Annotated in this window: 56 protein-coding genes (1 of these 56 cut by a window edge); 40 read left to right on the forward strand and 16 right to left on the reverse strand. The window is 71.9% G+C overall.

All coding sequences use genetic code 11. The features are described 5' to 3' along the window. Together ACWERV_RS24990 and ACWERV_RS24995 are read left to right on the forward strand one after the other, a co-directional pair. On the forward strand, positions 1-569 hold a 569-nt coding region (locus ACWERV_RS24990; protein ID WP_452936845.1), incomplete at its 5' end, for an RNA polymerase sigma factor. Between the two features lie 9 nt (positions 570-578). Continuing rightward, on the forward strand, positions 579-1661 hold the full coding sequence (locus ACWERV_RS24995) for a hypothetical protein (protein WP_452936847.1): 1083 nt from the start codon (positions 579-581) through the stop codon (positions 1659-1661). A gap of 147 nt (positions 1662-1808) precedes the next feature. On the opposite strand, the gene ACWERV_RS25000 is transcribed toward ACWERV_RS24995, so the two are convergent. Next, positions 1809-2744, reverse strand: coding sequence for a L,D-transpeptidase family protein (locus tag ACWERV_RS25000; RefSeq protein WP_452936850.1), 936 nt, complete (start codon positions 2742-2744; stop codon positions 1809-1811). Positions 2745-2996: 252 nt separating this feature from the next. On the opposite strand from ACWERV_RS25000, the gene ACWERV_RS25005 reads away from it, so the two are divergent. After that, positions 2997-4577 (forward strand): acyl-CoA mutase large subunit family protein, encoded by a 1581-nt coding sequence (locus tag ACWERV_RS25005; protein WP_452936853.1) that lies wholly within the window; start codon positions 2997-2999, stop codon positions 4575-4577. Between the two features lie 3 nt (positions 4578-4580). Here the strand turns inward: ACWERV_RS25005 and ACWERV_RS25010 are convergent, their stop codons facing one another. Together ACWERV_RS25010 and ACWERV_RS25015 are read right to left on the reverse strand one after the other, a co-directional pair. Next, complete coding sequence (locus tag ACWERV_RS25010; protein ID WP_452936856.1) at positions 4581-5939, reverse strand: polysialyltransferase family glycosyltransferase; 1359 nt, start codon at positions 5937-5939, stop codon at positions 4581-4583. After that, positions 5939-6934, reverse strand: a complete 996-nt coding sequence (locus tag ACWERV_RS25015; RefSeq protein ID WP_452936859.1) for a glycosyltransferase family 2 protein — start codon at positions 6932-6934, stop codon at positions 5939-5941. The genes ACWERV_RS25010 and ACWERV_RS25015 overlap by 1 nt, the downstream gene beginning before the upstream one ends. Positions 6935-7120: 186 nt before the next feature. Here ACWERV_RS25015 and ACWERV_RS25020 point away from each other — a divergent pair, with 186 nt between their 5' ends. The 13 genes from ACWERV_RS25020 to ACWERV_RS25080 all read left to right on the forward strand — a co-directional run bounded on the left by ACWERV_RS25020 (position 7121) and on the right by ACWERV_RS25080 (position 24828). Continuing rightward, positions 7121-8419, forward strand: coding sequence for a DUF6716 putative glycosyltransferase (locus tag ACWERV_RS25020; RefSeq protein WP_452936861.1), 1299 nt, complete (start codon positions 7121-7123; stop codon positions 8417-8419). A 412-nt stretch (positions 8420-8831) separates the two neighbouring features. After that, positions 8832-10031, forward strand: a complete 1200-nt coding sequence (locus tag ACWERV_RS25025; protein WP_452936865.1) for a cytidylyltransferase domain-containing protein — start codon at positions 8832-8834, stop codon at positions 10029-10031. A gap of 51 nt (positions 10032-10082) precedes the next feature. After that, positions 10083-11042: an N-acetylneuraminate synthase family protein gene (locus ACWERV_RS25030; RefSeq protein ID WP_452936868.1), complete on the forward strand. Its 960-nt coding sequence runs from the start codon at positions 10083-10085 to the stop codon at positions 11040-11042. A 73-nt stretch (positions 11043-11115) separates the two neighbouring features. After that, positions 11116-12255 carry a hypothetical protein gene (locus ACWERV_RS25035; RefSeq protein ID WP_452936871.1) on the forward strand — a complete coding sequence of 380 codons (1140 nt, stop codon included), beginning with the start codon at positions 11116-11118 and terminating at the stop codon, positions 12253-12255. Positions 12256-12454: 199 nt separating this feature from the next. Further along, positions 12455-13993: a glycosyltransferase gene (locus tag ACWERV_RS25040; RefSeq protein ID WP_452936874.1), complete on the forward strand. Its 1539-nt coding sequence runs from the start codon at positions 12455-12457 to the stop codon at positions 13991-13993. Between the two features lie 143 nt (positions 13994-14136). Beyond that, complete coding sequence (locus tag ACWERV_RS25045; RefSeq protein WP_398184912.1) at positions 14137-15321, forward strand: M20 family metallopeptidase; 1185 nt, start codon at positions 14137-14139, stop codon at positions 15319-15321. Between the two features lie 154 nt (positions 15322-15475). Continuing rightward, positions 15476-16558 carry a BMP family lipoprotein gene (locus ACWERV_RS25050; protein WP_452936878.1) on the forward strand — a complete coding sequence of 361 codons (1083 nt, stop codon included), beginning with the start codon at positions 15476-15478 and terminating at the stop codon, positions 16556-16558. Between the two features lie 138 nt (positions 16559-16696). After that, complete coding sequence (locus ACWERV_RS25055) at positions 16697-18298, forward strand: ABC transporter ATP-binding protein (RefSeq protein WP_398185832.1); 1602 nt, start codon at positions 16697-16699, stop codon at positions 18296-18298. Continuing rightward, positions 18295-19407 (forward strand): ABC transporter permease, encoded by a 1113-nt coding sequence (locus ACWERV_RS25060; protein ID WP_398184906.1) that lies wholly within the window; start codon positions 18295-18297, stop codon positions 19405-19407. Before ACWERV_RS25055 ends, ACWERV_RS25060 begins: the two co-directional genes overlap by 4 nt. Next, the gene (locus ACWERV_RS25065) at positions 19404-20690 is read left to right on the forward strand and encodes an ABC transporter permease (protein WP_452936881.1); all 1287 of its coding nucleotides are present in this window, start codon (positions 19404-19406) and stop codon (positions 20688-20690) included. Before ACWERV_RS25060 ends, ACWERV_RS25065 begins: the two co-directional genes overlap by 4 nt. Continuing rightward, positions 20687-21115: a cytidine deaminase gene (locus ACWERV_RS25070; protein WP_452936883.1), complete on the forward strand. Its 429-nt coding sequence runs from the start codon at positions 20687-20689 to the stop codon at positions 21113-21115. Before ACWERV_RS25065 ends, ACWERV_RS25070 begins: the two co-directional genes overlap by 4 nt. 222 nt (positions 21116-21337) lie before the next feature. Next, positions 21338-22615, forward strand: coding sequence for a thymidine phosphorylase (locus ACWERV_RS25075; RefSeq protein ID WP_452936885.1), 1278 nt, complete (start codon positions 21338-21340; stop codon positions 22613-22615). A gap of 128 nt (positions 22616-22743) precedes the next feature. After that, entirely contained in the window at positions 22744-24828 is a 2085-nt protein-coding gene (locus tag ACWERV_RS25080) for a hypothetical protein (RefSeq protein WP_452936888.1), read from the forward strand. 66 nt (positions 24829-24894) lie between these two features. On the opposite strand, the gene ACWERV_RS25085 is transcribed toward ACWERV_RS25080, so the two are convergent. Then, positions 24895-25596 (reverse strand): hypothetical protein, encoded by a 702-nt coding sequence (locus ACWERV_RS25085; RefSeq protein ID WP_452936891.1) that lies wholly within the window; start codon positions 25594-25596, stop codon positions 24895-24897. A 236-nt stretch (positions 25597-25832) separates the two neighbouring features. Between ACWERV_RS25085 and ACWERV_RS25090 the strand changes: the two genes are divergently transcribed. After that, complete coding sequence (locus ACWERV_RS25090) at positions 25833-26045, forward strand: hypothetical protein (protein ID WP_398184888.1); 213 nt, start codon at positions 25833-25835, stop codon at positions 26043-26045. A gap of 45 nt (positions 26046-26090) precedes the next feature. Here the strand turns inward: ACWERV_RS25090 and ACWERV_RS25095 are convergent, their stop codons facing one another. Further along, positions 26091-26918, reverse strand: coding sequence for an alpha/beta hydrolase (locus ACWERV_RS25095; protein WP_398184885.1), 828 nt, complete (start codon positions 26916-26918; stop codon positions 26091-26093). A 101-nt stretch (positions 26919-27019) separates the two neighbouring features. Between ACWERV_RS25095 and ACWERV_RS25100 the strand changes: the two genes are divergently transcribed. Together ACWERV_RS25100 and ACWERV_RS25105 are read left to right on the forward strand one after the other, a co-directional pair. Continuing rightward, positions 27020-28186, forward strand: coding sequence for an adenosine deaminase (locus ACWERV_RS25100; RefSeq protein ID WP_452936895.1), 1167 nt, complete (start codon positions 27020-27022; stop codon positions 28184-28186). A gap of 91 nt (positions 28187-28277) precedes the next feature. Beyond that, a complete protein-coding gene (locus ACWERV_RS25105; RefSeq protein ID WP_398184879.1) occupies positions 28278-28586 on the forward strand; it encodes a hypothetical protein in 309 nt (102 codons plus the stop codon). Positions 28587-28713: 127 nt separating this feature from the next. On the opposite strand, the gene ACWERV_RS25110 is transcribed toward ACWERV_RS25105, so the two are convergent. Further along, on the reverse strand, positions 28714-29460 hold the full coding sequence (locus tag ACWERV_RS25110) for a SigE family RNA polymerase sigma factor (protein ID WP_398184876.1): 747 nt from the start codon (positions 29458-29460) through the stop codon (positions 28714-28716). A 252-nt stretch (positions 29461-29712) separates the two neighbouring features. Here ACWERV_RS25110 and ACWERV_RS25115 point away from each other — a divergent pair, with 252 nt between their 5' ends. The 4 genes from ACWERV_RS25115 to ACWERV_RS25130 all read left to right on the forward strand — a co-directional run bounded on the left by ACWERV_RS25115 (position 29713) and on the right by ACWERV_RS25130 (position 33204). Beyond that, the gene (locus ACWERV_RS25115) at positions 29713-30390 is read left to right on the forward strand and encodes a response regulator transcription factor (RefSeq protein ID WP_199923381.1); all 678 of its coding nucleotides are present in this window, start codon (positions 29713-29715) and stop codon (positions 30388-30390) included. Between the two features lie 32 nt (positions 30391-30422). Beyond that, positions 30423-31943, forward strand: a complete 1521-nt coding sequence (locus ACWERV_RS25120; RefSeq protein WP_452936900.1) for an ATP-binding protein — start codon at positions 30423-30425, stop codon at positions 31941-31943. Then, positions 31940-32551: a hypothetical protein gene (locus ACWERV_RS25125; protein ID WP_452936903.1), complete on the forward strand. Its 612-nt coding sequence runs from the start codon at positions 31940-31942 to the stop codon at positions 32549-32551. The genes ACWERV_RS25120 and ACWERV_RS25125 overlap by 4 nt, the downstream gene beginning before the upstream one ends. Before the next feature lie 137 nt (positions 32552-32688). Further along, a complete protein-coding gene (locus ACWERV_RS25130) occupies positions 32689-33204 on the forward strand; it encodes a VanZ family protein (RefSeq protein WP_398185829.1) in 516 nt (171 codons plus the stop codon). Here ACWERV_RS25130 and ACWERV_RS25135 read toward each other — a convergent pair. Beyond that, the gene (locus ACWERV_RS25135) at positions 33182-33538 is read right to left on the reverse strand and encodes a hypothetical protein (protein WP_452936906.1); all 357 of its coding nucleotides are present in this window, start codon (positions 33536-33538) and stop codon (positions 33182-33184) included. The genes ACWERV_RS25130 and ACWERV_RS25135 overlap by 23 nt on opposite strands. Next, positions 33535-33978: an ATP-binding protein gene (locus tag ACWERV_RS25140; protein WP_452936908.1), complete on the reverse strand. Its 444-nt coding sequence runs from the start codon at positions 33976-33978 to the stop codon at positions 33535-33537. The genes ACWERV_RS25135 and ACWERV_RS25140 overlap by 4 nt, the downstream gene beginning before the upstream one ends. A 160-nt stretch (positions 33979-34138) precedes the next feature. Between ACWERV_RS25140 and ACWERV_RS25145 the strand changes: the two genes are divergently transcribed. The 4 genes from ACWERV_RS25145 to ACWERV_RS25160 all read left to right on the forward strand — a co-directional run bounded on the left by ACWERV_RS25145 (position 34139) and on the right by ACWERV_RS25160 (position 36024). Next, entirely contained in the window at positions 34139-34966 is an 828-nt protein-coding gene (locus tag ACWERV_RS25145; RefSeq protein ID WP_452936911.1) for a helix-turn-helix domain-containing protein, read from the forward strand. Beyond that, entirely contained in the window at positions 34963-35169 is a 207-nt protein-coding gene (locus ACWERV_RS25150; protein WP_452936915.1) for a DUF397 domain-containing protein, read from the forward strand. Before ACWERV_RS25145 ends, ACWERV_RS25150 begins: the two co-directional genes overlap by 4 nt. 115 nt (positions 35170-35284) lie before the next feature. Then, entirely contained in the window at positions 35285-35488 is a 204-nt protein-coding gene (locus ACWERV_RS25155) for a DUF397 domain-containing protein (protein WP_452936918.1), read from the forward strand. Positions 35489-35517: 29 nt separating this feature from the next. Beyond that, positions 35518-36024: a hypothetical protein gene (locus tag ACWERV_RS25160; protein ID WP_452936921.1), complete on the forward strand. Its 507-nt coding sequence runs from the start codon at positions 35518-35520 to the stop codon at positions 36022-36024. A gap of 9 nt (positions 36025-36033) precedes the next feature. Here ACWERV_RS25160 and ACWERV_RS25165 read toward each other — a convergent pair whose 3' ends face one another. Beyond that, positions 36034-37116, reverse strand: coding sequence for a phage baseplate protein (locus ACWERV_RS25165; protein WP_452936924.1), 1083 nt, complete (start codon positions 37114-37116; stop codon positions 36034-36036). 287 nt (positions 37117-37403) lie between these two features. On the opposite strand from ACWERV_RS25165, the gene ACWERV_RS25170 reads away from it, so the two are divergent. Beyond that, positions 37404-37847 carry a nuclear transport factor 2 family protein gene (locus ACWERV_RS25170; RefSeq protein WP_452936927.1) on the forward strand — a complete coding sequence of 148 codons (444 nt, stop codon included), beginning with the start codon at positions 37404-37406 and terminating at the stop codon, positions 37845-37847. Here ACWERV_RS25170 and ACWERV_RS25175 read toward each other — a convergent pair. Next, positions 37816-38712 (reverse strand): helix-turn-helix domain-containing protein, encoded by an 897-nt coding sequence (locus tag ACWERV_RS25175; RefSeq protein WP_452936930.1) that lies wholly within the window; start codon positions 38710-38712, stop codon positions 37816-37818. The two genes, ACWERV_RS25170 and ACWERV_RS25175, sit on opposite strands and share 32 nt — an antisense overlap. Before the next feature lie 283 nt (positions 38713-38995). Further along, positions 38996-39568, reverse strand: a complete 573-nt coding sequence (locus ACWERV_RS25180) for a peptidoglycan-binding domain-containing protein (RefSeq protein WP_452936933.1) — start codon at positions 39566-39568, stop codon at positions 38996-38998. Positions 39569-39805: 237 nt separating this feature from the next. On the opposite strand from ACWERV_RS25180, the gene ACWERV_RS25185 reads away from it, so the two are divergent. Continuing rightward, a complete protein-coding gene (locus ACWERV_RS25185) occupies positions 39806-41485 on the forward strand; it encodes an APC family permease (protein WP_452936936.1) in 1680 nt (559 codons plus the stop codon). Positions 41486-41677: 192 nt separating this feature from the next. Continuing rightward, positions 41678-42406: a DUF4097 family beta strand repeat-containing protein gene (locus ACWERV_RS25190; protein WP_452936938.1), complete on the forward strand. Its 729-nt coding sequence runs from the start codon at positions 41678-41680 to the stop codon at positions 42404-42406. A 21-nt stretch (positions 42407-42427) separates the two neighbouring features. Here the strand turns inward: ACWERV_RS25190 and ACWERV_RS25195 are convergent, their stop codons facing one another. Further along, entirely contained in the window at positions 42428-43042 is a 615-nt protein-coding gene (locus ACWERV_RS25195; RefSeq protein WP_398184817.1) for a uridine kinase family protein, read from the reverse strand. A gap of 195 nt (positions 43043-43237) precedes the next feature. On the opposite strand from ACWERV_RS25195, the gene ACWERV_RS25200 reads away from it, so the two are divergent. Next, positions 43238-43603, forward strand: a complete 366-nt coding sequence (locus ACWERV_RS25200; RefSeq protein ID WP_452936943.1) for a hypothetical protein — start codon at positions 43238-43240, stop codon at positions 43601-43603. Positions 43604-43645: 42 nt separating this feature from the next. Here the strand turns inward: ACWERV_RS25200 and ACWERV_RS25205 are convergent, their stop codons facing one another. From ACWERV_RS25205 to deoC, 3 genes are read right to left on the reverse strand one after another with little or no spacing between them, the layout of a single operon-like run. Then, positions 43646-44518 (reverse strand): aldehyde dehydrogenase family protein, encoded by an 873-nt coding sequence (locus ACWERV_RS25205; RefSeq protein ID WP_452936946.1) that lies wholly within the window; start codon positions 44516-44518, stop codon positions 43646-43648. Continuing rightward, positions 44511-45950 (reverse strand): aldehyde dehydrogenase family protein, encoded by a 1440-nt coding sequence (locus ACWERV_RS25210; protein ID WP_452936948.1) that lies wholly within the window; start codon positions 45948-45950, stop codon positions 44511-44513. The genes ACWERV_RS25205 and ACWERV_RS25210 overlap by 8 nt, the downstream gene beginning before the upstream one ends. A gap of 5 nt (positions 45951-45955) precedes the next feature. Continuing rightward, positions 45956-46954 (reverse strand): deoxyribose-phosphate aldolase, encoded by a 999-nt coding sequence (gene deoC, locus ACWERV_RS25215; RefSeq protein ID WP_398185826.1) that lies wholly within the window; start codon positions 46952-46954, stop codon positions 45956-45958. 245 nt (positions 46955-47199) lie between these two features. Here deoC and ACWERV_RS25220 point away from each other — a divergent pair, with 245 nt between their 5' ends. The 5 genes from ACWERV_RS25220 (at position 47200) to ACWERV_RS25240 (ending at position 50670) form a co-directional block, all read left to right on the forward strand. Further along, the gene (locus ACWERV_RS25220; RefSeq protein WP_452936951.1) at positions 47200-47730 is read left to right on the forward strand and encodes an AAA family ATPase; all 531 of its coding nucleotides are present in this window, start codon (positions 47200-47202) and stop codon (positions 47728-47730) included. 70 nt (positions 47731-47800) lie between these two features. Continuing rightward, complete coding sequence (locus ACWERV_RS25225) at positions 47801-48196, forward strand: GntR family transcriptional regulator (protein ID WP_452936954.1); 396 nt, start codon at positions 47801-47803, stop codon at positions 48194-48196. After that, on the forward strand, positions 48193-49107 hold the full coding sequence (locus ACWERV_RS25230) for an ATP-binding cassette domain-containing protein (protein WP_452936957.1): 915 nt from the start codon (positions 48193-48195) through the stop codon (positions 49105-49107). The genes ACWERV_RS25225 and ACWERV_RS25230 overlap by 4 nt, the downstream gene beginning before the upstream one ends. 2 nt (positions 49108-49109) lie before the next feature. Beyond that, positions 49110-49856: a hypothetical protein gene (locus ACWERV_RS25235; RefSeq protein ID WP_398184797.1), complete on the forward strand. Its 747-nt coding sequence runs from the start codon at positions 49110-49112 to the stop codon at positions 49854-49856. 106 nt (positions 49857-49962) lie between these two features. Further along, entirely contained in the window at positions 49963-50670 is a 708-nt protein-coding gene (locus ACWERV_RS25240; RefSeq protein WP_452936960.1) for a PH domain-containing protein, read from the forward strand. A 6-nt stretch (positions 50671-50676) separates the two neighbouring features. On the opposite strand, the gene ACWERV_RS25245 is transcribed toward ACWERV_RS25240, so the two are convergent. Then, the gene (locus ACWERV_RS25245) at positions 50677-51069 is read right to left on the reverse strand and encodes a hypothetical protein (RefSeq protein WP_452936963.1); all 393 of its coding nucleotides are present in this window, start codon (positions 51067-51069) and stop codon (positions 50677-50679) included. Positions 51070-51453: 384 nt separating this feature from the next. On the opposite strand from ACWERV_RS25245, the gene pstC reads away from it, so the two are divergent. The 4 genes in view from pstC to ACWERV_RS25265 are tightly spaced (at most 34 nt apart) and all read left to right on the forward strand, a layout consistent with a single transcriptional unit that may run on beyond the window. Further along, positions 51454-52485 (forward strand): phosphate ABC transporter permease subunit PstC, encoded by a 1032-nt coding sequence (gene pstC, locus ACWERV_RS25250; RefSeq protein WP_398185823.1) that lies wholly within the window; start codon positions 51454-51456, stop codon positions 52483-52485. Between the two features lie 34 nt (positions 52486-52519). After that, positions 52520-53845, forward strand: coding sequence for a phosphate ABC transporter permease PstA (gene pstA, locus ACWERV_RS25255; RefSeq protein ID WP_398184788.1), 1326 nt, complete (start codon positions 52520-52522; stop codon positions 53843-53845). Beyond that, positions 53842-55542, forward strand: a complete 1701-nt coding sequence (locus tag ACWERV_RS25260; RefSeq protein ID WP_452936966.1) for a phosphate ABC transporter substrate-binding protein PstS — start codon at positions 53842-53844, stop codon at positions 55540-55542. The genes pstA and ACWERV_RS25260 overlap by 4 nt, the downstream gene beginning before the upstream one ends. Continuing rightward, on the forward strand, positions 55529-56977 hold the 5' portion of the coding sequence (locus ACWERV_RS25265; RefSeq protein WP_452936968.1) for a hypothetical protein. It continues 1077 nt past the right edge of the window; the window shows 1449 of its 2526 coding nt (coding positions 1-1449); it begins with the start codon at positions 55529-55531; its stop codon lies off the right edge, out of view. Before ACWERV_RS25260 ends, ACWERV_RS25265 begins: the two co-directional genes overlap by 14 nt.

A 56977-nucleotide genomic window follows, 5' to 3' on the forward strand; every position in this document is an offset into this window, starting at 1 on the left:
CGGGCGAGGCCGAGGACGTCGCGTCCGAGGCGTGGCTCCAGATAGCCCGTGACCTGCCCAACTACCGCGGCGGCAGCGGGTCGATACGCGGCTGGGCGGCGCGAATCGCCCGCAACCGCGCGCTGGACCACATCCGTGCGCGGGCCCGTCGGCCGGTCGCCGGCGGCGGGGTGGACGACCTGGTGCAGATGCCGGACCGGTCGGACACGGCCGGGGAGGCGCTGGACGCGGTCGCGACCGACCGGGCGCTCGCGGCGATAGCGGCGTTGCCGCGGGAGCAGGCGGAAGCGGTGCTGCTGCGGGTGGTGATGGGACTCGATTCAACCAGTGCGGCAAGAGTGCTCGGGAAACGGGCCGGATCGGTGAGAATGGCGACTCACCGCGGGCTGCGGCGGCTCGCCGAGATCCTGGACTACACCGACGAGGGGGGCGGGGAGGGCTACCGGGACGGCGAGGGGGACGAGGACGGCGGGAGCGACGGCGAGGAGGGCCGGCGTGGCGTCCCCGGGCAGCGGCCGGCGGACCGGCAGAACGCGGATGTGACGTTTTCCGCGTCCAAGGCGCTGTGAGGGAGTGGGATGAGCGACAACACGCGACGTGACACCGCATCCACCGACCTGCCCCACCCGGCCCGTCACCCCTACCGGGCCCGGCGGTACGAGCACCGCCCGGCGGTCTACCCCGTGCCGCGCCCCGAGCGCCGCGGCACGGCCGTCCGCGGCCAGACCTGGCCCGACGCCCGCACCGCCGAGACCCTGCTCGACGGCGGCAGCACCACCGCGCCGACCGGTGTGCCCGCCGACCGCCTGGTGCGGCTGCTCAGCGCCGCCCGCGAGGTGGGCCCCGTGCTCGACCCGGCCCGTGAGGCCGCCGCGCTCGCCGCCTTCCGCAGCGCGGTCGCCGGGCGGGCCGCGACCGGGGAGACGCCGCGGCCGGGGCGGCTGGCCGCGCTGCGTGCCGCGTTCGCGGTGCGCAGGCCGCGGGTGATGGCGGCCGCGGTCGTCTCGGCGCTCGCGCTCGGCGGGGTCGTGGTCGGCATGGCCGCGGCCGCCCGCTCGCTGGCCCCCGGCGGCGCGGGCACCAGCCCGCTGGAGACCCGCCCGCCCGCGGCCGTCTCGCCCGACGGCGGGCGGCTGGGCCCGTGGACCGCGGGCCCCACCACGCGCTTCCCGGCGCCGCGCGCCACCGGCACCCCGCAGCGTGAGCACGACACCGGCCGTACCGTCCGCGGCTGCCGCGGCGCCCCCGCCCCCGCCCCCTGCCGCACCGACGCGGGCACGGGCGACGGCTCCCGTACGGGCGGCCACGGCCGGGGCACCCACCGGGGGAGCGGCCAGGGCAACGGACAAGGCAACGAGCAGGGCAACGACAACGACCAGGGGAACGACCGGGACGGCGGGGGCGGGTACTCCCGCGGGGACGGCTGGAACTCCTGGGGCGAACGCGTCGACGCGCCGCAGTCACCCGAGACGTACGGTGCGCCGGACCACGGCCAGGACCCCTCCGCGGCGCATCCCGCCGGGGGTGCCGGGGGCGCCGGGGGACAGGCCACCGCGGACCGGCCCGACCAGGGCGACCGCGCCGGGCGCCCGCCCGGCAGCGCGGGCTCCCGCACCACCCGTCCCGGACACCGCTCCCCGTCCCGCCCGCCGGGCAGGTGACACTTCTGACGGCCCGTGCGCTGTAGGGAGTAAGGCCGACTGGTCATCGGCCCCGATGACCCCGGTTCTCCCCGTACCGGGGTCGGACACGGAGCGCGGCCGGGCGCATTCCCCCTGCCCGGCCGCGCTCCTCCGCCTGCTCGCGGGTCACCAGTAGACGACGACCTTGTCGCCCACCTTGACCTCGTCGAAGAGCTTGGAGATCGCCGCCTTGTCGCGGACGTTCACACAGCCGTGGGAGGCGCCCGCGTAGCCGCGCGCCGCGAAGTCCGAGGAGTAGTGCACGGCCTGGCCGCCGCTGAAGAACATCGCGAACGGCATCGACGTGTGGTAGATCGTCGAGACGTGGTCGCGGCTCTTGGAGTTCACGTGGAAGAGGCCCTCGCGGGTCGGCGTGTACTGCGACCCGAAGCGGACGTCCATGGTGGCCTGCACCTTGCCGTCGACGACCCACGACAGCGTGCGGGTGGTCTTGCTGATGCACAGCGCGCGGCCGGTCATGCAGCGCGCGTCCAGCTTCTGCGCGGGCTTGGCCGGGGCCGGCGGGTACAGCTCCTTGTGCGTCGGCGTGTGCGTCAGCGACGTGAGCTTGGACCATGTGGTCTCGGTGACGCTGGTGCCGCTGCCCGACAGGCCGTGCCGCTCCTGGAAGTCGCTCACCGCGTGCTCGGTCACGGTGCCGTAGAAGCCCGTGGGGTTGCGGGAGAAGAAGTGCAGCTGACCCAGCCGGGCCTGCAGCTCGCGGACCTTCGCGCTGGTCTGGCCCGACGCCATCAGGGCGGCGGGCTGCGCGGGGGCCTTCGTGGCGGGGGTCTGCGAGGGCTTCGGCGCCGTGGTCGTGGGCGCCGTCGTCGTGGTGGGCGGTGTCGTCGGCGCGGCCTCGGACGTGGCGGGCGCGGCGGTGGTCGCCGGGTCGGACACCGACGCCGTCGCGGACGCCGACGGCTTGCCGTTCGCGTCGCTGCCGTCCGGACCGCACGCGCTGAGCAGTGCGGCGGCGAGCGCCGCTCCGGCCGCCGCCGTCATCGGCACCGACATCCGCCGTCGTCTGCCGCTGCTGCCTCTGCCTATACCTGTCGACATCGCTGGTTATCCCCTTGATCAGCCGTTGTGCCCGCATAGACACGTATCCGGCGCGCACGGTTCCACCGCTCCGGGCCGCGGACTCCGTACTGTGAGGAAGGTCCCAGCTCGCGGCGCTGCGCCCCGTGCGGGCCCGCCACTACAGTCCGTGTCGGTAACTTCGCCGGTTCGCGCCGGTCCGCAAACATCCACCCCACCCCTATTCGTTCATCCCGGTTGTTTCAGCCCTTGAGTACAGCGGAGGCGTGCAGCATGACGCGCGAGTCGGAGAGCGGCCTGCCGATCGAACCCGTCTACGGCCCGGAGGCGCTGGCCGGCTGGGACCCGGCCGAGCGGCTGGGGCAGCCCGGCGGCTACCCGTACACCCGCGGGGTCTACCCCTCGATGTACACCGGGCGGCCCTGGACGATGCGGCAGTACGCGGGCTTCGGCACCGCGTCGGAGTCCAACGCGCGCTACAAGCAGCTCATCGCCAACGGCACCATGGGCCTGTCCGTCGCCTTCGACCTGCCCACCCAGATGGGCCACGACTCCGACGCGCCGCTCGCGCACGGCGAGGTCGGCAAGGTCGGCGTCGCGATCGACTCGATCGACGACATGCGGGTGCTCTTCGACGGCATCCCGCTGGACAAGGTGTCCACGTCGATGACCATCAACGCGCCCGCGGCCCTCCTGCTGCTGCTCTACCAGCTCGTCGGCGAGGAGCAGGGGGTCCCGGCCGGCAAGCTCACCGGCACGATCCAGAACGACGTGCTCAAGGAGTACATCGCGCGCGGGACGTACATCTTCCCGCCCAAGCCGTCGCTGCGGCTCATCGCGGACATCTTCGCGTACTGCAAGGCCGAGATCCCGAAGTGGAACACCATCTCGATCTCCGGCTACCACATGGCCGAGGCCGGGGCCTCGCCCGCGCAGGAGATCGCCTTCACGCTCGCCGACGGCATCGAGTACGTGCGCACCGCGATCGCCGCCGGGATGGACGTGGACGACTTCGCGCCGCGGCTGTCCTTCTTCTTCGTCTCGCGCACCACGATCCTGGAGGAGGTCGCGAAATTCCGCGCCGCCCGGCGGATCTGGGCCCGCGTGATGCGCGAGGAGTTCGGCGCGAAGAACCCCAAGTCGCTGATGCTGCGCTTCCACACCCAGACCGCGGGCGTCCAGCTCACCGCGCAGCAGCCCGAGGTCAACCTGGTGCGCGTCGCCGTCCAGGGCCTGGCCGCGGTGCTCGGCGGCACGCAGTCGCTGCACACCAACTCCTTCGACGAGGCCATCGCGCTGCCCACCGACAAGTCCGCGCGGCTGGCCCTGCGCACCCAGCAGGTGCTCGCGTACGAGACGGACGTCACCGCGACCGTCGATCCCTTCGCGGGCTCCTACGTCGTCGAGAAGCTCACCGACGACGTCGAGGCCGCCGCCCTCGACCTCATGGCCCGCGTCGAGGACCTCGGCGGCGCGGTCGCCGCGATCGAGCACGGTTTCCAGAAGTCCGAGATCGAGCGCAACGCGTACCGCATCGCCCTGGAGACGGACTCCGGCGAGCGCGTCGTCGTCGGCGTCAACCGCTTCAAGCTCGACGAGGAGGAGCCGTACGAGCCGCTGCGCGTCGATCCGGCGATCGAGGCACGCCAGGCCGCGCGGCTCACCGCCCTCCGCGCCGAGCGCGACTCCGCCGCGGTGGACGCGGCGCTGGCCGCGCTCCAGAAGGCGGCGGGCGGCACGGAGAACGTCCTCTACCCCATGCGGGACGCGCTGCGCGCCCGCGCGACGGTGGGCGAGGTGTGCGACGCGCTCCGCGCGGTGTGGGGCACATACGTGCCGTCGGACACGTTCTAGGCGCTAGGAGCGTGCCCTCTTGCGCAAGGCGCGCGCCCGGCGCGCCACGCGGCGGACGACGCGGTTGCGCGGGACGAACGAGAGCTTGGCTGGCACGCCTCCCGGCAGGCCCAGCGAGGTCAGGCGGCGGCGCTTGAAGTAGGGCCACGTCCGCTTCGTGAGGTTCGCGGCGAGCCATTGCGCCACCTCGTCCCGCAGGTGCGGGTACGCCGCGGACTGCATGCAGAAGCCGACCGCGCGGATCAGCGGGGTGAGGTCGGCGGCGACGGACTCCGGGGTGGGCGGGGTCCAGGACCGTACGGCCGCCGGGGCGGCGAGGTCGGGCAGCAGGGCGTGGACGATCGTGACGGGCACCCGGTTGCTGTTCTGGTACGGCGAGAGCCGTTCGAGCAGCAGGCCCGTGCCGGTGCGGGCGACGGGGATGCCGTAGAGGGCGGACGCGGTGAGCAGCGCGGTGGAGAAGCAGCCGACGACGAGCGCGGGGCGGGCCTTCTGGTAGACGACCTCGGCCAGTACGGGCGTGTCGAGCACCGTCAGCCGGCAGCCGAGCCGTTCGGCCTCGGCGGCCAGCGGCTCGGTCCAGCTCGCGGGCGCGGTGGGGTGCGGCTTGAAGACGATGTCCTGGTGGCCGAGCGCGGCGGCGCCGCGCACCATCGCCAGGTGCAGTTCCTCCTCCTCGCGCACGCTGAGGATGCCGAGCGCGGACAGGTACTGGCCGAGCAGCAGCGCGGCGCCCTGCGGGAGGCCGGTGAGGGCGTCGGCGTCGGCGGAGGCCTCCGCGACCTCCTGGAGGACCTTGGTGAATTCGGCACCGGGCACGATCCGCGGCTCGACGCCGAACTCGCTGAGCAGCAGCGGCCGCAGGCCGGGCACGAGGTCGAGGTGCAGCAGCCGGTCGATGCGGGTGTCGACGAGCAGGCCGAGCTTGTTGCGCGTCGGGCCGTACGACATGAGGCCGTCGGCGTAGACGGTGATGGGCGCGCCGGTGAAGACCTGGGCGAAGGCCAGCGACGGCGGGACCTGGATGGACTCGACGACCAGCTCGACGTCGTCGGCCCCGAGGTCCCACAGCGTCCGCACGTACCGCTCCCACATGGGGATCTCGTTGACGCGCGGGGTCCAGCCGCCCGGGTGCAGCGGGCTGACGAAGGCGTTCCACGAGACCAGCCGGTCGAAGCGGGAGCGCAGGGCGGCGAAGCCGGGCGCCTCGTCGAGGGCGGGCTGTGTCTCGGGGACGGAGGCGTTGTTGCTGACCACGAGGATGCGGCGGTCGGCGGGCGGGAGGGTGCCGGCGTCGATAGCGGCGGCGAGCGTCGCGGCCCCGTAGAGGGTGGACGCCATGAGCAGCTGGGTGGTGGCCATCACGCGGCCGCCGTTCCGTTGCCGGTGCTGCCGGATCCGCCGCCGGAGCGCCACCGCAACCGGCGGATTTTCGTGCTGCGTTCGATATCCATCGCGTCCAGGACCGCGTTGAGCGTATCGGCGGGGAGCCGGCCGAGAGCGGCGGCGCTCACCGACTTCAGACGGCGTGCGACGGCGGGCTCGAAGCGGTCTATCTGTTCCAGGTGGAAAATGATGAGGGCGCAGAACTGCCGGATCGCTTTCGGCAGGTAGCGCTCGCCTTCGGGGTCCTTCGCGAGCATGTCGAAGACGAGTTCGCAGGAGCGGACGAAATCGAGTTGGCGCTCGTCGCCGATACGGGTGAGCGACGTGGTCACATCACGCCGGTAATGCATCCCGAGCAGGCTCGCGACGCCCACGGACCCGGCATTGAGGTGCATCCGCCACGCCCACAGCCGGTCCTCGGCGGTGCGCAGCTCCTCGGGCATGCGCAGCAGGCCGTTGTCCACGGTGCGCCGGTGGTAGGCGCCGAAGGGCAGGTTGGGGTAGTCCACGAGCGAGGGCCGCTCGGCCGGCAGGATGCAGTCGCGCGGCGCGAGCACCGCGCCGCGGCGGCCGTGCGGGGCCCGGACGATCTCCCGGTTGGCGCCCGTGCACTTGACGTGGTCGGTGCGCAGGAAGTCGACGTCCAGCCGCTCCATGGCGTGCACGAGCTGGTCCAGATAGCCGGGCGCCATCCAGTCGTCGCCGTCCATGAAGGTCAGGTACGTGCCTTCGGAGGCCTCGATCCCGGCGTTGCGCAGGGCGGAGACACCGCCGTGGTCGCGTCGCAGGACGCGTGCGCCGGGCAGGGTCCGCGCCCCTTCTTCGAGCAGCTGCGGCGTCTGGTCCGAGGACCCGTCGTCCATCAGCAGGAACTCGTAATCCGGACGGTTGTTCGCACGCAGACTCTTGAGTGCGTCGGGCACGAATTGCTGCACGTTGTAGAACGTCACGATGACGGAGAGCTTGACCACCCGATGAATCCTATGGTCTTGCCGCGCGGGGTACTTGGCGGCCGGGGAACGTTTGGGTAAACGGAAAATGTCCAACCGGTGATGCCGCTGATCGGAAGCCCTCCGTGCAAAGTAGCGGCATTCTGTTTACCTCCCGTTGTCCTTCGATTCGTCAATTCCACCCGCCCGCTTCCTACTGTCGGCGCTGTGCCAACACGTACGTCAGGCCCGCTGCGGGTCACTGTGATCGCCGATTCGGACACCCGGTGGAAATGGGGCGCGCTCGTGGCGCGCCGGATCGACCCGGACGCCCGGCTCGACGCGCGCCTGCTGCGTGGCCGCGCCACCCCCACGCCCCGCCAGCTCGCCGAACTCGGCATCCCCGCCGACACGATGGTCGAGCGCACCGCCGCGGAGATCCTCGCCGAGACCAGCGCCGACACCTGCGACGTCGTCGTCGTCTCCTGCGTCGGCGGCACCTGCCAGGCGCTGCTGCACGGCTTCAACCACGTCTGGGCGGGCCGCTCCCGGCGCCCCGTCGTCGTGACCGGATACGTCGGCGTCGTCTACGAGAAGCTCGCCGACGGCCTGCTGCTGCGGGCCGGCGCCGACGTCGTCCTGGCCAACAGCGCCGACGACGCCCGCCGTTTCCGGGACGTCTACGCGGGCGTCGGCCACCGCACCGGCAGCATCGTCGAGACCGCGCTGCCCTTCCTCGGCGGCGACCGCTACACACCCGACGAGACACGGCCCTTCACCGTCACCTTCGCCGTCCAGCCGTCCGTGCCCGACAGCCGCAAGGACCGGCTGCACCTGCTGCGCCGCGCCGTCGCCCACGCCCGGCTGCACCCGCGCCGCGACGTGCTCGTCAAGCTGCGCAGCAAACCCGGCGAGCACACCACCCACATCGAGGAGCAGCCCTACCAGAAGCTGGTGGCCGACCTCGATCCGCCGGACAACCTGCGCCTGGTCTACGGCAACATGGCCGAGGTCCTGGACCGCACCGACCTGCTCGTGACGGTCAGTTCGACCGCCGCGCTCGAATCGCTGCACCGCGGCATACCCACGGCGGTGCTCACCGACCTCGGCATCCGCGAGTCCCTCGGCAACCACCACTTCCTCGGCTCCGGCTGCTACGCCTCGTGGGACGAACTGGACGATGGGCACCTGCCGCGGGCGTCCGCGGAATGGACGTCCACGCACGGGGTCGACGGCGCCGCGCCGTACGCGGCCCTGCGCGGCCGGGTCGCCGCCCTCCTGGAGGAGGAGTCCCTCCCCCCGCTGGAGCCGTACTACACGCTGCGCACCGCGCCGGGTTACCTCCCCGGCGTCCTCGCCCGGCACGGCCTGGACCCCACCGGCGAGCCCGTCGCGGGCTTCGCCCCGCGCGAGGCGGGGCCCGTGCGGGCGGCGGTGCGCGAGTTCGTCCGCAACTCCGCGCGCACTGCCTACCGGCAGGGGGTTCAGCGGGTGGCCCCCGCCATCCGCCGCTGGGGGCAGCTGTGACCTCACTACTGCGTAGGGCGGTGGGGCGCGCCCCGGGGCCGCGGCTGCGCCGCCGGGCGAGCGTTTTTCAGGGGCGCGGGGAACTGCGCGAGCAACCACCCACCGGCCTGTGGTCCGGGAACGACAGCGACTGCCCCTTTCGGTCGGTGACTACCCGCGCCCCGGTGGGGCTTGGTCGCGCAGTTCCCCGCGCCCCTAAAAACGCTCGCCCGGCGGCGTCGAGGCGCCCTGAAAACGCTCGCCCGGCGGCGTCGAGGCGCCCTGAAAACGCGCGCCCGGCGGCGTCGAGGCGCCCTGAAAACGCTCGCCCGGCGGGGGCGAGGCGCCCCGAAGACGCTCGCCCGGCGGGGGCGGGATGCCCCGAGAACGCAAGCCCGTGCGGCATGCACACCCTCACGACAGGAGTCACCTCATGAGCACCGAGCGGAGCGTTCTCGCCGTCATCCCCGCGCGCGGGGGCTCGAAGGGGGTGCCCGGGAAGAACCTCGCTCCGGTCGGCGGCGTGCCCCTCATCGCCCGGACGGTCGAGGCGTGCCGCCGGGCCCGCCGGGTCACCGGCGTGGTCGTGTCGACGGACGACCCGTCGATCGCCGAGGCCGCCCGTACCGCCGGTGCCGACGTCGTGCTGCGCCCGGCCGCGATCGCCGGGGACACCGCGACGAGCGAGGCCGCGGTGCTGCACGCGATGGACGCGTACGAGGCGATGACCTCCGCGGAGCCGGGCAGCACCGAGGTGGTGCTGCTCGTGCAGTGCACCAGCCCGTTCATCACGGCGGAGGAGATCGACGGCGTCGTGGCCGCGGTCACCGAGGGCGGCGCCGACACCGCGCACACCGTCGCGCCCTTCCACGGCTTCATCTGGCGCGAGGGCGCGGACGAGGGCGCCTCCGCGTACGGCGTGAACCACGACAAGGCCACCCGTCCCCGCCGTCAGGACCGCCCGCAGGACCTGCTGGAGACGGGGACGGCGTACGCGATGCGCGCGGCCGGTTTCCGGGCCGCGGGCCACCGCTTCTTCGGGCGTACCGCGCTGGTGCGCACCGACCCCGCGAAGGTGCTGGAGATCGACGAGCCCGCCGATCTCGCGCGCGCCCGCGCCCTGGCCCCGCTGCTCGACCCGACGGCGGCCACCCCGACCTGCGACGACGTCGACGCGGTCGTACTGGACTTCGACGGCACCCAGACCGACGACCGGGTGCTGATCGATGCGGACGGACATGAGGCCGTCACCGTGCACCGCGGTGACGGGCTCGGGATCGCGGCCCTGCGCCGCGCGGGACTCCCCGTGCTCATCCTGTCCACCGAGACCAACCCGGTCGTCGCCGCACGGGCGCGCAAGCTCAACGTGCCCGTCCTGCACGGCATCGACCGCAAGGACCTCGCGCTCAAGCAGTGGTGCGAGGAGAACGGCATCGCGCCCGAGCGGGTGCTCTACGCCGGCAACGACGTCAACGACCTGCCGTGCTTCGGCCTGGTCGGCTGGCCGGTGGCCGTCGCGGGAGCGCACGACGTCGTACGGGCCGCCGCCCGTGCGATCACCACGGCCGAGGGCGGCCACGGCGCGATCCGCGAGATCGCCGCATGGCTCCTCGGTCCCACTCTGGCCCGCTGACCCGGCCATCACACCCCTGATCCAGTCCCGAAACCCCCTAAGGAACCACCCGTGAACTCTCCTCTCGCTTCCCTCCCGGCCAACCTCCGCAAGGTCGGCTCGCGCCACATCGGCAACGGCCAGCCCGTGTACATCACCGGCGAGATCGGCATCAACCACAACGGCGACCTGGAGAACGCGTTCGCGCTGATCGACGCGGCCGTGGCCGCGGGCTGCGACGCCGTCAAGTTCCAGAAGCGGACGCCGGAGATCTGCACCCCGCGCGACCAGTGGGACATCGAGCGCGACACCCCCTGGGGCCGGATGACGTACATCGACTACCGCCACCGTGTGGAGTTCGACGAGGCCGGTTACCGGGCGATCGACGAGTACTGCCGCAAGCGCGGCATCGACTGGTTCGCGTCCCCGTGGGACGTCGAGTCGGTCGCCTTCCTGGAGCAGTACGACGTGCCCGCGCACAAGGTCGCGTCCGCGTGCCTGACCGACGACGACCTGCTGCGCGCGCTGCGCGCGACCGGCCGCACGGTGATCCTGTCCACCGGCATGTCCACGCCCCGCCAGATCCGGCACGCGGTGGAGGTGCTCGGCAGCGACAACATCGTGCTCTGCCACGCCACCTCGACCTACCCGGCCAAGCACGAGGAGCTCAACCTGCGGATGATCAACACCCTGCAGACCGAGTACCCGAACGTGCCCGTCGGCTACAGCGGCCACGAGGTCGGCCTGCAGACCACGCTCGCCGCGGTCGCGCTCGGTGCCGTCTTCGTCGAGCGGCACATCACCCTGGACCGCGCCATGTGGGGCTCCGACCAGGCCGCGTCCGTCGAGTCGCAGGGCCTGGAGCGGCTCGTCCGCGACATCCGCATCATCGAGACCTCGCTCGGCGACGGCGTCAAGAAGGTCTACGACGGCGAGCTGGGCCCGATGAAGAAGCTGCGCCGCGTCGCCGGTGTCGTCGCCGAGGCGGAGGCGGCCGAGGAGGCCGGGGCCGACGCCACCGCGTCCGTCTGACGCGCGGCCGAGCGCCCACGACAGAGCACCCAGAGCACCGAGCGAGCACCGAGGACACGAGGACTTCGAGGACATGGACGAGTCGAGGACGACCGCCACCCCCGCCTCCGCCGGCCGCGCCCCCGCGCCCCATCCGGGCCACGGGACGGTCGCGCTGGTCGAGTCACCCGTGCAGCTGCTCAACGTCCTGGAGTGGGCGCACATACAGCCCGGCATCCCCGCCGCCCGGGAGGGCGACGGCGGCGGCACGGAAACCGGTACGGCGGTACGCGGGCGCGTGCCCGTCACCGTCGTCGTGCTCTCGCCCGCCGACCCCACCAGCCGCGGGCAGCTGCGGCGGATGGCGGAACTCGCCCGTGACGAGGGCCTGGCCGTGCGCTGGTTCGAGGCCCGCGGCAACCGCGGCGGGCTGCTGCGCACGGCGGTCGCGCTCGCGCCCACGCTGCTGCGGGTGCGGCGGCTCGTCATCGGCGACCCCTTCTCGCGGCTCGTGCAGGTGCTGCTGCCGCTGTGCCGGGCGAAGGAGCTGACCGTCGTCGACGACGGCACCGCCACGATGGAGTTCACCGCCATCCTCGAACGCGGCGGGCGGCTCGTGCGCTGGCACCGCAGCGGACGGCGCCGCTCGCCCGTCGAGGCGGCCTTCGGCGTCTTCGCGTCCGCCGCGCGGCGCCGCCTCACGCCGGGCGGGCGGCGGCGCGTCGAGTTGTTCAGCGCGATGCCCGCCACGCTGCCCGCCGGGATGGCCCGCACCGTCAACGCCTTCGCCTGGACCCGCGGCCGCTTCGGGCCGCCGCACGTGCTCGCCGGGACGGACCTCATCGGGACGTCGCTCGTCGAGACCGGTGTCGTCGATCCCGAGCACTACCTCGCGGTCGTCGCGGACCTCGCGGCGCGGCACGGTGCGAAACGGTACTTCGCGCACCGCAAGGAGGCGCAGGACAAGCTGCACCGGCTCGCCGCGCAGACGGGGCTGGAGATCGTGCGGCCCGACCTCCCGCTCGAACTCGTCGCCCGGCGCGGGCCCGCGGGGCGGGTGATCCTCTCCTTCCCGTCGACCGTCGTCCACACGCTGCCTCTCGTGCTGGCGGGCACGGGGGTGGACCTTCAGGTCGTCGACATCGACCCCGCCTGGCTCACGCCTGCGGCGGGCGACCGGGCGCACACGTTCCTCTCCGCGATCGCCTCCTCGGCGAAGTCGCCCGCGCCCTAGAACCGGGGGCGCGGGGAACTGCGCGCTCAGCCCCCACCGGGGGAAAGGGAACCGCCACCGCGCGCGGCAGCCCATGGGGCGGGCCCCGGGGGAGTTCGCCCCCGCGTAAGGGGGGCGTAACCTCGTGATCAACTCCGTAGGACAAGGTGCGGGAATGGCGGGATCTTTACGCGGGCCCGGGTCGGCGGACGTTCGGCCCATGACGGAGGAACCGTCGGAGCCCACCCTCACAGGCAAGCGCAGCGTCAGGCTGGCTGTCGTGACGAGCGGCGGGGTGGACGGGGACTCGCGGGCCCTGCGGGTGGCGGCCGCGGCGCGCGGCGCGGGGTATCACGTGACGCTGGTGGGCCAGGCGCCCGCCACCGTGCGGCTGCCCGGGGTGGACGTCCGGCAGGTCACCGTGCCGGGGGTGCTCGGCAACCACCGGGTGCGGCGGCCGCGGCCGGGGCTGCGCTGGCCGCTGGCGTACCGGAGCGCGGGCGCGTACGACCACCGCACGGTGCGGCTCGCGGCGGCCCGGCAGATGCTGATGACGCGGGCCGCGGAGCTGGTCGTGGTGCACCGCCCGCTGCCGCTGCTCGCGCTGGCCCGCTGCGGGCACACCGTGGCGTGGGTGCGGTACGGGGTGCGGGCGGGCTGGACGCGGATGCGCGCGGCGCAGTACGTGGCGGCGGTGCGGCGGCGGCGCAGTCCGGACGCGCGGCTGGACAACCTCATGACGGACGTGGCCCGGCTGGTGCTGGGCCGCAGGGCGTGGCGGCGGCTGGATCCGTCGCTGCTGGACGAGGAGGTCGCGTACGGGCCGGTGCTGGATTCGGTGCGCCCGCACCTGATCCACGCGCTGGGCCACCGCGCGCTGGGTGTGGCGATCCGGGCGGCGCTGCGCGCGGAGGGTTCGGGCCACCGGATCGAGGTGGTGTGGGACGCCCCGTCGCGTACGCCCGCGGCCTCCCGCCGGGCGAACGTCGCGGCGGACGCGCACGAGCGCACGTTCGCGGGGGAGGCGGACGGGGTCGTCACGGTCGGCCAGGGGCTGGCGCGCGAGCTGCGGGCCCGGCACCGGCTGGCGGCGACCCCGGCGGTGGTGCGCAACGCCCCGCCGCTGGCGGAGGGCCCGGCGGCGCATCCGAGCGGGGTGCGGGACCGCTGCCGGCTGGCGGCCGACGTGCCGCTGCTGGTGCACACGGGCCCGGTCGCCCCGGACCGCGGGCACGCGATCGTGGTCGAGGCGCTGCCGAAGCTGTACGACCTGCACGCGGCCTTCGTCGTCCCGGACCCGGAGCACCCGGCCCTGGCGCCGCTGCTGGACCGGGCGGCGCAGTTGGGCGTGCACGGGCGGCTGCACGTCCTGCCGTACGTGCCGGTCGCGGAGATCCCGGCGTTCCTGGCGACGGCGGACATCGGCGTGCTGCCGGTCCACAAGCTCCCGCACCACCAGCCGGTGCTGGCCACCCGCTACTTCGAGTACGCCCACGCCCGGCTGCCGGTGGTGGTGAGCGATGTGCGGGCGATGGCCGCGGCCACTCTCGAACTCGGCAACGGCGAGGTCTTCCGCTCCGGCGACACCGCGGACTTCGTGCGGGCGGTCGGCGCGGTCCTGACCAACCCGCGCCGCTACCGCAAGGCGTACGACCGGGTGGACGTGCTGCGCGAGTGGTCGTGGCAGACCGAGTCGGCGCCGCTGCTGGACCTGTACGCCCGGCTGCTGGGCCCCTTGGCGCGGAGAGCGGGAGGGTAGCCCCACCCCGTAACCCAAAAGGGTGGTCATACCCTCGCCGATGCCCGGGTATGCGCCGATCGGGCGACTTTTTCTCGGCCAGGGGCCCCGGATTTTGCCCGATCGGCCCGGCCGCGGGGCCCGGTGGGCCTACCCTGACTGAGGTGAACGAATCACCCTCAGCGCCGTCCGGTGCGCTGTCCGAAGAATTGCGCGACGAGCTCATCGCCTTCCGCCGGGATCTGCACCGGCATCCGGAGCTGAGTCGCCAGGAGTTCAGGACCACCGAGAAGGTCCGGGCCAGGCTGGAGGCGGCGGGGCTGCGGCCGCGCGTGCTGCCCGGCGGGACGGGTCTGGTGTGCGACATCGGTCCCGACCGGCCCGGCGGGCGGCTGGCGCTGCGGGCCGACCTGGACGCCCTTCCGGTGGCCGACCTCAAGGCCGTGCCGTACCGCTCGACCGCCGAGGGGCGGGCGCACGCGTGCGGGCACGACGTGCACACCACCGTCCTGCTCGGCAGCGGGCTGGTGCTCGCCGAACTGGAGCGGCAGGGGAAGCTGCCGCGCCCGGTGCGGCTGGTGTTCCAGGCCGCCGAGGAGGTCATGCCCGGCGGGGCGATCGACGCGGTGAAGGCCGGGGCGCTGGAGGGCGTCGAGCGGATCTTCGCGGTGCACTGCGACCCGAAGGTGGAGGTCGGCCGGATCGGCCTGCGGCAGGGCGCGATCACCTCGGCCGCCGACAAGCTGCTGCTGGCGCTGGACGGCCCCGGCGGGCACAGCGCCCGGCCGCACCTGACGACGGACCTGGTGATGGCCGCGGCCAAGCTCGCGACCGAGCTGCCGATGGTGCTGACCCGGCGGGTGGATCCGCGCGCGGGCCTGAGCATCGTGTGGGGCCGGATCCAGGCCGGGCACGCGGCGAACGTCATCCCGCAGCACGCGGAGCTGGAGGGCACCGTGCGCTGCCTGGACCTGGCGGCGTGGCACGACGCCCCGGACCTGGTGCACGAGGTGATCGACCAGGTCGCCTCGATGTACCGGGCCAAGGTCGAGATCACCTACCAGCGCGGGGTGCCGCCCACCGTCAACGAACCGGCCTCGACCGAGATGCTGCGGGACGCGATGACCGCGCGGTACGGTCTGCACGCGGTGGAGGACACCGAGCAGAGCCTCGGCGGGGAGGACTTCGCGTGGTATCTGGAGCAGGTTCCCGGAGCGCTCGCCCGGCTCGGGGTGCGGTCGCCCGGCGACACCGCGACCCACGATCTGCACCAGGGCGACTTCGACGCGGACGAGGGTGCGATCGACGTCGGTGTGAACCTCTTCACAGGGGTTGTGCTGCTGGCCTGACAGGGTGTGAAGCCCCGGTCACCGGGGCTTCACCCGGCGGAAATGCGTCGATCCGATAACGGGCCTTCATTCGGTCTTTACCTGACATCTACGCGCGTTAAGCTCCCGCGTAGCCAGCGCCGGACGGGGCGCGACACAACCGAAGGGGACCCTCTTGCGCCGGGTATCCAAGATCGCTGCCGCGGGTGTGGCCACCGCGGCTCTCGCGCTGTCCGTGGCCGCGTGCGGAAGCAGCACGACGGACGACAACAGCTCGTCGAGCAGCAGCAGCTCCAGCGGCGGCAGCAGCAGCTCCGGCGGTGCCAAGTCCAAGGGCGTCGGCATCGCGTACGACGTCGGCGGCCGTGGTGACCACTCCTTCAACGACTCGGCGGCACGCGGCCTGGACAAGGCCGACAAGGAGCTGAGCCTGGAGTCGAAGGAGCTGACCGCCGCCAACGGCGAGACCGACTCCGACCGCGAGCAGCGCCTGGACTCGATGGCCGCCGCGGGCTACAACCCGGTCATCGCGGTCGGCTACACCTACGGCCCGGCGCTGACGAAGATCGCGAAGAAGTACCCCAACACGACCTTCGGCATCGTCGACTCCGTCGTGGACCTGCCCAACGTCGACAGCATGGTCTTCGCGACCGAGCAGTCCTCGTACCTGGCGGGCGTCGCGGCCGCGCTGAAGACCAAGAGCGGCAAGGTCGGCTTCATCGGCGGCGTGCAGAACGCGCTGATCGGCACCTTCGACGCGGGCTTCGCCCAGGGCGTCAAGGACACCAAGCCGAGCGTCCAGGTCACCCGCGAGTACCTGTACAAGAACGACCCGCGCGGCTTCAACGACGCCGCCTCCGCGGCCGGCAAGGCGCAGGGCATGCTCGACAAGGGCATCGACGTCATCTACACCGCGGCCGGTCTGTCCGGTGACGGCTCGATCCAGAAGGTCGCGGGCAAGTCCGGCGCCTGGGCGATCGGCGTCGACTCCGACCAGTACCAGGACCCGGCGCTGGCCAAGTACCAGAAGTCGATCCTCACCTCGGCGATCAAGAACGTCGACGTGGCGGTCTACGACCTGATCAACTCGGTCGACAAGGACAAGAAGCCGAAGGTCGGCACCAACACCTACGACCTCAAGAACGACGGCGTGTCGCTGGCCACCTCGGGCAACTTCATCGCCGACATCCAGACCCAGCTGGACGCGGCGAAGCAGAAGATCGTCTCCGGCCAGGTGAAGGTCAGCTCGACCCCGTGACCTGCGGCCCTACCGGCGAGCCGGTGAGCCGGTAAGACCAGTGAGGCCCGGCGGGGGCTGCTCCGGCAGCCCCTCCGGGCCTCGGCCGCGCGTCAGTTCCACCACTGCCCCGAGCCTTTCCCCCGAGGAGAGTGCGCCATCAACGCGTCCACGAGTCCCCCCGCACCCCCCGCCGTCGAACTGCGCGGCATCACCAAGCGGTTCCCCGGTGTCGTCGCCAACCACGACATCGACATCACCGTCCGCAGCGGCACCGTGCACGCCCTCGTGGGCGAGAACGGCGCCGGCAAGTCCACCCTGATGAAGATCCTCTACGGCATGCAGAAGCCGGACGAGGGCACCATCGCGATCAACGGCGAGGCCGCGGACTTCCGCGACCCGGGCGACGCCATCGCCCGCGGCATCGGCATGGTCCACCAGCACTTCATGCTCGCCGACAACCTCACGGTGCTGGAGAACGTCGTCCTCGGCAGCGAGAAGGCGTACGGCATCGGCGGGCGCGCCCGCGCGCGCATCAGGGAGATATCCGACGCGTACGGGCTCGGCGTGCGGCCGGACGCCCTCGTGGAGGACCTGGGCGTGGCCGACCGGCAGCGTGTGGAGATCCTCAAGGTCCTCTACCGCGGTGCCCGCATCCTCATCCTCGACGAGCCCACCGCGGTGCTCGTCCCGCAGGAGGTCGAGGCGCTCTTCGAGAACCTGCGGGAGCTGAAGTCCGAGGGCCTGACGGTCATCTTCATCTCGCACAAGCTCGGCGAGGTGCTGTCGGTCGCGGACGCGATCACCGTCATCCGCCGCGGCACCACGGTCGGCGACGCCGACCCGAAGGCCACCACCGCCCGGCAGCTCGCCGAGCTGATGGTCGGCAGCGAGCTGCCGTCGCCGGAGACCCGCGAGTCGACCGTCACCGACGAGCCGATGCTCACGGTGGAGGGCCTGCGGCTCGCCGAGACCGACTCCGACGGTGTCGAGCGCATCGTCCTGGACGGCATCGGCTTCACCATCCACAAGGGCGAGGTCCTCGGCATCGCCGGTGTCGAGGGCAACGGGCAGGCCGAACTCGTCGAGGCCGTCATGGGCATGCGGCCGGCGGACGCCGGCACGCTCACCCTGGACGGCCGCGACATCACCCGCGTGCCCACCCGGGCCCGCCGCGAGGACGGCATCGGCTACATCCCCGAGGACCGGCACCGGCACGGCCTGCTGCTGGAAGCCCCGCTGTGGGAGAACCGCATCCTCGGTCATGTCACCGAGCGCCCCAACTCCCGCGGTCTGCTCATCGACCCGGGCGCCGCGCGCCGCGACACCGAGCGGATCGTGCGCGAGTTCGACGTGCGCACCCCCGGTATCGAGGTCACGGCCGCGTCGCTGTCCGGCGGCAACCAGCAGAAGCTGATCGTCGGCCGCGAGATGAGCCACCTGCCCAAGCTGCTGATCGCCGCGCACCCGACCCGGGGCGTGGACGTCGGCGCGCAGGCGCAGATCTGGGACCAGATCCGGGCCGCCCGCCGCGAGGGCCTCGCGGTGCTGCTGATCTCCGCGGACCTGGACGAGCTGATCGGCCTGTCCGACACGCTGCGGGTCATCTACCGCGGCCGCCTCGTCGCGGACGCCGACCCGGCCACGATCACCCCGGAGGAGCTCGGCTCGGCCATGACCGGCGCCGCCGCGGGCCATCTGGAACACGAACCCGCGGGGGATCCGGACGTACCGAAGCAGGCCGGGGGAGAGGACCGATGAAGAAGTTCGACAAGGACCGGGTGCTGCTGGGCCTGGCCGCCCCCGTGCTCGCCGTGCTCGGCGGCCTGGTCGTCACCGCACTGGTGCTGCTGGCCAGCGGCAAGGAGCCGTTCCACGCCTTCCATCTGATGATGACCTACGGCGGCAAGTCCGACAGTCAGGTCTACATCCTCAACAAGGCGACCCCGTACTACCTGTCGGGTCTCGCGGTGGCCATCGGCTTCCGGATGAACCTGTTCAACATCGGCGTCGACGGGCAGTACCGCCTGGCGGCCTTCTTCGCCGCCGCCGTCGGCGGGGCGATGTCGATCCCCGGTGTCATCCAGATCCCGGTCATCGTGCTGACCGCCATGGCCGTCGGCGCCGCGTGGGCCGCCATCGCCGGTGTGCTGAAGGTGACCCGCGGGGTCAGCGAGGTCATCTCGACGATCATGCTCAACTCGATCGCGGGCATCGTCATCGGCTACTTCCTGCAAGACGGCCGGCTGGGCGTGACCAACAAGCAGTCGCTGAGCACCAGCACCAAGCCGCTGCCGTCGGGCAGCCACCTGTTCAACTTCACCACCCAGACCGACCCGGTCTACGGCTTCATCGTCTTCGCCGGGCTCGCGGGCGTCGTGTACTGGTTCGTGCTGTCGCGCACCCGCTTCGGCTTCGACCTGCGCGCCGTCGGCCGCTCGGAGTCCGCCGCGCAGGCCGGCGGCGTCAACGTCAAGAAGATGGTCGTCATCAGCATGGTGCTGTCCGGCGCGATGGCCGGCCTCGTCGGCATGGCGACGCTGCTCAACGACGCCCACCAGTACAGCACCGAATTCCCGACCGGCATCGGCTTCACCGGTATCGCGGTCGCCCTGCTCGGCCGCAACAACCCGATCGGCATCGCCATCGGCGCCCTGCTGTGGGCCTTCCTGGAGCGCGCCTCCAACGGCCTGGAGTTCGAGGGCTACGACAAGGAGATCGTCGGCGTCATCCAGGGCGCGATCGTGCTCGCCGTCGTCATCGCCTACGAGCTGGTCCGCCGCTACGGCCTGACCCGGCAGCAACGCCAAGTCGGCGCGGAACTCGCCGCCGCAGGCACCCCGACCAAGCAGCAGGAGGTGACGGCATGAGCGCCACCGCCGTTGAGACCCCGCCGCCCGCGGCGCCGCGCGCGCCCGGTGCCAAGCCCGGCCGCCGCCGGCTGTCCGCGCCCGTGCTGCTGCTCGTCATCGCCGCGGCGATCGTCGTGGTGTCCGCGGTGCGCGCCATCGCCGGCGCGGACGACGTCACGTCCTCCGGCCAGATCGCCGGAACGCTCACCGGTGCCGTACCGATCGCCCTCGCCGGGCTCGGCGGCCTGTGGGCGGAGCGGGCCGGGGTCGTCAACATCGGCCTCGAAGGCATGATGATCCTCGGCACCTTCTTCGGTGCCTGGGCCGGCTGGGCGATGAACCCGTGGATGGGCGTGGTCGCCGGTGTGCTCGGCGGCATGGCGGGCGGACTGGTGCACGCGATCGTCACCGTCACCTTCGGCGTCGACCACATCATCGCCGGTGTCGCGATGAACATCCTGGCCGCGGGCGTCACGGCGTACATGGCCAAGCGGATCTTCAACGTCGGCAAGGCCGCGACCGAGGGCGGCACGCCCAAGCAGTCGCCGCCGATGGAGGACATGAAGTCCTTCACCGTGCCGGGCCTGTCGCACTGGCTCTCCACCCTGGAGAAGCACCACTGGTTCGTGGTGTCCGACCTCGCGGGCGTCCTCGGCGGCCTCGTCACCCGGATCTCCTCGCTGACGCTGCTGACCGTGGTGCTCTTCGTCGCGACCTTCTTCGTGCTGTGGCGCACGTCCTTCGGCCTGCGGCTGCGCTCGTGCGGCGAGAACCCGGTGGCCGCGGAGTCGCTGGGCGTCAACGTCTACTTCTACAAGTACGTCGCCGTCATCGTCTCCGGCGGCCTCGCCGGGCTCGGCGGCTTCTTCCTGTCGGTCGGCACGCACTTCTACCTCGAAGGCCAGACCAGCGGCCGCGGCTACATCGGCCTCGCCGCGATGATCTTCGGCAACTGGCGGCCCGGCGGGCTCGCCATGGGCGCGGGCCTGTTCGGCTACACCGACAGCCTCCAGCTGCGCAGCGGCACGGACTCCGTGCACGCGCTGCTCCTGCTGCTCGCGGTGCTGCTGCTGGCCATGGCGGTGTGGAAGTACCTCCGCAAGGCGTACGTGTCGGCGGGCTTCGCGCTCGGCTTCGCCGTGCTGCTGGCAGTGTGGTACATGACCACCGACTCCGTCCCCTCCGAGGTCGTGCAGGCCTCGCCGTACGTCGCCACGCTGCTGGTGATGGGCCTGTTCGCGCAGCGGCTGCGCATGCCGAAGGCGGACGGGCAGCCGTACCGGAAGGGGCAGGGCGGATGAGCCCGGACAGCAGCGCGTGCAGTGACTCCGGCGTTTCCGACGTCGACTGGAAGGCGCTGCGCGCCGCCGCCCGGGAGGTCATGGAGAAGGCCTACGCGCCCTACTCCGGCTACCCGGTCGGCGCCGCGGCGCTCGTCGACGACGGGCGCACCGTCGTCGGCTGCAACGTCGAGAACGCCGCCTACGGGGTCGCGCTGTGCGCCGAGTGCGGCCTGGTCTCCGCGCTGCACGCCAGCGGCGGCGGCCGGCTCACCGCCTTCGCGTGCGTCGACCGCCGCGGCGAGCCCCTCATGCCGTGCGGGCGCTGCCGCCAGCTGCTGTGGGAGAACGGCGGCCCCGCGCTGCTCGTCGACACCGCGGCCGGGGTGCGCCCGATGAGCGAGATCCTCCCCGACGCCTTCGGCGCCGACGACCTCGGCCGGTAAGGCCCGTCCGCGGGTCGGTGCGGGTGCGGCCCCGCCCGGACCGCGCGCCGCGGCATGTCGGGGCGGCCCGCCGCGTGGGGCGGCCCGCGCCCCGGGCCGCCCCGACGTGCCGCGAGCCCCGCGCAGCGCCCGGTGGCCCGGCAGCCCGCAGCCGGGGCCGGCCATGTCCACCCGACACGTACCACCCACCACCAGCCGCCGCCCGCGGCGAGGAGCAGCCCCATGGACGTCATTTCCGTCATCCGCGCCAAGCGTGACCGCGCCCGGCTCACCGACGAGCAGATCGACTGGGTCGTGGACGCGTACACCCGCGGGGCGGTCGCCGACGAGCAGATGTCCGCGCTCGCCATGGCGATCCTGCTCAACGGCATGGACCGCGCCGAGATCGCCCGCTGGACCGCCGCGATGATCGCCTCCGGCGAGCGTATGGACTTCTCCTCGCTCGACCGCCCGACCGCCGACAAGCACTCCACCGGCGGCGTCGGCGACAAGATCACCCTGCCGCTCGCCCCGCTGGTCGCCGCGTGCGGCGCCGCCGTGCCGCAGCTGTCGGGCCGCGGCCTCGGCCACACCGGCGGCACGCTCGACAAGCTGGAGTCGATCCCCGGCTGGCGCGCGGCCCTCAGCAACACCGAGATGCTGGACGTGCTGCGCGGCACGGGCGCGGTCATCTGCGCCGCGGGCGACGGCCTCGCGCCCGCCGACCGCAAGCTCTACGCGCTGCGGGACGTGACGGGCACGGTCGAGTCGATCCCGCTCATCGCCTCCTCGATCATGTCCAAGAAGATCGCCGAGGGCACCGGCTCTCTCGTGCTGGACGTCAAGGTCGGCTCCGGCGCCTTCATGAAGACCCTGGAGGACGCCCGCGAACTGGCCGCCACCATGGTGGGCCTGGGCACCGACCACGGGGTGCGCACGGTCGCGCTGCTCACCGACATGTCCGTGCCCCTCGGCCTGACCGCGGGCAACGCCCTCGAAGTGCGCGAGTCGGTGGAGGTCCTGGCGGGCGGCGGCCCCGCCGACGTCGTCGAGCTCACCCTCGCGCTGGCCCGCGACATGCTGGACGCCGCCGGGCTGCCCGACGCCGACCCGGAGAAGGCCCTCGCCGACGGCTCCGCGATGGACGTGTGGCGCCGCATGATCCGCGCCCAGGGCGGCGACCCCGACGCCCCGCTGCCCACCGCCGCCGAGCGGCATGTCGTCCCCGCCCCCGCCACGGGCGTCCTGACCGCGCTGGACGCCTACGCGGTCGGCGTCGCCGCCTGGCGCCTCGGCGCGGGCCGCGCCCGCAAGGAGGACGCCGTGCAGGCGGGCGCGGGTGTCGAGATCCACGCCAAGCCGGGCGCCGCGGTCCGCGCGGGCGAGCCGCTGCTGACCCTGCACACCGACACCCCCGAGCGCTTCGGATACGCCCTGGAGGCGCTGGAGGGCGCGGTGACGGTCGCGGCGGAGGGCACGGAATTCACGCCGCGGCCGATCGTTCTGGACCGTATCGCCTGAATACCCGTAAACGGAGGGGCGGTTCGGCTGCGAAACGGAACCGGACCGCCGCCGTGTGACATCCTCTCTGCCAGTACGGCGCCGTCGACGGCACACGCACCGCATGTACAACGGGGAGGAACGAAGACGTGGGTGAGTTCTCGGGCATAGACGCAACGGCCCTGCAGAAGATGACCGACTCCTTCAAGAAGGACAAGGACCATCTGCGGGACCGGGCCTCCGCCTACAAGTCCGATTTCGCCAACCACGGGCTGGACACCTCGTCGCTGAGCGAACTGGTCGGGATCTGCGGCTGGCTGGACGACCAGATGCCGATGCTGACCCGGCGCTACCATCTGGCGATCGCGGCCGACAAGCCGTATCCGGGCCAGAAGGGCATGGTCGAGATCGACGAGAGCATGGTCGGTACCACCGCCCAGTCGCAGAAGGACGGCAAGGCGCTCGCCGACCAGTTCGACAAGTCCCTCGACGACGGCGACGACCCGGGCGAGGATCTGTTCGCCGCGCTGAAGGCGCATTCCGACGACCCGGACTTCCTCAAGGCGTTCTACGACCAGCTCGGCCCGCAGCGGCTGATGCAGCTCACCAACGACCAGGCGGGCACCCCGTACGGCCGCTACGGCGACCACAAGGACCAGGCCGCGGCCGACCGCGACATCATCGCCAAGACCTTCGGCACCTACACCAAGGTGGCCTTCGAGGGGCAGACCTCGGAGCAGAAGCAGGCCAGCTGGAACAAGTGGTTCGACAAGTCCATGTTCCCCAACCAGGCTTTCCGCGCGGACTACATGACCGCGCTGCTGCCCGGCGGCTCGCAGGACAAGGACTTCCTCGTCGCCCTCGGCGACCGCGTGTGGGACGACAAGAACTCCACGCGCAGCGGCTCCCAGTGGATGAACGGCAGCGGCAAGGGCGTCTTCGACGGCGACCACTACACGCAGCTGTTCAACGCCATCGCGGGCAACCCCGAGGCGTCCGGCGAGTTCATGGACCACAACTACGACAGCCTCCAGACGGTGATGTACCCGCACGGGCCGTGGGACCTGGGTCAGCCGCCGTCCCGCGCCCAGGCGTTCGCGGACATGCTCAAGTCCGGCACGATCGACCTGAAGTCCACCAACCGTCCGCTCGCCGAGAAGCTCACCGGCCGCATCCTGATGGACAACTACCGCCATCAGAACGGCGACATGAAGGACGTCCACACCTACGACCCGATCGACGTCTACTACGGCCAGCTCGTCACCGCGAACTGGAGCGACATGGTCTACGGGATCACGTCGCCGACCGGCAACAAGCTGTGGGGCTCCGACGCCACCGCGGGCGGCTTCACCGAGAAGATGTCGCAGTGGGACCAGAAGGCCTTCCTCGCCGGACAGGACCCCAACCGGCCCGGCCTGGAGGTCGGCGCGCCGCTGTGGCAGGCGCTGCTCAACGAGTCGGCCCGCAACCCCACCGTCGCGGGCCAGGAGAGCGCGCTCTTCGACTCCTTCCGGACGCAGATCACCAACGAGGTGGGCAGCGCGGAACGGGACACCGACGACCACGCGCAGGACTACCGCATGATGGAGAGCGGCATGATGATGAAGGCCTACAGCCAGGCCTTCGAGTACGCCAAGGGCTCCATCGAGGGTGACGCCACCCAGTGGGCGGACGGCGTCAACAGCGCGCGTACGGCGCTCATCTCGGGCGCTGCCGACCTGGTGGAGGCGGGCGCGACCGGCGGCACCACGGCCATCACCGAACTCGGTACGTCCAAGGCCGGGGAGCTGGGCGGCACCGCGAAGGACCTGCTGGTGAACTTCATCGCCAGCGGCATCTCCGTCAAGCCCGAGGACGCCCCCGGCGGTCTCGCCGACAAGTACAAGAAGATCAACGACGCCGAGCTGGACGTCAGTTGGCAGAACAACTACCAGTCCCTGGCCAACGCGTCGCTGCACAACGGCGGTTTCAGCTCCAAGGTCACCGCCCCGGTCACCATCCACCCCCGCGGCGGCAAGGCGGTCACGTACACCGGCGATCCGAAGACCTACATCAAGGCGCCCGCCGACAACTTCCTCGACGACAAGGGCGAGGTCAAGAACATCGACGACATGACGCCCCAGCAGCGGACCGCCTACAACAACTGGCTCATGGACCCGGCGACCGTCAACCACGTGGACTCGCGCGGCTTCACGCAGCAGGAGCAGTTCCAGCACCTCCAGGACGACAACTGACCCGTCCCGTACGGCGCGGAGCGCCGCCCGCAAGGTGAACGGGCGGCGCTCGGGGGGCTGTTCGGCTCAGGACTTCTTCGGCTCGATCTTCAGGGCGGCGAGGAAGGTCCTGAGGTCCGCGGCGGCGCCGGGATCGACGACGGTGTGGCCGCCCACGGCCGGGTGGAAGGTGACGACGGCCTCCTTGGTCTGCCAGGTGCAGATCGTCCACTTCAGGCCGCGTGTGGTCGGTTCGGCGCACTGGATCGTGCCGCCGGCCTTGCCCGCCGGGTAGTCGCGCACACCCGTCATGTCCTCCAGGCCGAGCGACGATTCGACGGAGCTGTCCGAACCCGGGCCGTGGTGGATGCCGTCGTGGGAGACGAAGTCCGCCGGGTCGAGGTCGAGCGCGACGCCGACGTCCTTGCCGTCCGGGCCGAGGTAGGTCACCCGTACCTCCCCCTTCGACGGGTCCGGCTGCTCGCCGCCGATGGTCTTCCAGTGCGAGTCCTCGGGCTCGGTCGCCCGGGTGTACGGACCGAACGCCTGCGGGAGCACCGCCGTGTGCGCGACCGGCTTGTCGTCCCCGCCGCCCGCGACCACCACCCAGGTGGTGATGCCGCCCGCGATGACGACGACGGCCGCGGCGATACCGATGATCCGGTTGCGGCGCCGGGCGCGTTCGCGGTCGGGGACGGTGATGGGGGAGAAGGCGATGGCGTCGTCGGAATCGCGCTGCGTGCCCGCGCCCCCGGTGCCCGCCCTGTCCCCTGTGGCGTTGTCGGTCACGGCATCCTCCTGGGAAACGGCTGGCGCTATGATATGCGTGGCGCAATAGCGCCTGTACAGAGCAGCTTCGGCAAACGCCGGACAGCTGGCGGACAACTGGCGGACAACGCCACTACGGGGGTAGTGACATGGGCGGACCGGGTCAGCAAGAGGCGACGGTACCCAATCCTGCGATCACCGATCTCAAGAGCCTCAAATCCCGGCTCATGGGTGAAATGGGCACACTCACCGACACCTTGAAGCAGACGAATTCCGACATGGGCGGCAAGAAGGTGTGGGTCGGTAAGACCGCCGACACCTGGGCCTCCGACATCTCCGGGCGCCGCAGCCGGATCCAGACGCTGCTGGGCAAACTCGTGCCGATCATCGACGCCGAGATCAACAGCCTCCCGGAGAAGGTCACTCCGAACGAGGCGAAGCTCTACAACATGGACCGCTACCGCTACTGACCGTCCGGGCGCCACAGTTGTCCGCCCCGGCCCCGCACGGCCGCGCTACGCGCGGAGAGCGCGGCCGAAGCCCGACGCCAGCGGCATCCGCAGGCCCAGCGGCGGGGGAGCGGCCAGCGCGTCGGCCACCGGGCGGGCGTAGGGCCGGTCGAGGAGCGAGCCCAGGACGAAGTCCGTGGCCAGCGCGAAGACTTCGGAGCGGTGCTGGTGCAGGCTGTGCCCGTCGGAGTGCACCTCGAAGCGGCACACCTCGCGGTTGATCTTCTTGGCGCGCTCGGCGAAGCGCAGCGACAGGTCGGGATCCGTGGACTCGTCCTGCGTGCCGTGCACGAGCAGCACCCGGCGCCCGGCGAGCTGCTTGACCGGCTCCGGCTCCGGGTCGTCCGGCAGCCACGGGGACAGCGCGACGACCGAGCCCACCGCCGGGTGCGCGGCGGCGTGCAGCGCGGCGCGGGCGCCCATGCCCATGCCGACCAGGCACACGGGCACGTCGCCGTAGCGCCGTACCGCCTCGCTCACGGCCCATTCGGCGTCCTCCGCGGGGTGCGCGTGGCCGCCGTTCCAGCCGCGGAAACGGTAGTGGACGACATGGGCGGCGACGCCCTCGGCGGCCCCCTCGCGCACCAGGTGCCGGGCCAGCGGCCGGATCACCGCGGCGGCCAGCGGGGAGCGGCGCCGGGTGCTCAGCGCGTCACCGCCGGGCAGTGCGAGCACGACGGCGCGCACGGTGGCGCCGGTCGCGCCGCCGTCCGTCCCCTCGCCGCCCCGGGGCCCGCGGCCCGCGCGATGCCCCCAGCGGGGCGCCGGTACGAGACCGGGTGCGACGGGGTGCCCGAGGCGTGCGCCGCGCGCCGGTAATGCTTGTGAAGCCATGGCGCAACGATGGCAGACACAGGGGTGTGCACAGTATGGCCGGGCGGAAAATATTTGCCCCGCCCGCCATATCTACGCGCGTAGGGACTATCGTTTCGCCCATGCAGAAGCCGAAACCCGGCGTTCCGTCCCGGGACCAGATCCGCCGCGCCCCGAAGGTGCTGCTCCACGACCACCTGGACGGCGGTCTGCGGCCCGGCACCATCGTCGACATCGCCCGTGCGACCGGCTACGACGGCCTTCCCGAGACCGATCCCGACAAGCTCGGGACGTGGTTCCGGCAGGCCGCCGACTCCGGCTCCCTCGAACGGTACCTGGAAACCTTCACCCACACGTGCGCGGTGATGCAGACACGTGACGCGCTGGTCCGCGTCGCCGCCGAATGCGCCGAGGACCTCGCCGCCGACGGTGTCGTCTACGCCGAGGTGCGCTACGCCCCCGAGCAGCACCTGGAGGGCGGTCTGACGCTCGACGAGGTCGTCGAGGCGGTCAACACCGGCTTCCGGCAGGGCGAGAAGCGGGCCCGTGCGGCGGGCAACCGGATCCGCGTCGGCGCCCTGCTGACCGCGATGCGGCACGCCGCCCGTTCCCAGGAGATCGCCGAACTCGCCAACCGCCACCGCGACTCGGGCGTCGCGGGCTTCGACATCGCGGGCGCGGAGGCCGGTTACCCGCCCACCCGGCATCTGGACGCCTTCGACTACCTCAAGCGCGAGAACAACCACTTCACCATCCACGCCGGAGAGGCCTTCGGTCTCCCGTCGATCTGGCAGGCCCTCCAGTGGTGCGGCGCCGACCGGCTCGGCCACGGCGTGCGCATCATCGACGACATCGAGGCCGGACCCGACGGCCAGGTCTCGCTGGGCCGCCTGGCCGCGTACGTGCGCGACAAGCGCGTGCCGCTGGAGATGTGCCCGACGTCCAACCTCCAGACGGGCGCCGCCACCTCGTACGCCGAGCACCCCATCGGGCTGCTGCGGCGGCTGTACTTCCGCGTCACCGTCAACACCGACAACCGGCTGATGTCCGGGACGAGCTTGAGCCGCGAGTTCGAGCACCTGGTCGAGGCGTTCGGTTACACGCTCGACGACATGCAGTGGTTCACGGTCAATGCGATGAAATCAGCGTTCATCCCTTTCGATGAACGTCTCGCCATGATCAATGAGGTCATCAAGCCCGGTTACGCCGAGCTGAAGGCGGAGTGGCTCTTCGAGCCCGGCGGCCTCGACAGGCCGCTGGCCAGCGGTTCCGCGTCCGGCGAGGGGTGAGGTGCGGGCGCCGCCCGCGCTTTTCTGCGCGCGGGCGGCGCGCGCCACGCCGTTTGCACGCGGTGTGACCACGTCGATACGTTCCGACGTCATGCAGACTCGAACCAAGAAGACCCTCGCGGCCGGTGCGCTCGGACTCGCCTTCGCCGCCGCCGCGGCCGGCACGGCGAGCGCCGCCGCCCTCCCCACCGATGTCCTCGGCGGCCTGCCGGTCGGCTCCGCCGCCAACCTCGTCCCCGGCGCCGGCAACACGGCCGCGGGTGCGCAGAACGCGCTCGCCAATGGGACGTCCGCGCTTCCCGCCGACCCGCAGAGCCTTCTGCCGTCCGGCAACCACCTCGACGGCAACCAGATCGCCCCGGTCGGCGGCCTCCTCGGCGGCCTCCCCCTCGGCGGCTGACTACCGCGTAGGGCGGCTCCCGTTGTTCAGGGGCGCGGCCCCGCCGCAGCACAAACGGGCCCCCCGAGCGGCATCCCCCTTGCCGCCCGGGGGGCCCGTTCCCCCGTTACCCCCCCGTCTGGAAGACCTACGCGACGAGCTCGCCGAACGCGTCCGCCTCGTTCCGGCCGAAGGCCAGCGCCTCGTCGTCCCGCAGCCGCCGCAGCGACCGCCAGATGCTGCTCTTGACCGTGCCGACGCTGATGCCGAGGATGTCGGCGATCTCCGGGTCGGTGCGGCCCTCGTAGTAGCGGAGCACCAGCATCGTGCGCTGCTGCTCGGGCAGCCGGGCGAGGGCCTGCCACAGGACGGCGCGCAGCTCGGTGCCGCCCATCTCGTCCGTGTCGCCGACCGTCTCCGGCAGCTCCTCGGTCGGGTACTCGTTGAGCTTGCGCCGCCGCCAGGCGCTGATGTGCAGGTTGGTCATGGTGCGGCGCAGGTAGCCGCCGACCGCGGCCTTGTCGCTGATCCGGTCCCACGCCCGGTAGGTGGAGAAGAGGGCGCTCTGGAGCAGGTCCTCCGCCGCGTAGCGGTCGCCGGTGAGGTGGTAGGCCGTCGCGTAGAGCGACGCGCGCCGTTCCTGGACGTACGCGGTGAACTCCGCGGCCGAGTCCTTGGACGGCTCGGGGGCCGTCCCGGCGGGCTCCAGCGGTGTGATGTAGGCGGGACGCTGCCGGACCACCGTCGTCGCCGTGGTGGCGGGGACGCGTCCGGCGCCGCGGGCGTACCCCCGTCCGTTCGCGGCGCCGGACAGTTCGGTGGACCTGGCAGCGCGGTGCGTCGTCGCTCGCGGCGAGTGGACCGCGGCGGTCGCGGTACCCAGCAGTGCGTTCATGTCGCGCCCCCCTCAGTGGAACCTTCGGCCTTGCTTTCGGCGTCGCAGTCTGTGCGTCCTGCGCTCTCCCGATGTGGCTAAAGCCTGCCGGGCCAGTTTCATGGGGACGTCCGTCGAGTGTCACAGGCCCGTCACAGAGGTCCGCTGCCCCGTGACGTCCGGGCCGCGCCCGCCGCGACCGGCGGTGAAGGTGCTGGGGACGAGTTGTCCCCGCACTTCATGCCGCCGCCCGCGGTAGGCAACAATGTCACGGTGCCTTTCCTGTTGCTGATCGAGGATGACGACGCCATCCGCACCGGTCTCGAACTCGGCCTGTCCCGGCAGGGTCACCGCGTGGTGGCCGCGGCGACGGGCGAGGACGGCCTGAAGCTCCTCAAGGAGCAGCGTCCCGACCTGATCGTGCTCGACGTCATGCTGCCCGGCATCGACGGCTTCGAGGTGTGCCGCCGCATCCGCCGCACCGACCAGCTGCCGATCATCCTGCTGACCGCGCGCAGTGACGACATCGACGTCGTGGTGGGCCTGGAGTCGGGTGCCGACGACTACGTCATCAAGCCCGTGCAGCCGCGCGTCCTGGACGCCCGGATCCGCGCGGTGCTGCGCCGCGGCGAGCGCGACAGCACCGACTCGGCCGCTTTCGGCTCGATCGTGATCGACCGCAGTGCCATGACCGTCACCAAGGACGGCCGCGATCTCCAGCTCACCCCGACCGAGCTGCGGCTGCTGCTGGAGCTGAGCCGCCGGCCGGGTCAGGCGCTGTCGCGCCAGCAGCTGCTGCGGCTGGTGTGGGAGCACGACTACCTGGGCGACTCGCGCCTGGTGGACGCGTGCGTGCAGCGGCTGCGGGCCAAGATCGAGGACGTGCCCTCGTCGCCGGTCCTGATCCGTACCGTCCGCGGTGTCGGCTACCGCCTGGACACGCCGCAGTGACCTCACGTGCCGCACGCTGGGGGAGCGGCATAGTGCGTTGGACGAGTCTGCGGCTGCGGCTGGTCGCCGTCTTCGCGGCGGTCGCGCTGACCGCGGCGGTGTCGGTGTCCGGCATCGCGTACTGGCTCAACCGCGACGCCGTCCTCACCCGCGCGCAGAACAGCGCGCTCAACGACTTCCGCGACTCGCTCCAGCGCAACGCCGCCTCGCTGCCCGTCGCCCCCACGTGCGAGTCGCTCAAGGAGGCGGCCGGGCGGATAGGCGACGCGGACACCTACGAGGTCGTGCTGCTCGGCAAGGACCAGGACGGTCAGGACTGCGCGGCGCCGTCCAACCGGGACGTCTTCACGCTCGACGACGTGCCGCAGACGCTGCGCACCGCCGTGAACACCCGGCACCTGAAGGACGACGGCAAGTACCACCTGCACTGGGAGCGCATCTCGCTGCAGAGCCGCCCCTACCTCGTCGCGGGCGCGCAGATCAACGGCGGCGGCCCGACCGGCTACATGCTCAAGTCGCTCGACGCCGAGCGCAAGGACCTCAACTCGCTGGCCTGGTCCCTCGGCATCGCCACGCTGCTCGCCCTCATCGGTTCCGCGCTGCTCGCGCAGGCCGCGGGCGCGGCCGTGCTGCGGCCGGTGCGGCGGCTCGGCGAGGCGGCGCGGGCGCTCGGCGAGGGCAAGCTCGACACCCGGCTGAAGGTCACCGGGACCGACGAGCTGGCGGAGATGTCGCAGACCTTCAACAACGCGGCCGAGGCGCTGGAGAAGCGCGTCGAGGAGCTGAGCGCGCGGGAGGCGGCGAGCCGCCGCTTCGTCGCGGACATGTCGCACGAGCTGCGCACCCCGCTGACCGCGATCACGGCCGTCAGCGATGTGCTGGAGGACGAGGCGGACGCGCTGGACCCGATGATCGCACCGGCCGTCCGGCTGGTCGTCAGCGAGACCCGGCGGCTGAACGAACTGGTGGAGACGCTGATGGAGGTCACCCGGTTCGACGCCGGAACGGCGAAGCTGCGGGTCGACGAGGTGGACGTCGGCGAGCAGGTCATGGCCTGCATGGACGCCCGCGCGTGGCTGGACTCCGTCGAGCTGGACGCGCCGCGCGGCGTCCTCGCGACGCTCGACCCCCGGCGGCTGGACGTGATCATGGCGAACCTGATCGGCAACGCGCTCAAGCACGGCGGCTCGCCGGTACGGGTCACGATCCGCGAGGACGCGGACGCGGCCGACGAAGCGGGCGGCGACATCGTGGTGGCCGTCTCCGACAACGGGCCCGGCATCCCCGATGACGTCCTGCCGCACGTCTTCGACCGCTTCTACAAGGCCGACGCCTCCCGCCGCCGCTCCGAGGGCAGCGGCCTGGGCCTGTCCATCGCCATGGAGAACGCCCACATCCACGGCGGCGACATCACCGCCGCCAACCGCTCCGAGGGCGGCGCCGTCTTCACCCTGCGGCTGCCCCGCCGCCCCCGCGCCAACGGCACGAACGACGCGGTCAACGGCGAGAACGGCCCGACCGGCGACGGCACGGCGGGGGGTGCGCGGCAGTGAGACCCACCTCCCCCCGGCACCCGGTCGTCGGCGTGCTGCTCGCCGCCGCCCTGCTGCCGCTGCTCGGCGCGTGCGGCATCCGCTCCACCACCGTCCCGGTCGACGCCGGACCCGCGCCCTCCCGGGTGTCCTGCCAGGTACCGGCGCCCGACAACTCGCCGGGCGTCGTGGACGCGCAGATAGTGCAGATCTACCTGGTGTGCGGAGGCCAGACCACCGTCGTACGGCGCACCGTCGTCGTCCGCCCGCAGGCCGCCAGCCGGGTCGAGCAGGTCAACGAACTCGTCCGGCAGCTCCAGCGCAGCGTGCTCGGCGAGGAGGCGAAGGAGGGCTTCTCCAGCGCCGTCCCCGGCTCCCTCCAGATCCTCGGCGCCGCCCCGGGCGACCCCGCCGACGCACTGCGGCTCAGCCAGCCCATCGAGGACCTCCCCTCCTTCGCGCTGGCGCAGATCGTCTGCACGGTGGCCGACAGCGCCCTGGCCTCCCCCTCCCACGCGGTCCTCCTCGGCGGCCCGGACATCGCCAAGCCCGTCCGCCGCTACGCCTGCACCGACGAGCTCAAGACCCGCCCGGAGGCCGCGGACAACGCGGGCGCGGAGATCGGCTGACGCCGGTCCGCGCCCGTGGCCGCCGGGCTCGCCGTTCGGCGTGTGACCAGGGACGCGGGGACGGTGGCCGGGCGACGTGCGGGCCGTCACACCCACCGGACGGGAACCGTCCGCCTACGGCCCGCGTCTTGGGCGGTGTGCAGCACGAAGGCTCCATGTACCGGGTGCGCGCCGCCGGCCTCCTGCTGACAGCGGCGTACCTCTCGTTCACCGGGTGGCTGCTGCTGCGCCCGCACTATGTGACGTGGGTGCCGTCGCCGAACCTGCGCCCGTTCGGCACCATCCGCGACGACCTGCGGCTCCCGCCCCTCGACGCCGCCCGCCACCTGCTGGCCGGACTCGGCCTGCTCGCCCCGCTCGGCTTCCTGCTCCCGATGGCCGGCGGCCGCCTGGAGAGCTCGGCCGTCGCGTCCTTCGTCCGCACGGTCTTCGCGGGCCTGATGGTCTCCCTGTCGGTCGAGTTCACCCAGACCATGGTCCCGGGCCAGCTCTTCGACATAGACGCGCTGATCCTCAACACGACGGGCGTGGCCCTGGCCCATCTCCTCGTCGTCCCCGCGGCCCGCCGCCACCTGCGCCGACGCCGCAGCTCCCCACCCCCACCGCCGGGCGCCCCGGCGTCCCTGGCCCCTACGGGAGTCGGGGCCCCGTAGCCGCCTCCCACGTGTGGGGCCCGGGGTGAGCGGCGAAGTACGTGCACGCGTCGCCCCCGGCTGAGCGGAACGTGCAGTCGGGGCGCAGCCAGTAGGTGGCGGGCGGCTCGCCGTCGGCCCAGCGCGTCCACAGGGCGCCGGGCGCCGGGGCGGCGAAGTCGTCGTAGACGACGGCGAAGTGCTCACCGCGCGGGTGCGCCTCGAGCGCGCACACCAGTTCGTCGCAGACGCGCTGCCGGTCGACGTCCGGATACGCCTCCATCAGCGCACTGCGCAGACCCGGCGGCAGAAGGGTGGCGGCCTCGCACAGCGCCGCCGCGTCCGTGCCGCTCACCGTGCCACCTCGCCCCACACGGACTTCCCCGTGGCCCCGAGCACGATCCCCCACCGCTGGGCGGTGTACGACGCCACGAGCCGCAGCCCGCGCCCCCGTACGTCCTCCCCGCCGGCCGGGTCCGGGATCCGGGGGAGCCGCCCGCTGTCCGCGTCCAGCACCTCGATCCGCACGCCGCCCTTGCCGGGCAGCCGCCGGAAGCAGGTGCCGACCGTACTGTCCGGGTTGTCCGAGTGCACGATCGCGTTCGTCAGCAGCTCCGAGAGCACGAGCGCGGAGTCGTCCGCGAGGTCCCCCAGCTCCCAGAGCCCCAACGTCTCCCGCAGCGTCCGCCGCGCCTGCCCGACGCAGGCGGGCGTCTGCGCCCACCGGTGCACCACCGTGTCCTCGGCCCCGGACGGGGCCTTTCCCGGCGAGGCCGGGGAAGTCGTCTCGTGCATGGCTGCAATCCATTCCTTGCCGGGAGTCTCTGGAGATCAGTCATTTCCGGGCGTGTCGATGTCTCTCCGTAGCAGAATCGCTACCGAGGCGTTCAGACTGACTCATCGTCAGCAACGCGTTCAACTGGTCAATCGCGCACGGAAAGTTGGCGAGGCCCCTGTGAATCGCAAGGAGTTGGAGCCAGGAAAATCGCCCCGCGCATCGTTCGGCGTGCATCTGCGCACGTCACGAGAGCAGCGGGGCTGGACGCAAGACGAGTTGGCCGCAGAGATGGGGTACACCGGATCCCACATCTCTGCTGTGGAAACTGCCCGCAAACTGCCAACTTTGCGGTTCTCGACAAGTTCGGACCGCGCTCTGGGGACGGGCGACAAGTTCGAACGTTTGTGGCGGGAATTGCGCAACGGAGCCCTGCTGGAGGGTTTCCCGGAGTACGTCGGATACGAGGGGCGGGCGACCGAGATCCGTCTGTACGAGATCGGCATCGTTCCCGGCCTGTTGCAGACGCCCGGCTACGCACGCGTGCTGGCCGACAGCGCCGTGCGGCGCGAGACGATCACCCGGGAGCATGCCGAGGAACGCCTGGCGTTCCTCGCGGAGCGCCAGGCGGCGCTGGTGCACCTCAACCCACCGATGATGTTCGTCGTGATGGACGAGAGCTGCATCCGCCGGATGGTCGGCGGCCCGGAGGTCATGGCCGGGCAGCTTGATCAACTGGTGGTGTACGCGGCAAGGCCGTCCACGGTGCTCCAGGTGATCCCGTTCGAGGCGGGCGAGCGTCGCCCGTTCGACCTGCCGCTCTACCTGCTGACTCTGCCGGACCGTTCGGTACTCGCCTACGCCGAGTCCCAGACGCGAGGCCACCTGGACCGTGAAACGCCGTCAGTCCTGCCCATGCTGACGGCCTACCATCAACTACAGGCCGAAGCTCTGTCCCAAGCGGACACGGTGGCCATGATCCAGGAGATACGAAAGGGCATCTCGTGACGACGACGAACGACTCCCCCCGCTGGTTCAAGTCCTCGTACAGCAACAACGGCGGCGCCTGCGTCGAGGTCGCGGTGAACGTCCCCGGCACGATCCCCGTCCGGGACTCGAAGGACATCACCGGCCCCGCCCTCGCGTTCACGCCCACCGCGTGGGCGACTTTCGTGGCGGCGGTGCGGAACGGGGACATCCCCAGCGTGTGAGTCATCCCGAGGGCCCCGCGGTCACGTCGACCTCGCGGGGTCTTTCGGCGTGCCCCGCAACACGGAACAATCGCCCACGGAACGGTACTTGGTGACGACGAGAGGACCCTCCGTGATGAGCACCGACCCCGCCCCGCGCTGGTTCACGTCCTCCCACAGCGACAACGGCGGCAACTGTGTCGAGGTCGCCGTCAACGTCCCCGGCACCGTCCCCGTCCGGGACTCCAAGGACAGGTCGGGCCCCGCCCTGTCGTTCACGCCCACCGCGTGGGCGGACTTCGTCGCCGCCGTCCGGGACGGCGAACTGCCCGCCGCCTGAAGGCGGTTCAGCCCGGAGAGGGATTCCGCATGCGCTACTACGACCACCCCGGCGACGACGAGAAGCTCGCCCCGGTGGCGATCCTGGAGTTCTCCGACGACCTCCGCGTGGCGGACATGGCCCCGCTGCACGACTTCCTCGTGGCGCGGCTTGGCGAGGTCGCCGCGCGTCAGCCCGAGGGCACGGAAGCGCGGTGGGCCGCCGACTGCCTGGTGGAGGTCATCGCGACCGCGGGGCGTGATCTGTCGGACCTCGCGAGCACGTGGGAACTGGAGATCCTGGAAGGGGACATCCACAAGTCCGGGCTCGTGCAGAACGTGCGCAACTGCCTCCAGCGGGACTGGAACCGCCTGGTGGAGGTCGCCATGCGCTACGCGGACCACCCCAACTACCTCCCCCGCTGGCGCCTCCTGCGCTACTGCTGCGTGGAGCACGCGGAGTTCGTCGAGATGGCAATGGGCGACGGGGCGGACGCGGGCATCCTCGATGCGCCCGGCGCCGCCGCGCCCCGCGGGGACGACGACCCCACCGCCTGACCCGGCCGGTCAGTTCATGAGGTCGGTCTTGTAGAAGATGGTCGAGCGGAATTGCGTGGGGCTGTCGGCGTCGTACTTGCTGGAGAAGCCGAAGGCGAGCTGCGGGCCGGTCGGCGAGCGGTAGATCGCGATTCCCTGGGGCTCGCGGCCGGGGATGACGTTGTCGCCCGCGTGGGTCGCGAAGACCTCCTTGCACGACGTCCCGGTGTTGTTCATGTCGAGCGTGACCACGTAGGACGGGTTGGCCGGGGCCGAAGTGGTGTCCGGCGGGCCTCCGTAGAGGAGGTACGCGTACTGGCCGTAGGCGGTCACGCCCTGGAAGAGGTCGCCGCCGGTGAGTCCGAGGTCGGTGTTGCTGGGGAGTTCGCGCTCGGCGAGGAGGGGGAGCGGGGTGTCGCCGACGAAGCCCTTGCTGAGGACGCTGGGAAGGTCGAACAGCGCGAGGCGCCACGGGGTGGTTTTCCCCATGTACCGCAGCAGGATCCGGTTGGTGTACGGGTCGATCGACGGTCTCGGGCAGTCGTCGAAGTCGGGGAGCTGGATGGGGAACTTTCTGACCGCCGCGTCCTTGTAGGCGAGAACGCCGCCGTCGGCGTACTTGAAACGGGCGATGGTGTGGCTGTTGGGTTTGTCCTTGGGGTTTTCGGGATGCAGTTTCCGCCAGTCGCCGGGGACCCACATGTACGGGGAGCCGTACGTGTCCGGCTCGATGGCGATGTTCGAGCCGTGGTCGAACCCGTGGATGGCCATGGAGCCCAGGACCTGACCGGCCATGTCGGTCCTGGTCACCCAGAGGTCGCCGTTGGCGCTGCCGACCGCCGTCTGCACGGCGTAGATGTGGCCGTAGACGTGGTCGAAGGCGAAGGATTGCATGGCCCAGTAGGGCTGGTGGAGCGGGGCGTTGACGAAGAACGTGTCGCCATTGCCCTTGAGGTTGAAGCGCTGCGACGTCCCGACCTTGGCGGACGCCGACTGGGCCGCGAAGAGCGACAGCCCGCCCCCCGCGACGGCGGCCGCGATACCCGTACCCGTTCTGAGGAGAGTGCGACGACGTATGGCGGATGCTCCGCCGCCCTCGTTTTCCGCGCGCAAATTGCATCACCTTCCGCTGATCGTCCGGCGTGATCCCGCGTTCCCGCGGTGGATCCTAGCCCCGGCCTTTCACCAGCGGCCCTGTTTCCCGCGACGCCGAGATCCACGGAGATTCCCGCCCGTTGCCGTTGAAGAAGCACTTCCCGGGCAAAGCTCGCATGCAGGCGTCCCGTGCCACGAACGGCGTCGAACGGGCGAGCTGCTGTTCGTCGAGACAGTCCGCGGTAGGGGCCCGCATCAGGCGATAATGGTCGTCAGCTGTCTGTGCGTATGACGTGGGGGGTCTTGTGAGTCTGAGTCCGCGCGAGGTGTTTCTCCGGCTTGTCCACGGGGTCGCCGACGGGAAATCGAGCGAATTGCCTCATCTGTATGGCGAGGTCACCGATGTCCGGCATCCGATGGCGACGCCCGAGTCCGAGCCGTTGACGAGCCGGCAGGCGCTCCTGGAGCACTTCGCGGTGCCTCCGGAAGCTCGGGAGTCCTTGCCGAAGAGGAGTGTCGTCGATGTCCTCGTCCACGAGACCGCCGACCCTGAAGTGATCGTCGCCGAGTTCGCTTACGAGTTCACGTTGCCGGACGACTCCACGGCCAAGGTGCCCTGCATCTTCGTCATGCGTGTGCGGGACGGTCAGATCATCGAGTCACGCGACTACATCGACCCGATCCGCACACACACGGCGCGGGGGAACCTCGACCACCTCATCGCGTCGTTGCGCAAGGGCGCTTCCTGAGTCCCGGCCTACCGCCGGCCGAGCGGGTCAGCCCTGGGCGACGGCCCGCCCGATGAGGGCGCCGATGTGGCCGGGGGTCGTCGCCGAACGAGGCGGCCTGTTCGTATGCGGCGAATATCTCCAGGTGCTGTGCGACATCCCGGGGGTCTTGGAAGACGATACGTCCGGTGAAGGGCTCGACCGTCGCCAGTCGGCTGTCGTACACCGTGAAGGTGTTCAGCGGTCCACGTACCGGCTGTGTGGTGTGGGGAAGAACTCCGATACGGAGGTTCGGGCGGCGGGACAGCGACACCAGGCGTGCGATCTGTGCGGCCATGGCGGGCGGCGGCACGATCGCCCACCGTACGGCCTGCTCCGTGAGGAGGAAGGTGGAGGATTTCGACCTGTCGTTGAGAACCGCCTGGCGTTCGGTCTTCTTTGCGACCGTCCTCGCGTTGTCGCCCGGGGAGTGGGCGAGACTGGCGCGGATGTACTTCCGTGTGGCAAGCAGGCCCGTGATCATCGCGGGCAGAAAGTACCGCAACTCGGTGGCTGCGGATTCGAGTGACGCCAATTCGTTCTGCCGCTTTTCCAGACCTCGACGCCAGGACGAACGCTTGTCCTGCCATTCGGTGTTCGCCATGCGGGCGAGGGCGATGGCCTCGGCGATCTCAGCCGGTGAGGCGTGGAGCGCCGTGAGGACGGCCTCGACGTCGGTGAGGCTCGGCGTGATCCTGCCGGTCTCCAGTTTGGAGATTTTGCTCTGGCTCATGGCGCAACGACGGGCGAGCCGGTCCCCGGTGAGGCCGGCCCGCTTCCGCGGCGCTCTGAGGGTCTCCGCCAAGTCCTTCTTGGACCTGCCCAGCTCTTCAGGGTCCAGTGTCACCGTGGGCTTTCACGTAGTCGGCGAACGGGACGGCCGCCTCGGTGGCGATGCGTTTCCACCGCCGGTAGGGCTCGATGTCGCCCTCGACGACCTCACGGTTGATCTGCGTTCCGTCCGGTTCTGCCGATCCGCATGCCCGCCTCGACGTAGGCGCGCACGCGCGCGTGCCACCGGCTGTTGTGGTCCGCGGGCCGTCCACGGTGGGTGGGGGCGCGGGGGCCCGCCGAGGGCTGCCGGCGTGTGGTTGGGAGGGAGGGGCGGCAGTCCCGGCGGGCCTGAGGGGTCAGCAGAGGTTGATGTTGTATGCCGTGTTCACCGTCTTGCCGGTGCGCCTGTTGACGAAGGACCAGGTGCCGCCGTCGAAGGGGCGGGAGATCTCCAGGTCGGCGCTGCCCTGGTCCGCCTGGCGGATGCCGATCCAGTACATCCCGTTGGTCGTGGTCTCCCAGTGGAAGTTCTTGTTGAACTTGGCCTGGGCCGCGGCGAACGTGGCCTTGCCCGCGGAGCCGTCCCCGGTCAGGCCGTGGTCGTTCTGCCACTTGATCGTGGCGGCCTTGGTCTGCGGGCCGAAGGAGCCGTCGATGCCCGTGATGGGCAGGTAGTTGTCGACGTAGAGGATGTTCTGCCAGAAGCAGGTCACGGTGGACACCGTGTTGGTGGTCGTGTTGACGGCGCCCTCGTCGTTGAGGTCGTCGCCCGGGGTGCCGGAGCCCTCGATGTAGAGGTGGCCGTTGTAGCTGTTGCTGGCCGCGGCCGGTGTGGCGGTCGCGGTGGCGACGCCGAGGGCGATGGCGGCGGCCGTCAGTGGTACGGCAAGACGCCGTGCCGTACGGCGGCGCGGTGGCGTTGTTGTCATGGAGGTCCCTCCCGTGAACGGGTCACACGTGTGGGCGATCAGGGGTGATCGCCACGGTGGACCGTAAACGCCGGGCATCGCCCCTGTGAAGATCGTGCGCGTGCCGGAAGTGCCGGTCGTGTGCCGGTGAGGCATGTCCGGGCCAACCCCGGGCAGGCCGCCTTCGTAGGGAGTGCGGGGGATCTGGGGCAGGTGAGCGGTCCCGGGGCCGCTGGGGCGCGAAGGCAAGGTGGTCGTATGAGTGAGACATCCGCACAACCGCGGGGCGCGGCGGAGTCGCCGGGGAAGCCGACGCTGCGGCGGGATCTGGGGCGGGTGAGCCTGCTCTTCGCGTGCGTGGGGTCGATCATCGGCTCCGGGTGGCTGTTCGGCGCGCTGAACGCGGCCCGGGAGGCGGGACCGGCCTCGGTGTTCTCGTGGGCGCTCGCCGCCGTGATGATCCTGCTCATCGGGCTGTGCTTCGCCGAGCTGGGCACGATGTTCCCCCTGTCGGGCGGTGTGGTGCGCTTCCCGCACCTGTCGTTCGGGTCCTTCGCGAGCTACACGATGGGCTGGATCACCTGGATCGCCGCCGCGACGGTCGCGCCCATCGAGGTCGAGGGCGCGTTGCAGTACGCGACGAAGTGGGCGGACTTCACGGTCGCGCACCCGAGCACCGACACCCACACCCTGACCGGTCTCGGATACGCGGTCGCGGTGGTGGCCATGGCTTTCTTCGTGGCGCTGAACTACTTCGGCATCCGCTGGTTCGCCCGGGTCAACAACGTCCTGGTGTGGTGGAAGCTCGGCATCATCCTGCTGGTGGTGGTGGCGTTCCTGGTCACGTCCTTCCACGGGCACAACTTCCACGCCCACGAGTACGGCGGCTTCGCGCCCGGCGGCGGCAAGGGCGTCTTCACCGCCATCTCCACCGCGGGGATCACCTTCTCCTTCCTCGGCTTCCGGCAGGCGATCGAGCTGGCCGGTGAGACGGACAACCCCAAGCGCAACGTGCCCTTCGCCGTCATCGGGTCGGTGGCCGTCACCGCGGTGATCTACATAGCGCTGGAGGCCGCCTTCCTCGGCGCCGTCCCCGGGCACGACCTCGCCGCGTCGCACGGCTGGCTGAACCTGCAGTTCACCGACGACTTCGGGCCGCTCGCCGCGATCTCCAGCGCCATCGGCCTGGGCTGGCTGGCGTACCTGCTGTACGTGGACGCGGTGATCTCACCGGCCGACACCGGGCTGATCTACACGACCGTGACCGCGCGCATCTCCTACGCGATGGGCCGCAACCGCAACGCCCCGGAGGCGCTGGCGCGCACCACGTCGCGCGGGGCGCCGCTGGTGAGCCTGGTCGTGACGTTCGTGATCGGCCTGATCGTCTTCCTGCCCTTCCCCAGCTGGCAGCAGCTGGTCGGCTTCATCACCTCGGCGACCGTGCTGTCCTTCGGGTCCGGCCCGCTGGTGCTGGCCGCGATGCGCCGTCAACTGCCTGACCGCCCGCGGGTCTTCCGCGTTCCGGGCGGCGACATCATCCCGTTCCTCGGCCTGTACTCGTCGAACCTGATCGTCTACTGGGCCGGCTGGAACACCAACTGGAAGCTCTTCGCCACCATCGGCATCGGGTTCGTGCTGCTGGCCGTCCTCGAAGTCACCGGCGGCGACCGTGCCCCGAAGCTCGACCTGCGCGCGGGCGCCACCTGGTCGCTGCCGTGGCTCGGCGGCCTCGCCCTGGCGAGCTGGGCGGGCGACTACGACGGCGGGCGCGGCTGGATCGGCCTCGGCTGGGGCTTCGTGGTCAACCTGGCGCTCGCCGCGATCGTGTACCTGCTCGCCCTCCGCGTCCGGCTCCCCGCCGCCCGGGTGGAGGAGCACGTCAGGGAGGCCGAGGAGGAGTCGCGCGCCGAGGAGGCGGAGCTGGGCGCGGCGCACTGACCGCGCCGCCGCGGGTGTCGGCTCAGTCGCGGGCGAGGCCGTCGTGAGGTGGCGCGGCTGACGGGCCCGGTCGTGCACCCGGGGGGCGGGCCGGGGGAGTTTTCGGGGGGTTCTCCCCAGCGAAAGCGGAGGTGGGGGCTGCCTACGATCGGGGCATCCGATCAGTCGGCAGGTCCTTCACGGGGAGAACTCATGGCACGCGTACACCAGCGCATCCTCACCGGCGCGGCAGTGGCCGCGCTCACCGTCGGCGGGCTGGCGGCGTGCGACGCGGTGCGGTCGAAGACGGCGACGGACGACACCAAGGTGACGGAGAAGATCACCGCGATCCACCTCGACGACAGCAACGGCTCGGTGAAGGTGGAGGGTTCGGGAACGGCCGGGTCGGTGTCCGTGCACCGCGAGGTGCACTACCGCGGGGACAAGCCGGGCGCGACCTCGCACGTGGACAAGGGCGTGCTGTGGCTGTCCGGCTGCGGGCACAACTGCGGCGCCGACTACGTCGTCACCGTGCCCGCCGGGCTGGCGGTCGCGGGCGGCACCTCCAACGGGGCGATCACGCTCACGAACGTGGGCACCGCCGACGTGCACTCCAGCAACGGGAAGATCACCGTCGCGGGCGCCTCCGGCGCGGTGAAGGTGCGCACGTCCAACGGCGCGGTGAACGTCACGGGCACCAAGGGCGGTGTGGACGCGCAGTCGTCGAACGGCGCGGTCACCGTGACGACGCCGACCCCGCAGGACGTCCGCGTCCACACCTCCAACGCCCGCGTCACCGTGACCGCGGCGCCCGCCGCCTACAAGGTCTCGGCGAAGACGTCCAACGCCGACAAGAAGGTGGACATCGCCGACGACCCCTCGGCCACCTACCGCCTGGACCTCTCGACGTCGAACGGCGCGCTGACGCTGCGCAAGGGCTGACGGTCCGCCCCCTGGTGGGGCTCATGCGGCCTGCGCGGTCGTCACCGCCTCGGGGGCGAGGATGCGGGCCAGGGCCCCGGTGAAGTCGCAGGGGACGCAGCCCAGCGCGAGCTGGCGGGCGACGATCGCGCGCTCGGTGCGGTAGAGGTGCCAGCCCCTGCGCAGCAGGAAGGGGACCGACTTGCGGCCCTCGCGGATGTCGCGGACGAAGCGGTGCCAGGCCGTCGTCGAGGGACGGCCGCGCAGGCACACCGCATCGACGGGCAGGCCGAGTTCGCGGACCCGGCCGACGATCTCGGCGGCGAAGATGCCCTCGGCGACGAAGACCGGCGAGCCGTCGAGGTCGAGCCGGGTGACGCCGGTCGCCGAACTGGTGGCGATGTCGTAGACCGGTGTGTCCGCGACGCCGCGCGTGCACAGCGCGGTGATCGCGGCCACCGCCGCGTCGGCGTTCCAGGACGCGGGCGCGTCCCAGTCGCCCGCGCCGCCGGGCAGCCGCGGCAGCGTCGGGTCGTCCTCGTCCTTGTAGAAGTGGTCGAGCCCGAGCACGGGCACCCCGGAACGCGCGGCGAGTGTGGTCTTACCCGAGCCGGACGGCCCGGCCAGCAGGATCACACGGGCGGGAAATGAACTCACGGCAAACCATTGTCCGGCATGCCCGCCGGTACGCTCCCGCCCGGTCCCATAACTACGGTCCGCGTCCACCCGGCGACACCGCAGGTGGACGGCGCCCCGCAGTCCTGTCCACAGGCGACAGGACACCCTCCGCACCCGATCGGCTACGCTGAGCACGCAACGACGTACCTCCCCGAGCAAGGCCCAGGTGTCCCGATGCCCTCACTGCGTACCGCCCTCGCGCTCACCATGACCGCCGCCGCCGCGGTCATCGCCCCGGCCACCGCCGCGGTCGCCGCCGCCCCGGCGGCCGCCGGTGTCCCCGACGTCGCCTCCGAGCTGGACGCCCTGCCGACCTCGGCGGTGACGGCGGCCCTGGGCCCGGCGGTCGCCCCCGTGCGCAACCTCACCCTCGACCCGCTGTCCAACACCGGGGTCGATCCGCTGGACAACGGACTCGGCTCACAGGTCGCCGACTTCAAGCCCGTCTCGACGACCGCGCTCACCGACCCCGTCACCCACGGCGGCTCCCTGGGCACCCTCCCCCTCGTCGGCCCGGCGACCGGGCTGCTGCCGCACTGACGGCACGGCGAGGAGGAAGGTCCGGGGCTGCCCGCAGGCGTCTCAGACGCCGATCGGGTGCCAGACCGTCTTCGTCTCCAGCCAGGCCGTCAGACGGGACGTGCCCGGGTCCGCCGTCCAGTCCTCGGGGGACGGGCGGCGGACACGCTTGAGGGTGTCGGCCGCGGAGATCTCCAGCTCCGTGGCCAGCTCCGGGGAGGCCCCGGTCAGGTCCAGGGCATTGACGTCCCCGTGCGCGGCCAGCGGCGCGGACAGTTCGGCGGTGCGGCCGGACAGGACGTTCACCACGCCGGAGGGGACGTCGGAGGAGGCCAGGACCTCACCGAAGCTCAGCGCCGGGAGCGGCGCCCGCTCGGAGGCCACGACCACCGCGGTGTTCCCGGTCGCGATGACCGGGGCCAGCACGGAGACCAGGCCGAGCAGCGAGGAGTCCTGCGGGGCCAGCACCGCGACCACACCCGTCGGTTCGGGCGTGGAGAGGTTGAAGAAGGGGCCCGCGACCGGGTTGGCGCCGCCGGCGACCTGGGCGATCTTGTCGGTCCAGCCCGCGTACCAGACCCAGCGGTCGACCGCCGCGTCCACCGCCGCCGCGGCCCGGGACTTCGACAGCCCCTCCGCCTCGCCGACCTCGCGCACGAACTGCTCGCGCCGCCCCTCCAGCATCTCCGCGACGCGGTAGAGGACCTGGCCCCGGTTGTACGCCGTCGCGCCCGACCAGCCGGGCACCGCCTTGCGCGCCGCGACGACCGCGTCCCGCGCGTCCTTGCGGGACGCGAGCGGCGCGTTGGCCAGCCACCCGCCGCTCTTGGAGTCCGCCACCTCGTACACCCGGCCGCTCTCGGAACGCGGGAACTTGCCGCCCACGTACAGCTTGTAGGTCTTGAAGACGGTGAGCCGCCTGGTTTCGTCAGACATCGAGGTATCCCTCCAGGCCGTGCCGGCCACCTTCGCGTCCGTAGCCGGACTCCTTGTAACCGCCGAACGGCGACGTCGGGTCGAACTTGTTGAAGGTGTTCGCCCACACCACCCCGGCCCGCAGCTTGTTCGCCATCGACAGGATGCGCGAACCCTTCTCCGTCCAGATGCCCGCGGACAGCCCGTACGGCGTGTTGTTGGCCTTCTCGACCGCCTCCGCCGGGGTGCGGAAGGTCAGCACGGACAGCACCGGGCCGAAGATCTCCTCGCGGGCGATACGGTGCGCCTGCGTCACGCCCGTGAAGAGCGTCGGGGCGAACCAGTAGCCGGACGAGGGCAGTTCGCACGCGGGCGCCCAGCGTTCGGCGCCCTCCTCCTCGCCCGCCTCGGCCAGCGCGGTGATCCGGGCGAGCTGCTCGGCGGAGTTGATCGCGCCGATGTCGGTGTTCTTGTCCAGCGGATCGCCGACCCGCAGCTGCGCCATCCGCCGCTTCAGCGCGTCCAGCAGCTCGTCCTGCACGGACTCCTGCACCAGCAGGCGCGAGCCCGCGCAGCACACATGGCCCTGGTTGAAGAAGATGCCGTTGACGATGCCCTCGACGGCCTGGTCGATCGGGGCGTCGTCGAAGACGATGTTGGCGGCCTTGCCGCCGAGTTCGAGCGTGACCTTCTTGCGGGTGCCCGCGACCCCGCGGGCGATCGCCCGGCCGACCTCCGTCGAACCGGTGAAGGCGACCTTGTCGATGCCCTCGTGCGCGACGAGCGCGGCACCCGCGTCGCCGTACCCGGGAAGGATGTTGACGACACCGCGCGGCAGCCCGGCCTGGCGGCAGATGTCGGCGAAGAACAGCGCCGACAGCGGCGTGGTCTCCGCGGGCTTGAGCACCACCGTGTTGCCGGTGGCGAGCGCCGGGGCGATCTTCCAGGCCAGCATCAGCAGCGGGAAGTTCCACGGGATGACCTGGCCCGCGACGCCCAGCGGCCGCGGGTCCGGGCCGAAACCGGCGTACGCGAGCTTGTCCGCCCACCCGGCGTAGTAGAAGAAGTGCGCCGCCACCAGCGGGAGATCGACGTCCCGGGTCTCGCGGATCGGCTTGCCGTTGTCGAGCGATTCGAGGACGGCCAGCTCGCGCGAGCGCTCCTGGAGGATGCGCGCGATCCGGAAGAGGTACTTGCCGCGCTCGGCGCCCGGCAGCGCGCTCCACGCCGGGAAGGCCTTGCGCGCGGCGGCGACGGCGCGGTCCACGTCCGCCTCGCCCGCGCGGGCGACCTCGGCGAGCACCTCCTCGCTCGACGGCGAGACGGACTTGAAGACCCGCCCGTCGGCGGCCTCGGCGAACTCTCCGTCGATGAACAGGCCGTAGGACGGGGCCAGATCGACGATCGCGCGCGACTCGGGCGCGGGGGCGTACGGGAAGAGGTTGTCGGTCATCGCGATCAGTCCACCGTGACGTAGTCGGGGCCGGAGTAGCGGCCGGTCCTGAGCTTCTGCCGCTGCATCAGCAGATCGTTGAGCAGGCTGGAGGCGCCGAAGCGGAACCACTGCGGGGAGAGCCAGTCGTCGCCGAGCGTCTCGTTGACCATGACCAGGTACTTGATCGCGTCCTTGGACGTCCGGATGCCGCCCGCGGGCTTCACCCCGACCTGCACGCCGACCGCGTCGCGGAAGTCGCGCACCGCCTCCAGCATCAGCAGCGTGTTCGGCGGTGTCGCGTTGACGGCGACCTTGCCGGTGGAGGTCTTGATGAAGTCCGCACCGGCCAGCATCGCCAGCCACGAGCAGCGGCGGATGTTGTCGTACGTCGCCAGCTCGCCGTTCTCGAAGATCACCTTGAGATGGGCGGACGTCTTGTCGGGCCGCGCGCAGGCCTGCTTGACCGCGCGGATCTCCTCGAACACCTGGAGGTAGCGCCCGGCCAGGAAGGCGCCGCGATCGATGACCATGTCGATCTCGTCGGCTCCGGCGGCGACCGCGTCCGCGGTGTCCGCGAGCTTGACCGGCAGGCTGGTGCGGCCCGCCGGGAAGGCCGTCGCGACGGACGCGACCGCGATACCGGAATCCGCGCCCAGCGCGTCGCGGGCGACGGCCGCCATGTCCGGGTAGACGCAGATCGCCGCGACGTGCGGGGTGCTCGCGTCGGTGGGGTCGGGGCGGCGGCCCTTCGCGCACAGCGCCCGCACCTTGCCGGGGGTGTCGGCGCCCTCCAGCGTCGTGAGGTCGATCATCGATATGGCCAGGTCGATGGCGTACGCCTTCGCGGTCGTCTTGATCGACCGCGTGCCGAGGCCCGCGGCGCGGGCCTCCAGACCGACGGCGTCGACGCCGGGCAGCCCGTGCAGGAACCTTCGCAGGGCGGCGTCCGAGGCGGTGACGTCCGCCATGCCGGCGAGGCGGGCGGGTGCGCCGGGGGCGTGGGAGGGGAGAACTTTGGGCATGGTCACCAGCCCAGCATATCTACGCGCGTAGCGGTGCGGCTACCCCCCGGGGGGGGTGGGGGGCCGTGGCGGGAGCGTCCCGCCGTGCGGGGTTCCCTCCGGGGAGGGGCTTGCCGCCCGCGGCGGGACCTTCTCGCCGTCGAGGGCTTGTCGCTCCGTTCTCTCTCTCCCCCCCCCGGGCTTCGCCTGGGGGCGCATCCCTCCGTGGAGCGCCGCGCGTTGGGGGGCCGCCCTACGGTGGGGGGATGGAGATCATCGTGGTGAGCGGGCCCTCCGGGGCGGGGAAGAGCACGGTCGCGCGGATTCTGGCCGGGAGCAGGCTGTCGCCCGCCGTGCATCTGCACACGGACGATTTCTACGCGGCGATCGCGCAGGGGTTCGTGGCGCCCTATCTGCCGGGGGCGGAGCGGCAGAACGAGGTGGTCACCGGGGTCATCGCGCGGGCGGCGGCCGGGTACGCGGCGGGGGGCTACCACGTCGTCGTCGACGGGGTGATCGGGCCGTGGTTCCTGGGCGCCTACCGGGAGGCGGCCGAGGCGGCGGGGGTCGGGCTGGAGTACGTGGTGCTGCGGCCCGACCGGGAGACCGCGCTCGGGCGGGGGACGACGCGCCCGGGGCATCCGCTCACCGACCGGGAGGTCCTCGGCGGGATCTACGACGGCTTCGCCGACCTCGGCCCGTACGAGGAGAACGTCCTCGACTCCGGCGGGCTCACCGCGGAGGAGACCGCGGACGCGGTGCTCGGGCGGCTGCGTGACAGAGGGCTGGCCCACTAGGGGACTACTTCACCGGTGCGGTGGTATGTTAGTGAACCAACAAACCAACGCACCCCAGGGAGCCCAGCTCATGGCACCAGCTCCGGACACCGGCGGGCCGCTCTTCGCCCAGATCGCCGCCGACCTCGCGGACCAGATCGCCGACGGCGGCCTCGGGGAGGACGAGCGGATCCCGTCCACCAACGAGCTCGCCGCCTTCCACCGGGTCAACCCGGCGACCGCCGCCCGCGCGCTGACCTCGCTCGTCGAGGACGGGCTCGCGGAGAAACGGCGCGGGGTGGGGATGTTCGTCGCGAAGGGCGCGCGCGAGCGGCTGCTCACCGCGCGCCGCCGGGAGTTCGCCGACCGGTTCGTGCGGCCGCTGGTCGTCGAGGCCGCGCGGCTCGGGCTCGACGAGCCGGAGCTGCTCGCGCTGGTGCGCGACGAGCGGGGCGCGGTCGGCCTCACCGCGGGGAGCCCGCGGTGACCGGCCCCGCCGTCATCTCGCTCGCCGGTGTCACCCGGCGGTTCGGCGGCGCGGGCGGCCACGAGGCGCTGTCCGGTGTCACCGCCGACGTCCACGGCCCCTGCATCGTCGGGCTGCTCGGCCGTAACGGGGCGGGCAAGACCACGCTGCTGCGGTCGCTGGCCGGACAGGACTTCGTCTCCGCCGGGACCGTCCGCGTCCTGGGCGCCGACCCGGTCGAGAACGACGCCGTGCTGCGCCGGATGACCCTCATCCGCGAGGACCAGACGTACCCCGACCTGAAGGTCCGCCAGGCGCTCGCGGCCGGTGCGCTCTTCCACCCGCGGTGGGACGCGGAGCTGGCCGCCGAGCTGCTGGAGGCGTACGAGCTGCCGCCGGACCGCAGCGTCAAGAAGCTCTCCCGCGGTATGCGCGCGGCCCTCGGCATCATCCTGGGCCTGGCCGCGCACGCCGAGGTGACGCTCTTCGACGAGCCGGTGGCCGGGCTCGACGCGGTGGTGCGGGACATGTTCTACCGGCACCTGCTGGCCGACTACACCGCCCACCCGCGCTGCATCGTGCTGTCCACCCACCTCATCGACGAGGTCGCCGACCTGCTGGAACGCGTCCTCGTCCTCGACCACGGGCGGCTCGTCCTGGACGCCCTCACCGACGACCTGCGGGGCAACGCCGTCACCGTGACCGGCCCGACCCCCGGCGTCGAGCGCTTCGTCGCCGACCGCACCACGCTCAGCCGCCGCGCGCTGGCCGGGCGGACGACCGCCGTCATGGCCGGCCGCCTGGACGAGCGCGACCGCCAGCTCGCCGAGCATCTGCGGCTCGACCTGCGCCCCCTCACCCTCCAGCAGCTCGCGATGCACGCCGCCGACAGCGGCAGCCGCGCCACCCTCTCCTCCGCAGGGACGGTCTGACCATGCCCACGACCTGGTCCACCAGCGTGTCCGCCACCATGCCCGGGGTGTCCGTGCCGGGCCTGTCGCCCGTCCTGACCGTCGTCCGCTATCTGCTGCTGGACCGCTTCACGTACCTCGTCCTGCCGTGGGCGTGGGCCGCCTTCGCCTTCGTCCTGGACGTCGTGATCCTCCGGCTCACCCCCGCGGGCCACGCCAGCCACCGCTGGGTGGGCGGGCTGGCCGCGGTCTTCCTGGTCGTCTTCGGGATCGGCATCCAGACCGTCGCCCAGTCCCTGCCGTTCGGCCTCGCGCTCGGCGTCAGCCGCCGTACGTACTTCCTGGGCGCCACGCTGCTGGCCGTCGCGCTCGCGGTGTGCTTCGGCGCCGCCGTCGCGATCGGCCAGGCCGCCGAGCGCGCGACCGACGGATGGGGCATGAACATGGCCTACTTCCGGGTCCCCGGCGTCCTCGACGGCTCCTGGTGGCAGACCTGGCTCGGCGCCGCGGCCGCCTTCGTCATGCTCTTCGCCTACGGCATGTGGTACGGCCTGGTCTTCCGGCGCGCCGGGCTCATCGGCACGGTCTCCTTCGCCGGTGCGCAGGGCGTGCTGCTCACCCTCGCCGCCGCGGTCGTCACCTGGGTGCACGGCTGGACCCGGGTCGCCCATTTCTTCACCGTCACCGCGCTCTTCCCCGCCGTTCTGGCCGCGGTGGCGGTGATCCTGCTGGCCGGCGGGCTGACGACGGTCCGCCGGCTCGCGGTCTGACGGAGACGGCCGCGGACCGCCGGGCCCGGGTGCGCCACCGGTCGAGACGGGAACGCAACCGGGTCGTGGCCCGGCGGGCAGTGGGCGTCGGGCACAATCGGTCCTTATGACGAGTCCCAGGTCCGACCGCCCGAGCCCGCCGGACGGCGGCGGCCCGGAACAGCCCGCGTACGCCGACCGGGCCTACCGCTCCATGGCCGGGATGATCGGCGGGGTCGGGCTGCTGGTCGTCGCCTGCTGGCTCGGCGGCGACGCCATCGTCCACGGCAAGGGCCACACCCCGTGGTTCGCCATCGCCGGACTGCTGCTCGCCCTGCCGATCATCATCGCCCTCACCCTGCGCCCGGCCGTCTTCGCGAACTCCGAGCGGATCCGGGTGCGCAACCCCTTCCGTACCGTCACCGTGCCGTGGACCGGGGTGGACGGCGTGCGCTCGTCGTACAGCACCGAGCTGCTGGCCGGCGGCAAGAAGTACCAGCTCTGGGCGATCCCGGTCTCGCTGCGCGCCCGCAAGCGGGCGGCGCGGCAGGACGCGCGGGCGAAGGCCGCGGGCGACGACGCGTTCACCCCCGGCCGCCCCGGGGGCCGGCCGCCCTACGGCCGCCGCCCCACCCCGGTCCCCGGCGCCGACCCGACGATCCGGGCGTGGTCGGACCAGGCGCTCAGCGAGCTGCGCGAGCTGGCCGAGGCCCGCGAGAGCGCGGCCGGTCCGGCGGCCCCCGAGTCGGCCCCGCAGGTCCGCTGGTGCTGGGAGGTCCTCGCCCCGGCTCTCGCGGGCCTGGTGGTGCTGATCGTGCTGTCCGCCATCAGCTGAGCCGCGTCACGCGGAATCCCCCCACGGGACGGCCTCGGCGGCGCCGAGGCCCAGCAGCAGCACGCGGAAGCGCTCGTACGCCGACTGGCACGTCGAGTGCCGCTCGTAGGCGCGCGCCGAGACCGCCTGCACCTGCCCGTCCGGACCGCGCAGCCGCCACACCCAGCCGTTGGACTCGGCGGCGTGCTGCACCCCCCCGGCCAGCCCCTCCGGGCGCGCGCACAGCGTCTCGAAGGCGGCCTTGCACTCGTCGTCGGCCGGGTACGCCTGTGCGCCCAGCGCGATGACCCGGCCGTTGTTGGCGGTCAACCGCCACGAGAACCAGCCGTCCTCGTTGATGTCGACCTGGCACCGCGTACCCGCCCCCCGGGTCCCGGCACCCCCGATGTCCCCTGTCATTGCCCCACCCCACCCTGACAGACGTGGCGCGGCACCGATGCCGCGCCACGAAGCCGCTCCCACGCCCCGCGCGAGAGTCGTGCAGCACGGGCAATGTATGGGTCAAGTGATAGTTAAGGCCTGCATCACAGCGGGCCCGCGGCATCCTTCACCGTGAAGTTGCCCCTTGTTCACGAACGGTCACGCACTGCAATCATGCCCCCGTGGGCTGGGGTTCTGCACCCCGGCCGAGGGGTGCGCGGGCGGGCCGACGGGTCGGGTGCGGGCGGGTGGTGACGTTCCCGTGCGGACCTTCAGGTGAACGGAAGTTGCCCCTACGGGTGCCCCAGTTCACTTTGGCGTGTCGGCCCGGCCATCGCCTGCCAAGAGCGTCAACCCGTGACAATGCGAACACGGGCACGAACCGCGGGTGCCGCCCCCGACCTCGGACCCGAGGCGGCCGGCGACCGACCGCGCCGGCTGTACGCCGGCTCGGGGCTGCCCGACCAGCTGTTCCGCGGCGTGGCCCGCGGCGGCGGCGGCCTGGTGCTGGCCGTGATGCTGCTGGTCGGCGGCTTCCTGACGTTCCGGGCGTGGCAGGCGCTGAAGGTGGCCAAGTGGCACTTCCTGACCACCGCCGCCTGGGAGCCGGACGCCCGCAACTTCGGTGTCGCGGCGGTCATCGTCGGCACCCTGCTGATCGCGGGGGTCGCGGTGGTCATCGCGGTGCCGCTGGCGATCGGCACCGCGCTCTACATCTCCGAGTACGCCCCGCACCGGCTGCGCCGCACACTCGTCAGCACCATCGACCTGATGGCCGCGGTTCCTTCGGTCATCTACGGCCTGTGGGGGCTGTTCTTCCTCCAGGGCAAGGTCGTCGGGCTGGCCCGCTGGCTCGCGACGTACTTCGGCTGGATCCCGCTGTTCAAGGTGACCAACGCCGATCCGCACGACCCGCTGGCCACCGCGACCGTCTACACCGCCTCGACCTTCATCGCGGGCATCGTGGTCGCGATGATGGTCACCCCGATCGTCTGCTCCATCATCCGCGAGGTGTTCTCGCAGGCCCCGGTCGGTGAGCGCGAGGGCGCCTACGCGCTGGGCGCCACCCGCTGGGGCATGATCCGCTCGGTCGTGCTGCCGTACGGCAAGGGCGGCATGATCGGCGGCACGATGCTGGGCCTGGGCCGGGCGCTGGGCGAGACCATCGGCGTCTACATGGTCATCTCGCCGGTCTTCGTGATCCAGCCGCACATCCTCCAGGCCGGCACCAGTTCCGTCTCCACGCTGATCGCCCTGCGCTACGGGGAGGCCAGCACCTTCGGGATGTCGGCGCTGATGGCCGCGGGCCTCGCGCTCTTCCTCATGACGCTCGTCGTCAACTTCGTGGCCTCCACGATCGTCGCCCGCAGCCGTTCCGGCGCCACCGCCGAGTAGCCGAGCAATCGGCGGAGCAAGGAGTTCCTTCGGTATGACCACGGACGCCATGAACGCGGCGGGGGCGGGCGCCCCCGCCGCGTCCCCGCCCGGTCCGGACGCGCGCCCCGCGGGCGCCACGACCCTGCCCACCCGCGGCGAGCGGCCCCCGGCCGCCGAGCGCCGCCGCTCCACCAGCACCGTCCGCGTCACCGACCTCTACGCGGTGACCGGCGCCGCGGCGGCCTCGCTCTCGCTGACCTGGCTGTTCTTCACCCGCCTTGCGCCCTTCTCCGGCGGCCTCGGCTTCGTCGTCGTCGCGTACGCGCTCTTCCTGCTGCTGTACGCGCTGCTGGTGTCCTTCGACGAGGACGGGCCGGCCGTCCGCGACCGGATCGCCTCGGTGATCGTGCACAGCCTGGCGGTGCTGCTGCTGACCGCCCTGGCGTTCGTCGTGGTCTACACGCTGTGGAACGGCCGCAAGGCCTTCCCGCACCTGAACTTCTACACGCAGGACATGACGAAGGCCGGTCCGCTCGAACCGCTCTCGACCGGCGGTATGCGGCACGCGATGGTCGGCACCCTGATCCAGATCGCCATCGCGCTGACCCTGACCGTCCCCGCGGGCCTGCTGTGCGCGGTCTTCCTCAACGAGGTGCCCGGACGCTACGCGCGGTTCGTGCGCACGGTCGTCGAGGCGATGACCGCGCTGCCGTCGATCGTCGCCGGCCTGTTCATCTACGCCACCGTGATCCTCGCGCTGGGCGTGCCGCTGTCCGGCCTGGCGGCGTCGCTGGCCATCTCCGTGATGATGCTGCCCATCGTCATCCGCGCCGCCGACGTGGTGATCCGGCTCGTGCCCGGCACCCTGCGGGAGGCGTCGTACGCGCTCGGCTCGCCGCGCTGGCGCACGGTGTGGCACGTGGTGCTGCCCACCGCGCGGTCCGGTCTCACCACCGCCGTCATCCTCGGCACCGCGCGCGGGGTGGGGGAGACCTCGCCGGTGCTGCTGACCGCGGGCGTCACCGCGGTGACCAACCTCAACCCGTTCAGCGGGCCGATGGTGTCGCTGCCGCTGGCCACCTTCGAGTTCGTCAAGTCCCCCCAACCGGCCATGATCTCGCGCGGGTTCGGCACCGCGGCCGCGCTGCTGGTCCTGGTGCTCGTCCTCTTCGTGATCGCCCGGGTGATCGGCGGCCGCGGTCCCGGCGAGCTGACCCGGCGCGCCACCCACCGCCGGGTGCTCGCCTCCCGCCGCGACCAGAAGCGGTTCGCCGAGCGGGCGGCGCTCCGCGGCCCCGCACCTGCTCCCGCAGGTCCGGCACCCGCCCCTTCCCCCAGCCCAGAGCAGGACCCCGCACAGGGAGTTGACGGATCGTGAAGAGACTACGGGCGGCGGCCTCGGCCCTCGCCCTGATGCTGTGCACCCTGCTGGCCCTCGGCCAGCCCGCGGCGCACGCGGACACCTACGCCAGCATCAGCGGCTCGGGCTCGACATGGAGCGCGAACGCCATCCAGCAGTGGATCGCGAGCGTCCACAAGTACGGCATGACGGTCAGCTACAACGACAACGCGTCCACGCAGGGCCGCCAGCAGTTCAAGGACGGGGTGACCGACTTCGGCGTCTCCGAGATCCCCTACGGCACCACCGAGTTCGGGGTGCGGGAGGCTCCGCCGAAACGCGGCTACGCGTACATGCCGATCGTCGCGGGCGGTACGGCCTTCATGTACAACCTCAAGATCGGCGGCAAGCGGGTCACCAACCTGCGGCTGAGCGGCAACACCGTCGCCAAGATCTTCACGGGCGCCATCAAGAACTGGAACGACCCGCAGATCCGCCACGACAACCCCCGTCTGACGCTGCCCAGCCGCAAGATCATCCCGGTGGTCCGCGCCGAGGGCTCGGGCTCCACCGCCCAGTTCACGCTCTGGATGTCCAAGCAGCAGGGCTCGCTGTGGAACGACTACTGCAAGCGGGCCGGCAAGCCGACGCCCTGCGGTGAGACCTCCGACTTCCCGGTGATCCCCGGCACGGGCTTCATCGCCCAGCAGGGCTCGCTCGGCGTGTCCGGCTACATCCGGCAGGACTACTCCGAGGGCGCCATCGGCTACGACGAATACTCGTACGCGCTCACCAGCGGCTTCCCCGTCGCGAAGGTCGAGAACGCGGCCGGCTACTACACCGAGCCGACCGCCTCCAACGTGGCGGTCGCGCTGACCAAGGCCCGTATCAACACCAACAAGGGCTCCTCGGAATACCTGACGCAGATCCTGGACGACGTCTACACCTTCCGCGACCCGCGCACGTACCCGCTGTCCAGCTACAGCTACATCATCCTGCCGACCAAGCTGGAATCGCCGCTCACCGAGGCCAAGGGCAAGACGCTCGCCGCCTTCGGCTACTACTTCCTGTGCCAGGGCCAGGCCCAGGCCGACCCGCTGGGCTACTCCGCGCTGCCGATCAACCTCGTGCAGGCGGGCTTCGACCAGCTCAGGAAGGTCCCCGGGGCGGTGGCCCAGACCATCGACCTCAAGGGCTGCCACAACCCGACCTTCTCCACCGACGGCACCAACACCCTGGTCAAGAACGCGCCCTTCCCCAAGCCGTGCGACAAGGACGGCAACGACCAGTGCACTGACGGCACCGCGGGCGCGAGCAACCAGAAGACCCCGCTGAAGCCCATCAGCGGCAGCAGCGGCAACGGCAGCTCCGGCGGCACCGGGAACGGCACCGGCACCACCAACGGCGGCGCCACCGCCGGAAGCGGCGCGACCAACGGCGGCGCGTCCGGCGGCACCGCCGGCGCGGGCGCCACGGCCGGCTCCTCCGGCGCGGGCGGCTCCTCCGGCGGCGCGGTCGACCCCGACACGGGCCTGGCCAGCGGCGACTCCACCGGCACGACCGGCGGCGACCAGGACGTCACCGCCTCCGAGGTCACCGTCGGCTCCGAGCCCTTCGGGGGCCTGCGGACCTGGCTGATGGGCCTGTCGGCGCTGCTGCTCCTGCTCGTCGTCCTGGCCCCGCCCACCATCGCCCGCCGGATCACCGGGAAGGGGAGGCGTGATGAGCGCGCATGACACCACCGGGCGGCGCCGCACGCTGCTCGTCCGCACCGGCGGACTGCTCACCGCGCTGCTCGCCGCGGTCGGCCTGGTCCTGCTCCCCGCCCCGGCGGGCGGACGGGCCAGCGCGGCCGCAGGCTCCGGTGACTCCGCGGTCACCAAAACCGGTACGAAGGGGCCGTACGACGACTTCTCCGGCCTCAAGGTGACCGTCGACCAGACCGAGGACCTGGACACGCAGGGCGTGAAGGTCTCCTGGACGGGCGGGGAGCCGACCACCCCCGGCCAGAGCCAGTTCGGCTTCGACTTCCTCCAGGTCATGCAGTGCTGGGGAGACTCGCCCGACGGTCCCGACCGGGACCAGTGCGAGTGGGGGAACGCCCCCAACGCCGAGGGGTTCGTCGCGGTGGGGCGCAACATCGCCTACGACTCCTCCAGCGACGGACTGGACGACCCCAAGGAGACGGTCCCCGCAACCCCCTCGGGGCAGGTCCTGCCGTTCCGGGCGGTCACGGGCAAGACCACGAAGGACGTGGGCGAGTACTTCTCCCCCCTCACCACCAACGCCCAGGCGGCCGTCCCCACCGGGCCCGACGGCACGGGCGAGTCGATCTTCCGGCTGAAGACGACGACCGAGGCGGACTACCTCGGGTGCGGCAGCTCCGCCGCCGGGGCCCAGCCCGCCCCGTGCTGGCTCGTCGTCGTACCGCGCGGTGAGCACGAGCCGGACGGCACCGTCCCGCGGACCTCGGCGGGACTGCGCACGTCGCCGCTGTCCCAGAGCAACTGGGATCAGCGCATCGTCTTCCGTCTCGACTTCAAGCCCATCGGGGTCTACTGCACGCTCGGCCAGAAGGAACAGCCCACCGTCGGCTCGGACATGATCCGTCAGGCGATGGAGTCCTGGCAGCCCTCGCTGTGCACGAGCGAGAAGATCACCTTCGACTTCTCCAAGAACCAGCGGTCGTTCGTCCGGCAGCAGGTGCTCGCGGGCGGTGCGGACGGGCAACTGGGCTTCGTCGAGGACCCGGTGGTCCCGCCACCGGGCAGCCCACCGGTCGTGCACGCGCCCGTCGCCGTCTCCGGACTCGTCATCGCCTTCAACGTCCAGGCGAGAGCGTCCTCCCGGCAGGTGCCGCGAGTGCGGCTCAACGCGCGGCTCGTCGCGAAGATGCTCACGGAGTCCTACCAGTGCGACATCCCGGGGCCGAACAGCCAGGTCGTCCGGGGCAGGCTGACGGACAAGAACCCCCAGAAGGTGGACGACGACCCGGAGTTCAAGGCGCTCAACCCCGGATTCCAGGGCTCCGTGCTCAACGGCTGCCGGGCCGGCTTCCAGGTGCCGCAGGGGGAGAGCGACTACGCCGCCATGCTGTGGCGCTGGCTGAACTCCGACCGGGACGCCAAGGCGTTCCTCCAGGGCAAGCCGGACCAGTGGGGCATGAAGATC

This window comes from Streptomyces sp. NPDC004031 (assembly GCF_053604375.1).

Bases quoted from the DNA above. Each gene is read 5' to 3' on its own strand.
- ACWERV_RS25025 (WP_452936865.1), top strand. From the start codon at position 8,832: ATGAGCACCGAGCGGAGCGTTCTCGCCGTCATCCCCGCGCGCGGGGGC.
- deoC (WP_398185826.1), bottom strand. From the start codon at position 46,954: ATGCCCAAAGTTCTCCCCTCCCACGCCCCCGGCGCACCCGCCCGCCTC.
- ACWERV_RS25200 (WP_452936943.1), top strand. From the start codon at position 43,238: ATGCCCTCACTGCGTACCGCCCTCGCGCTCACCATGACCGCCGCCGCC.
- ACWERV_RS25105 (WP_398184879.1), top strand. From the start codon at position 28,278: ATGCAGACTCGAACCAAGAAGACCCTCGCGGCCGGTGCGCTCGGACTC.
- pstA (WP_398184788.1), top strand. From the start codon at position 52,520: ATGACCACGGACGCCATGAACGCGGCGGGGGCGGGCGCCCCCGCCGCG.
- ACWERV_RS25210 (WP_452936948.1), bottom strand. From the start codon at position 45,950: ATGACCGACAACCTCTTCCCGTACGCCCCCGCGCCCGAGTCGCGCGCG.
- ACWERV_RS25185 (WP_452936936.1), top strand. From the start codon at position 39,806: ATGAGTGAGACATCCGCACAACCGCGGGGCGCGGCGGAGTCGCCGGGG.
- ACWERV_RS25010 (WP_452936856.1), bottom strand. From the start codon at position 5,939: ATGGCCACCACCCAGCTGCTCATGGCGTCCACCCTCTACGGGGCCGCG.
- ACWERV_RS24995 (WP_452936847.1), top strand. From the start codon at position 579: ATGAGCGACAACACGCGACGTGACACCGCATCCACCGACCTGCCCCAC.
- ACWERV_RS25000 (WP_452936850.1), bottom strand. From the start codon at position 2,744: ATGTCGACAGGTATAGGCAGAGGCAGCAGCGGCAGACGACGGCGGATG.
- ACWERV_RS25245 (WP_452936963.1), bottom strand. From the start codon at position 51,069: ATGACAGGGGACATCGGGGGTGCCGGGACCCGGGGGGCGGGTACGCGG.
- ACWERV_RS25065 (WP_452936881.1), top strand. From the start codon at position 19,404: ATGAGCGCCACCGCCGTTGAGACCCCGCCGCCCGCGGCGCCGCGCGCG.
- ACWERV_RS25060 (WP_398184906.1), top strand. From the start codon at position 18,295: ATGAAGAAGTTCGACAAGGACCGGGTGCTGCTGGGCCTGGCCGCCCCC.
- ACWERV_RS25070 (WP_452936883.1), top strand. From the start codon at position 20,687: ATGAGCCCGGACAGCAGCGCGTGCAGTGACTCCGGCGTTTCCGACGTC.
- ACWERV_RS25035 (WP_452936871.1), top strand. From the start codon at position 11,116: ATGGACGAGTCGAGGACGACCGCCACCCCCGCCTCCGCCGGCCGCGCC.
- ACWERV_RS25075 (WP_452936885.1), top strand. From the start codon at position 21,338: ATGGACGTCATTTCCGTCATCCGCGCCAAGCGTGACCGCGCCCGGCTC.
- ACWERV_RS25100 (WP_452936895.1), top strand. From the start codon at position 27,020: ATGCAGAAGCCGAAACCCGGCGTTCCGTCCCGGGACCAGATCCGCCGC.
- ACWERV_RS25160 (WP_452936921.1), top strand. From the start codon at position 35,518: ATGCGCTACTACGACCACCCCGGCGACGACGAGAAGCTCGCCCCGGTG.
- ACWERV_RS25190 (WP_452936938.1), top strand. From the start codon at position 41,678: ATGGCACGCGTACACCAGCGCATCCTCACCGGCGCGGCAGTGGCCGCG.
- ACWERV_RS25220 (WP_452936951.1), top strand. From the start codon at position 47,200: ATGGAGATCATCGTGGTGAGCGGGCCCTCCGGGGCGGGGAAGAGCACG.
- ACWERV_RS25155 (WP_452936918.1), top strand. From the start codon at position 35,285: ATGAGCACCGACCCCGCCCCGCGCTGGTTCACGTCCTCCCACAGCGAC.
- ACWERV_RS25140 (WP_452936908.1), bottom strand. From the start codon at position 33,978: ATGCACGAGACGACTTCCCCGGCCTCGCCGGGAAAGGCCCCGTCCGGG.
- ACWERV_RS25240 (WP_452936960.1), top strand. From the start codon at position 49,963: ATGACGAGTCCCAGGTCCGACCGCCCGAGCCCGCCGGACGGCGGCGGC.
- ACWERV_RS25205 (WP_452936946.1), bottom strand. From the start codon at position 44,518: ATGTCTGACGAAACCAGGCGGCTCACCGTCTTCAAGACCTACAAGCTG.
- ACWERV_RS25180 (WP_452936933.1), bottom strand. From the start codon at position 39,568: ATGACAACAACGCCACCGCGCCGCCGTACGGCACGGCGTCTTGCCGTA.
- ACWERV_RS25040 (WP_452936874.1), top strand. From the start codon at position 12,455: ATGACGGAGGAACCGTCGGAGCCCACCCTCACAGGCAAGCGCAGCGTC.
- ACWERV_RS25225 (WP_452936954.1), top strand. From the start codon at position 47,801: ATGGCACCAGCTCCGGACACCGGCGGGCCGCTCTTCGCCCAGATCGCC.
- pstC (WP_398185823.1), top strand. From the start codon at position 51,454: ATGCGAACACGGGCACGAACCGCGGGTGCCGCCCCCGACCTCGGACCC.
- ACWERV_RS25095 (WP_398184885.1), bottom strand. From the start codon at position 26,918: ATGGCTTCACAAGCATTACCGGCGCGCGGCGCACGCCTCGGGCACCCC.
- ACWERV_RS25110 (WP_398184876.1), bottom strand. From the start codon at position 29,460: ATGAACGCACTGCTGGGTACCGCGACCGCCGCGGTCCACTCGCCGCGA.
- ACWERV_RS25235 (WP_398184797.1), top strand. From the start codon at position 49,110: ATGCCCACGACCTGGTCCACCAGCGTGTCCGCCACCATGCCCGGGGTG.
- ACWERV_RS25005 (WP_452936853.1), top strand. From the start codon at position 2,997: ATGACGCGCGAGTCGGAGAGCGGCCTGCCGATCGAACCCGTCTACGGC.